Origin of the sequence: Isoptericola sp. NPDC056134, from assembly GCF_042264825.1 — a bacterium.
In the GTDB taxonomy this organism is placed as follows: domain Bacteria; phylum Actinomycetota; class Actinomycetes; order Actinomycetales; family Cellulomonadaceae; genus Isoptericola; species Isoptericola nanjingensis.
In genome coordinates, this window is sequence record NZ_JBHJVM010000026.1 from 1 (window position 1) to 50,718 (window position 50,718).

The following is a 50,718-nucleotide window of genomic DNA, read 5'->3' on the forward strand; positions in this document are numbered from 1 at the left end:
CGCCGAGATAGAGAGGGCACGGACCGTAGCCGGCTACGGTCCGTGCCCTCTCTATCTCGGCGGGTCGCCTCTCTATCTCGGCGTGACGACGAGCCCCGCAGAGTCGGGGGCCCGGTCGACGACGACGGTGCCGCCGTCGGACACGGCGCCGGACAGCAGCTCCTTGGCCAGCCGGTCGCCGATCTCGCGCTGCACCAGGCGACGCAGCGGGCGGGCGCCGTACGCGGGGTCGAAGCCCTCCAGCGCCAGCCACTCGCGCGCGGCGGGCGTGACGTCCACCGTGATGCGCCGGTCGGCCAGCCGCTTCGCGAACGCCGCGACCTGGAGGTCGACGATCTCCCCCAGCTCCTCGACGTTGAGCGCGTCGAAGATGACCACGTCGTCGAGCCGGTTGAGGAACTCCGGCTTGAACGACGCGCGCACGGCCGCCATGACCGCCTCGCGACGGGCGGCGTCGTCGAGCGCCGGGTCCACGAGGAACTGCGAGCCCAGGTTCGACGTCAGCACGAGGATGACGTTGCGGAAGTCGACCGTGCGGCCCTGGCCGTCGGTGAGTCGGCCGTCGTCGAGCACCTGAAGCAGGATGTCGAAGACCTCGGGGTGCGCCTTCTCCACCTCGTCCAGCAGGACGACGGAGTACGGGCGCCGCCGCACGGCCTCGGTGAGCTGCCCGCCCTCCTCGTAGCCGACGTACCCGGGGGGCGCGCCGACCAGCCGCGACACGGAGTGCTTCTCCGAGTACTCGGACATGTCGATGCGCACCATGGCGCGCTCGTCGTCGAACAGGAAGTCCGCGAGCGACTTGGCCAGCTCGGTCTTGCCGACGCCGGTCGGGCCGAGGAACAGGAACGACCCGGTCGGCCGGTCGGGGTCGGCCACGCCGGCCCGCGAGCGCCGCACGGCGTCGGACACCGCGCGCACCGCGGCCGTCTGGCCGATGAGCCGCTCGCCGATGACGTCCTCCATGTGCAGGAGCTTCTCCGACTCGCCCTGCAGCAGGCGCCCGGCGGGGATGCCGGTCCAGGCGGAGACCACCTCGGCGATCTCGTCGGAGCCCACCTTGTCGGCGATCATCGGCGCCTCGTGCGCGGCTGCCTCGTCGGCCCCCTGCGACGCCTCGGCCTGCTCGGCGTCGGCGAGCTCGCGCTCGACCTGCGGGATCTCCCCGTACAGCAGGCGCGCGGCGGACTCGAGGTCGCCCTCGCGCTGCAGCCGGTCGGACTCGGTGCGCAGCTCGTCAATGCGGGCGCGCAGGTCGCCGACGCGGTTGTGGCCGGCCTTCTCCGACTCCCACCGCGCGGTGAGCGCGGCCAGCCTCTCGCGCGTGTCGGCGAGGTCGGCCCGCAGCCGCTCGAGGCGCTCGGTGGAGGCGGCGTCGTCGGACTCCTTGAGCACGACCTCCTCCATCTCGAGGCGCGTGACGACGCGCTGCAGCTCGTCGATCTCGACCGGCGAGGAGTCCATCTCCATGCGCAGGCGCGACGCCGCCTCGTCGACGAGGTCGATCGCCTTGTCGGGCAGCTGGCGGCCGGTGATGTACCGGTCGGACAGCGCGGCGGCGGCCACGAGCGCGGAGTCGGCGATCGTCACCTTGTGGTGCGCCTCGTACCGCTCCTTGAGCCCGCGCAGGATCGCGACCGTGTCCTCCACGGACGGCTCGCCGACGAACACCTGCTGGAACCGGCGCTCGAGGGCCGGGTCCTTCTCGATGTGCTCGCGGTACTCGTCGAGGGTCGTGGCGCCGACCAGGCGCAGCTCGCCGCGGGCGAGCATCGGCTTGAGCATGTTGCCCGCGTCCATGGCGCCCTCGCCGCCGGCGCCCGCGCCGACGACGGTGTGCAGCTCGTCGATGAAGGTGACGACCTCGCCGTCGGACGCGGTGATCTCCTCGAGCACGGCCTTGAGCCGCTCCTCGAACTCGCCGCGGTACTTGGCGCCCGCGACCATGCCCGCCAGGTCGAGCGCGACGAGGCGCTTGCCCTGCAGGGACGTCGGGACGTCGCCCGCGACGATGCGCTGGGCCAGGCCCTCGACGACGGCGGTCTTGCCGACGCCGGGCTCGCCGATGAGCACGGGGTTGTTCTTGGTACGGCGGCTGAGCACCTGCACGACGCGGCGGATCTCGGAGTCGCGGCCGATGACCGGGTCGAGCTGGCCGTCGCGGGCGCGCTGCGTGAGGTCGCTGCCGTACTGCTCCAGCGCCTTGTACGTGCCCTCGGGGTTGGGGCTGGTGACGCGGGACGAGCCGCGGACGGCGGGCAGCGCGGCGCGCAGGGCGTCGGCGGTCGCGCCCGCCTCGGTCAGCGCCTGGGCGGCGGCGGACTGCCCGGCGGCGAGCGCGACGAGCAGGTGCTCCGTCGAGACGTACTCGTCGCCGAGCGCCTCGGCCTCCTTGGCTGCGTTCTCCAGCACGGCGCTCGTCGCGCGCGACGGCGCGGGCTGCGCGACGGCGGACCCGCTCGCCTGCGGCAGGGCGACGAGGGCCGCGCGGGCGCGCTGGCCGATCTGCTGGGTGTTCGCGCCGACGGCGTCGAGCAGGCCGACGGCGACGCCGCCCGACTGCTGGAGCAGCGCCTGCAGCAGGTGCACGGGCTCGAGCTGGGGGTTGCCCGCGGCCGACGCCGACTGGACGGCGTCGCCGAGCGCCTGCTGCGACATGGTCGTGAGCTTGATGTCCATGGGACCTCCGGGATGACGTGCGATGACACGGGAGAAACGTCTGTCGGGGGAACGCCGCCAAAGTTGAGTCTATTCCGCTCAAGTTTGATCGCAAGCCGCCCGGGGCGCCGGGTGGCTCGTGGACCGCCGCTGCGGGATGCTGGGCCGGTGACCACTCCAGCCCGCGGCCCCGTGCGCCGCCTCCGCACCGCGATCGCGGCGGTCCTGGCCGCCGTCGGCCTCCTCGCCCTCGCCGGGTGCATGAAGGTCGACATGGACATGACGCTGTCCGAGGACGACACCGTCTCCGGCTCGATCGTCATGGCCGTCTCCAACAGCCTCGCCGAGACCATGGGGATGGAGCCGGGCGAGCTGTGGAAGCAGGCGGGCGGAGAGCTGTCCCAGAACCTGCCCGAGGGCACGTCCCAGGAGCCGTACTCCGACGACGAGTACACCGGCACCCGGTACACCTTCACCGACGCCCCGATCAGCCAGATCTCGGGCGAGGGCGGCGAGGACCTCACCATCACCCGCGACGGCGACAACTACGTCGTCGACGGCACCATGAACCTCTCCGAGGGTGCCGACCAGCTGAAGTCTCTGCCGCAGAACGTCCAGGACGCCTTCGACGTCAGCCTCGCCATCACCTTCCCCGGCCCGGTCAGCGACGCCACCGGCGCCATCGACGGCAACACCGTCACCTGGACGCCGAAGGTCGGCGAGAACGCCGAGATCCACGCCGTCGGCGCAGCCACCGCGGGCAGCAGCTTCCCGTGGTGGATCGTCGGGCTCGTCGTCGGGCTGGTCGTCATCGGCCTCGTCGTGTGGTTCGTCGTGCGGAACAACCGCCGCCCCGCCCCGGTCACGGGCACCGCGGCGGGCGACACCGCCCTCGCCGCGCAGGCCGCCCCCGGGGCCGTCCCCGCCGCCGGTCCGACGCCGGAGGAGCAGGTCTTCGGCGCGCCCGCGGCTCCGGCCGCCGCACCGGGCACCGGCCCGGTCGCCGAACCGCTTGAGCCGGAGGCCGCGCCCGAGGCCGCCACGCCCGCCGGCCCCACGACCGGACCCGTCGCGGAGCCGCTGGAGCCCGGCCGCCCGGGCGAGGAGGACACCGTCCGGCAGGAGCCCGTCGGCGACGCCACCGCGCCCGAGCCCGACGTCGAGCCCGACGTCACGGGCACGACCGGCGACCGCCCCGGCGACGAGGACCGCCCGTCCGGTCCCGCGCAGGGTGCCTGACGCGCCGACCGCGCCACGCCCCGAGCCCGGGGCGTGGCGCGAGGACGTCCTCGGCCCGGAGTTCCGGGCGCGCACGCTGCCGCTGCCCGGCGGCGCGGAGGCCGTGCTGGTGCGGCACGTGCCGTCCACGCCGGACGACGACGGCGCGCCGGGCCCTCAGGGCGTCGCGCGCACGGCGGTGCTGTCCGTGCACGGGTTCGTCGACTACTTCTTCCACCCGCACGTCGCGCGCGCTGTCGCCGCCCGCGGGCACGCGTTCTACGCCGTCGACCTGCGCGGCCACGGGCGGGCGCTGGCCGCGCACGTCGCCGCCGGGCGCGACCCCAACCTCGTGGACGACCTGGCGCTGTACGCCCAGGACCTCGACGCCGCGGCCGCCGTCGTGCGCGCTGCGGGACACGAGCGGCTGGTGGTGCTCGGGCACTCCACGGGCGGCCTGGTCGCGCCCCTGTGGGCGAACGCCCGCCCCTGCCGCGCGGACGCGCTCGTGCTCAACAGCCCGTGGCTGGAGCTCAACGAGAGCTGGCTGATGCGCGGCCCGGCGACCTGGGCGATCGACGTCGTCGGGCGCGTCGCGCCACGGCTGGCCGTCGGCTCCGTCGGCGAGCACTACGGCGCCGCGCTGCACCACGAGACCGGCGGGGAGTGGGACTACGACCTGGCCTGGAAGCCGCACGCCGGCTTCCCCGCCCGCGCCGGGTGGCTGCGCTCCGTGCGCCGTGCGCAGCACCGGGTGGCCCGCGGGCTGGACCTCACGATCCCGGTCCTCGTGCTCGCGTCCGACCGGTCCGGCCCGGCCCGGTCGTGGCACGACGAGCTGGTCACCACGGACTCCGTGCTGGACGTCGCGCACATCCGCGACCGGGCGCCCCGCCTGGGCAGCGACGTCACCGTGCGGACGGTCGCCGGCGGCGCGCACGACCTCGCCCTCTCGCCGCAGCCGGCCCGCGACACGTACCTCACCACCGTGCTGGACTGGATCGAGGCGCTCCCCTAGCGCCCACGGTCGTGTCCGATTCCCGCTAGCCCACCGTCGGTGGACCGCGTGAGGATGGGGGCATGACGACGACGGCCCACCCCGACGCGCGGGAGTTCGAGGAGCGGTACCGCGCCATCGCCGCGCGGGACACCCGGTTCGACGGGCAGTTCTTCACGGCGGTCAGCTCCACGGGCATCTACTGCCGCCCGTCCTGCCCGGCGCGCACGCCGAAGCCGGAGAACGTCACCTTCTACCTCACCTCGGCGGCCGCGCACGAGGCCGGCTACCGCGCCTGCAAGCGGTGCCTGCCCGAGGCCGCGCCCGGCACCCCGGCCTGGGACCTGCGGCGCGACCTCGCCGGACGGGCGATGCGCCTCATCGCCGACGGCGTCGTGGACCGCGAGGGCACGGACGGGCTCGCGGCCCACCTCGGGTACAGCGCCCGGCACGTGCACCGCCTGCTCACCGCCGAGCTCGGCGCCGGCCCGCTCGCCCTGGCCCGCGCGCAGCGGGCCCAGACCGCGAGGAGTCTCGTCGTCGGCACCGACCTGCCGCTCGCGGACGTCGCCTTCGCGGCCGGGTTCGGCTCCATCCGGCAGTTCAACGACACGATGACCGAGGTCTTCGCCGTCGCGCCGAGCGAGCTGCGCGCCCGCGCGCGCCGCCGCCCCCCGGCCTTCCGGCACGGGATCTCCCTCGCCGGGGGACCCGGTCCCGCGGCGGATCGGGGCGACGTCGCGCGCGTCCGCCTCGACCTGGAGCTGCCGGTGCGCGAGCCGTTCGACGCCCGCGGCGTCGTCGCGTTCCTCGCGGCGCGCGCCGTCGACGGCGTGGAGGTCGCGGACCTCGACGGCGACGACGTGCGGTACGCCCGCACGCTGCTGCTCCCCCACGGACCCGGCGCGGCGGAGGTCCTGGCCGGGCCGGGCGTGGGGCCCGGCCGGGTCGCCGTGCGCCTGGAGCTCGCGTCAGCCGCCGACGTCTCGGTGGCGGTGGCCCGCCTGCGCCGGCTGCTCGACCTGGACGCCGACCCGGCCGCCGTCGACACGGCCCTCGCCGACGACCCGGCCCTGGCGCCGCTCGTCGCCCGCAGGCCCGGCCTGCGCCTGCCCGGCACGGTGGACCCGCACGAGATCGTGGTGCGCGCCATCGTCGGGCAGCAGATCAGCGTGGCCGCCGCGCGCACGCACCTCGGCCGGCTCGCCGCCGGCGCGGGCACCCCGTACGCCTCCGCGGTCCCCGGGCTCACGCGCCTGTTCCCGACGGCGGCCCAGGTCGCGACCGCGGCGGCGGACCACCTGCGCCTGCCCGCGCGGTCCGTCGCGACGGTCGTCGACACCGCCGGCGCCCTCGACGACGGCACCCTCGCCGTCGGGGTGGGCGACGACGGCGACGCGCTGCGCACCGCGTTCGTCGCGCGCCGCGGGATCGGACCGTGGACGGCCGCCTACGTGGCGATGCGCGTGCTGCGCGACCCGGACTCCTGGCTCGACGGCGACGTCGCGCTCCTCGCGGGCGCGGCCGCGGCCGGCGTCGACCTGGGCCTGCCCGACGACGCCCCGCGCGCGGCCCGGTCGCGCGCGCTCGCCGCCCGCGCCGGGCGTTGGGCGCCGTGGCGCTCGTACGCCGCCCTGCACCTGTGGCGCGCCGCCCTCCCGCCGACCAGGCAGTGACGCACGTTCTCAGCCCGCACCCCGAGCTCGAGCGCAGGCTCGGCACCCGACCTCCCGGAGGAACCATGTCCGCCCGCACCACCACCCTCAGCACGCCCGACGGTCCGTTCACCGTCGTCGTCGACCCGGACGGCACGGTCCTCGCGTCCGGCTGGACGACGGACGCCGACGCCCTCGTCGGTCTCGTCCACCCCGACGTCCGGCCCACGGCCACGACGCCCGTGCCCGACGACGACCCCGCGGTCGCCTCTGCCGTCGCCGCGGTCCGCGCCTACTACGCGGGGGACGTGCGCGCGATCGACGCCGTCCCCGTCCGCCAGGTCTCCGGCCCGTACCGCGCGCACGCGTGGGACGTGCTGCGCACCGTCGACGCCGGGGACCCCGTGACGTACACCCGCTACGCGGAGCTGTCCGGCCGCCCTGCGGCCGTCCGCGCGGCGGCCGGCGCGTGCGCGATGAACGCCGCCGCCCTGTTCGTCCCGTGCCACCGGGTGCTGCGGACCGACGGCAGCCTCGGCGGCTTCCGCTACGGCCTCGACGTCAAGCGCAGCCTGCTCGCCCACGAGGCCCGCCACGCCGGCTGAGCCCGCGACCCGCGACGACGTCAGAGCGACGGCTCCTCCGGCGTGGACACGGTGAACACCGCGCCGGCGATGACCGGCACCCGCGTCGCCGCCCGCTCGAGGTCGTCCAGGCGCCGCGCGACGGTCTCCTCCGGCTCGTTGCCGCTGAGGTCGACGCTCGCCACCAGGTACAGCGACCGCGGCCCCACGTACTCGAGCCGCAGGTAGGTGACCCGCTCCACCTGCGGCATCGTGACGAGGTGCGCGAGCACGGCGGACCGGGTCTCGGGCCGGGCCGCCTCGCCGACGAGGAAGCGGCGGTTGCGGTCCACGAGCACCAGGGAGACGACGGCCAGCACGACGCCGACGACGATCGAGCCGACGGCGTCGGGCACGGGCGACCCGGTGAGCTGGTGCGCGAGCACGCCCCCGAACGCGACGACGAGGCCGACGAGCGCGGCGGCGTCCTCCGCATAGACGGCGCGCAGCGTGGGGTCGGAGGTGACGAGCACGTGGTGCAGGACGTCGTGCTCGGCCTTCTTCGCCTCGGCCCGCGCCTGCCGGCTGGCCTGCAGGAACGAGATCCCCTCGAGCACGAACGCGATGCCGAGCACGGCGTACGCGACGCCGAAGTCGCTCGCGGGCTCGGGGTGCACCAGCTCCTGGATGCCGTGCGTGATGGACACGCCGGCGCCGACGGCGAACAGCCCGATGGCGGCGAACATCGACCACACGTAGGCCTCGCGGCCGAAGCCGAGCGGGTGCTCGCGGTCGGCGGGGCGGCGCGAGCGGCGGTCGGCGACGAAGAGGAACACCTCGTTCCCGGTGTCCGCCCAGGAGTGCACGGCCTCCGCCAGCATCGACGCCGACCCGGTGACGACCGCCGCCACCGACTTCGCGACGGCCACGAACGCGTTCGCGGCGAACGCCACGACGACCGTGAGGGTGCTCTCGCCGCCGGAGTGCGCGTCCTGCACGACGCGCGGGCTGGCGAGGGGCTCCGGCGGCGCGGCGGCGGGATCGGTCTCCGCGGGGTGCGCGAGAGCGGCGAACGGGTCGGGCGCGGCGGCGGGGTCGGGCTCGGCTGGTGCCATGCGCCCGGTCTATCAGCCGCGGGTCAGTCGGGCTCGCCGAACTCGTTGGGGCGCAGGTCGTCGGGGTCGACCTTGCCCGTGCGGAACCCCGCGCGGCCCACCATGTGCGCGGCGACGGGCGACGTGACGAGCTGGAACGCGACGACCAGCACGAGCATCGCGACGGCCGACCAGCTGCGCACCCGGAGCGCGAGCGCCGTGAGCAGGAGGATGAGGCCCAGCACCTGCGGCTTCGTGACGGTGTGCATGCGGGCCAGCAGGGACGGGAAGCGCACGAGGCCCAGCCCGGCGCCGAGCGTCAGGAACGCGCCGGCGAGCAGGCAGACCGCGGCGACGGTGTCGGCGACCGTCGTCCACACCCCCGGGTCGACGTGGGTCATCGCTGGCCACCCTCCGCGCTCTCGGCGTCGTCCTCGGCATCGACGCGCGCCCCGTCGCGCTGCTCGTGCCGTTGTTCCCCGCGCGGCACGTCGGCGGCGCGCGCCTGGGCGGCGACCTCCTCACGCGTGCGCACGCGGCCCTCGCCCTCCGGCTCCTTCGCGGCGAACCGGGCCATCGTCACCGAGCCCACGAAGCCCACCATCGACAGCGCGACGAGGATCGGGATGGTCTCCGTGCGCCGCGACCAGATGGCCTCGATCGCGATGGCGCACACCAGGGTGACGGTGAGCGTGTCCAGCGCGACCGCCCGGTCGAGCATCGACGGGCCTCGCTCCACACGCACGAGCGCGAGCAGCGCGGCGACGGCCACGAGCACGGCGGCCGCGATCACGGCGGCGAGCATCATGCGTCCTCCCCTCGCCCGGGCGCCAGGCCGCACCGGGACAGCACGGCGTCGCTGGCGAAGGCCCGCAGCACCCGCTCCTCGAGCGCCAGCGTGTCGCGGCGCACGGCCTCCGCGCCGCCGGACGCGTCGATGTCGAGCACATGCAGGTAGACGACGCCGGTGCTGCGGCGCGCCTCGACGACCAGCGACCCCGGCACCAGCGACGACATCACGGCCGTGATGGTGAGGTACGCGTCCTCGGGGTTGCGCAGGCGGACGGCGACGATGGCGCCGTGCGGCGTCGGGCCCGGCCGGACCGCCTTCCACGCCACCTCGAACGACGCGACGAACAGGTCGGAGACGAACCTCGCCGCGAGGACCACGGTCCGCCACGGCCGCACCGTGCCGCGCATGTCGATGGCCGGCAGCGGGAACATCGTGACCACCGCTCCGGCGATGACGGCGCCGGCGATGACGTTGGCCCATGACAGGTCGCCCCACAGCAGCACCCACACGACGGTGAGCAGCAGGAGCGCGTGCCACTGCGAGCCCAGCCGCCGCAGCAGATAGACGGGTCGGCGCGACTGCGGGCTCATCCGTGCCCACCCCCCTGTGCCGATCCCTGCGCCTCGTCGCCGTCGTCGCCCACGACGACGGACTCGCCCCGGCCGCGGTCCGCCCCGTCGGGGAAGACGGCGTCCACGTAGGTGTGGCCGTCCATCGACGCGGTGGCGGCGCGCTCGGCGTACCCGTAGAGCGGGCCGGCGGCGACCGTGAGCAGCAGGCCGAACGCGACGAGCGCGCCGGTGGGCAGCACCATGCCGCGCGGCAGCGGGACGTCGGACTCGATCTCCTCCGACGGCGCCTGCCAGAACGCCTTGTTCCACGCCTTGACCACCGCGTAGAGGGTGAGCAGCGACGTCACGACCGACCCGACGACGAGCACCCACGCCAGCCCGGTCCCCACGGTCGCGCCCTCCGTGAGCAGCCCGACCTTGCCGAGGAACCCGGACAGCGGCGGGATGCCCGCCAGGTTGAGCGCGGGCACGAAGAACAGCACCGCGAGCCCCGGGGCGAGCTTGGCGAGGCCGCCGAGCCGGTCGAGCGACGTCGACCCGCCCCGCCACTCCACGAGGCCCACCACGAGGAACAGGGCCGTCTGGACGGAGATGTGGTGCACCACGTAGTAGATGGCCGCGGCCGTGCCCGCCTCGGTGGCGAGCGCGATGCCGAAGATCATGTAGCCGATGTGGCTGACCAGCGTGAACGACAGCAGACGTTTCACGTCGTTCTGCGCCACGGCACCCAGGATCCCGATGACCATGGTGAGCAGCGCCAGGACCATGAGCACCTGGTCCACGGTGGGGTTGTCCGGGAACAGCAGCGTCTGCGTGCGCAGGATGGAGTACACGCCCACCTTGGTGAGCAGGCCCGCGAACACGGCGGTGACCGGCGCGGGCGCCGTCGGGTACGAGTCCGGCAGCCAGGCGGACAGCGGGAAGATGGCGGCCTTGATGCCGAACGCGAGCAGCAGCAGGAGCTGCAGCGCCGTGCGCACGGTCGGGTCGATCTCCGGCAGCCGCTCCGCGAGCTGCGCCATGTTCACGGTGCCCGTGGCGCCGTAGATGAGCGCGATGGCGCTGAGGAACAGCGTCGACGAGACCAGCGTGACGATGATGTACACCGACCCGGCGCGGATGCGCTCGGCCGTGCCACCCAGGGTGAGCAGCACCGCGGACGACGCGAGCAGGATCTCGAACCCGACGTAGAGGTTGAACAGGTCGCCGGTGAGGAACGCGTTCGCGACGCCGGCGGCCAGGATGAGGAACGTCGGGTGGAAGATCGCGACGGGGATCATGTCGCCGCGCGTCGTGCCCGGGTCGTCCTCCCCCTCGGGCACGCCCTGGCCCAGGGAGTACAGGAGCACGCAGAGCAGCATCACGAACGAGACGGTGAGCATCACCGCGGAGATGCGGTCGGCCACGAGGTCGATGCCGACGGGGACGGCCCAGCTGCCGACCTCGACGACGATCGGCCCGCCGTCCGCGGCGACCAGCAGGCCGACGGACGCCGCAAGGGCGGCGGCGAGCGCGGTGACGCTGATGATGCGCTGCACGCGGGCGTACCGGTGCAGGGCGAGCGTCAGTCCGGCCGCGAAGAGCGGCACCATGACGGGCAGCGGCACCAGCGTGGCGGAGTCCCAGGGCATCACGGGCGCTCCTTGTGACGGTCGGCGTGACGGTCGGCGTGACCGTCGGCGGGCCCGTCGTCGCTGTCGTCGACGTCGTCGTACACGTCGGCGGCCTCCTCGTCGAGCGTCCGGTCCGGCTCGGTGTCGTCCGCGTCCTCGAACGCGGGGGCGTTGAGCGCCGCGTGCCGGGCGACGCGCCGGTCCTCGACGTCGTCCGCGACCTCGTCGTGGCCGTGCAGCTGCCACGACCGGTAGGCCATGGCCAGCACGAACGCGGTGAGCGCGAGCGTGATGACGATCGAGGTGAGCACCATCGCCTGCGCGAGCGGGTCGCTCATGCGCACGCCGTCCGGCGCGTTGCCGATGATCGGCGACGCGCCGGAGCGCCCGCCCATGACCAGCAGCATGAGGTTGACGCCGTTGCCGATGAGGACGAAGCCGAGCAGCACCCGGGTGAGCGGGCGCTCCAGCAGCAGGTAGACGCCGGTGGCGAACAGGACGCCGATGGCCAGCACGAGGATCGCCGGCGGCGTGTTCTCGAGGACGATCACGCGGACACCTCCTCGCGGGCGGGCCGCGGGTCCTGGCGGTCGATCTCGGCGCCGAGCGTGCGCAGCAGGTCGAGCACCAGGCCGACGACGACGAGCATCACGCCGATGTCGAAGAACAGCGAGGTCACGAGGTGCACCTCGCCGAGCACCGGGAAGTGCAGGTCGACGATCGTGCTCTGCAGCACCTCCTGCCCGGCGACGAGCGTCGCGAGGCCCACGCCGGCGGAGAGGAACAGGCCGGTGCCGAGCAGCACGCCGGGGTTGACCGGCGCGGCCTCGCCCAGCTCGTACCGCCCGCCCGCGAGGTACCGCACGGCGAACGCGATGCCCACCACGAGCCCCGCCGCGAAGCCGCCGCCGGGCGCGTTGTGCCCGCTGAACAGCAGGAACAGCGCGAAGACGATCATGGCGTGGAAGATCACGCGGGTGACGACCTCGAACAGCACGGACCGGCGCTCGGGCTCCAGCGTGCTGCCCGCGGCGAGCCACACGCGGCGCGTGTGCGGGTCGGACCGGCTGACCTCGTCCACGCGGGACAGCCGCAGCACCTCGCCGCTGCGCTGCCGCAGGAAGATGAGCGACGCGACTCCGGTCGCCGCGACGAGCAGCACGGAGATCTCGCCGACGGTGTCCCAGGCGCGGATGTCGACCAGGGTCACGTTGACGATGTTCTTGCCGCCGCCCCACGTGTAGGCCTCGTCGGGGAAGTGCGTGCTGATCGGCTCGGCGACGCGCACCAGCGGCGCGGCGACGGTGAACGCCATCATGACGGCGCCGGTCACGACGGCCAGCGCGAGCCGCAGCCAGCGGCTGGCGGCGAGCGGCCGGTCGGTGAAGTACGGGGGCATGCGGCGCAGCACCAGCACCATGACGACCAGCGTGATCGTCTCGCACAGCACCTGGGTGAGGGCGAGGTCGGGGGCGCCGTGCAGCATGAACAGGGTCGCGTTGGCGTACCCGGCGACGCCCACCAGGAGGACGGCCTTGAGACGTCGGCGGGCGCGGGCGGCGAGCACGCAGGAGACGACGACGACGGCGACGACCGCGGCGTCGGCGGGGCGGTCCCACAGCACGAGCTCCACCTGCGGGTGGCCGCCGACCATCCCCGACGCGAGGACCATGCCGGGCGCGACGGCGAGGACCACGAGGATCACGCCGAGGTAGACGGGCAGCGAACCGCGCTGGGTGGCGGCGGTGACGTCGGCCGCCAGGTCGTCCAGGCGGCGCATCGTGCGCCGGTAGGTGACCTCGGCGGAGCGCGGGGACCACAGGAAGTCCTGGGCCTTCTCCACGCGGGCGCGCTGCCAGAAGAGGACGAAGCCGGCGAGCAGCACCAGCACGGTGATGGCGAGGACCGGGGTGAAGCCGCCCCACAGCACGAGGTGGCCCGGCTCGCCGCCCGGGTAGCGGTCCGCGTACGGGGCCAGCAGCCGCTCCCCCGTCGCGGGGGCGAGCGCGACCGCCAGGCCGAGGACCGCGAGCACGAGCGGCGGCGTGACGAGCAGCCACGGCTGGCGGCGCACCGGCGTCGCGGGCGCGGGCTCCGCCGCGGCGTCGCGCGTCGTCGGGGTGTCGCCCACGGCGGCGGCCGCGGCGGCGCCCGGGCGCCGCTTGGTCCCGAACGCGCCCCACGCGAACCGCAGGCCGTACGCCACGGTCAGCGCCGAGCCGACGGCCACCGCGAGGAGCGCGATCCACTCGACCGCCCCGGCGCCGTGGGTGACGTCGTGCCAGAGCCCCTCGAGCGCGGCTTCCTTGGCGACGTACCCGGCGAACGGCGGGAAGCCGATCATGGAGGCGGTCGCGAGCACGCCCGCGACGGTGGTGAACGGCATCGTGCGCCACAGCCCGGACAGCTTGCGCAGGTCGCGGGTGCCGGTGGCGACGTCGACCGCGCCGACGACGAGGAACAACGCCGCCTTGAACATGGCGTGCGCCCCGAGCATCGCGAGGCCGGCGAGCGCCAGCGCCTTGCTCCCGAGCCCCAGGAGCAGCACGATCAGGCCGAGCTGGGAGACCGTGCCGAACGCGAGCACGAGCTTGAGGTCGTGCTGCCGCAGCGCCTGGTAGCCGCCCAGCAGCAGGGTGCCGCCGCCCAGGACCAGCACCAGCCAGCGCCAGACGGGCAGGTCGGCGAACGCCGGGGCGAAGCGCGCCACGAGGTAGACACCCGCCTTGACCATGGCCGCCGCGTGCAGGTACGCGGACACCGGCGTCGGGGCTGCCATCGCCGCGGGGAGCCAGAAATGGAACGGGATGAGGGCGGACTTCGTCGCGGCGCCCGCGAGCAGACAGACCGCCGCCCACGTGACCGCGGTGCCCGACGGCGGGTCCGCGACCAGCTCCGAGACGCGCCAGGTGTCGCCCACGACGCCGAGGATGATGAGCCCCACCAGCATGGCCAGGCCGCCCGCCGTCGTCACCACGATCGCCTGCATGGCCGCGCGGCGGGACGCCTTGCGGTCGGCGTAGTGGCCGATCAGCAGGTAGGAGAAGACGGTGGTGAGCTCCCAGAACACGAACAGGAGCAGCAGGTCGTCGGCGACGACGAGGCCGACCATGGCGGCGGCGAAGGCCGTGAGCACGGCGGCGAACCGGCCGAGGCCGAGGGCGTCGCGGGCGAAGTAGGCGGAGCAGTAGAGCAGCACCAGGGCACCCACGCCGCCCACCACGAGCAGCATGAACCACGCGAGCGTGTCGAGCTGCAGCGTGATCGACAGGTGCAGGCCGGGCACCCAGGGCACCTCGGTGGTCGGGAAGTCTCCCGCCGTCACCCGGGGGGTCATCGCCAGCGCGTACGCGGCGGCCGACGCAGGCCCGAGGGCCAGCACCCAGAAGGCTCTCCTGCCCACCCACGCCACCAGAGCCGGCGCCGCGAGGGCCAGCAGGAAGGTGAAGAGCAGCACTGAGAGCACAGCACTCCGTCCGGTCGAGGGGCGGGGCGTCGGCTTTACTTTACCGGCATCGAGCGATGGTCCGACGCTGACGAGATGACACGCCGGTGTGACCTGGGTCGCGCTCGACGCCGGCCCTACAGGTCCTCGGGGGCCAGCAGGAAATCGGCCTCGTCCGCGATCTCGCCGCCCACGGCGGCGTGGATCGCCACCGCCATCTTCCCGACGAGGTCGGCGGCACGCCGGCGGGCGACGACGTGCGCCGCCTGCGGGAACTCCTGGTTCGCCTCGTACAGGTCCGGCGGGTCCCAGCGCACGTGGTAGCAGACGGCGCCCGCGGCGGCCCACGGCAGCTCGCGCACCAGCAGGGGCAGCGTCTCGTCGCCGATCACCTCGACGGTGACGGAGCCGTCGAGGCCGAGGTCGGTCGTCAGGCCGTACGCGTCGAGCACCATCGGCGCCTGCAGGGCCTCGATGTCGACGTCGTCGGCGCGCTCGTGGATCGCCTTGCGCACCTCGGGGTCGAGCGGCTCGCCCGGGTACAGGGGCCGGTCCGCGATCCCCGCGGGCGGGCCCTGGTACGGCCGGCCCTCCGTCGCGAGCCGCACCCGCGGGTGCGTGGCCTGCAGCACGCGGTGCGCGGCCTGCGGGTCCAGCCAGATGTCGGAGTACACCGTGAGGTCCACCGCCCGGTCGGGGTCGGGGGTCAGCACGACGCCCGGGCCGGCCGCGCGCCGGCCGCCGTCCGCGTCGTCCCACGCGCCCGCGACGTCGAGCCGCACCGAGCCGCCCAGCCGGCGCGCCGCCTGGAGCAGCCAGGAGACGACCCGCTCCTCCTCGCGGTTCGGCAGCGCCGCGGGGAACGCCCGCCCGAGGCCGTCGCGGTCGCCGCCGAAGCGGGCCGCGTCGTCCCAGCGCTCGCGCGGGCACACGACGTCGAACACCAACGCGGTCCCGCCCGGCAGGCCCGCGTCCACACCCTTGCCCGACGGCGCGTACGGGCCGGAGACGACGCTGTGCCGCGACAGCCGCAGCACCCCGGGCTCCCCCGGGTTCGCCATGCGGCCCACGGGGACGTCCGCGCCGGGCAGGTCCGCCGGGACCACGTCCCAGCGTGTGCCGACGAACCGCGACATCGCGAGGACCTCGATCTCGTCGACGACGACGTCCGACGGCACCCCCAGCAGGTGACGCGCCTGATGACCCTGCGCCGCCACCTGGGGCAGCGGCGGCAGTGCGGGCTGGTTCTGGGCCACTTGGCGGATCTCCTTCCGGGACCGGGGCGCGCCGGTGCCGGCGCGGCGGGACCGAGCGTAGCGACGTCCCGCCCCGTCGCGGAACGGCCCGTCAGGCGCCCCGGTGCCGTGTCCGCGCGCGGCGCTCAGACCTCGCTCCGGTGGAACGACTGCCACGACCGGCTCGCCGTCGGACCGCGCTGCCCCTGGTACCGCGAGCCGTACGCGTCCGAGCCGTACGGGTGCTCCGCCGGCGACGACAGGCGGAAGAAGCACATCTGGCCGATCTTCATGCCCGGCCACAGCGTGATCGGCAGCGTCGCGACGTTGCTCAGCTCGAGCGTGACGTGCCCCGAGAAACCGGGGTCGATGAACCCGGCCGTGCTGTGCGTGAGCAGTCCCAGCCGGCCGAGCGACGACTTGCCCTCGAGCCGCGCCGCGACGTCGTCCGGCAGCGTCACCGACTCGAACGTGGACCCCAGCACGAACTCGCCGGGGTGCAGCACGAACGGCTCGTCCGGCGACACCTCGACGAGGCGCGTGAGCTCGGGCTGCTCCTGCGACGGGTCGATGAACGGGTACTTGTGGTTGTCGAACAGCCGGAAGTACCGGTCGAGGCGGACGTCGATGCTGGAGGGCTGGAGCATCGTCGGGTCGTAGGGGTCGAGGACGACCCGCCCGGCGTCGAGCTCGGCCCGGATGTCGCGGTCGGAGAGCAGCACGGGGACACGGTAGTCGCGTCGGCGGGCGGGTGCCCCGTCGTCCGGCGCCGGAGCCCGGCCGCGCCTCGTGTACCATGGAGGCCGCGCACGCCGCGGGATCCGACCCCGGCACTCTTCGGTACCTCGCATCGAAGCCAGGTCCGCGCGCCGACGGCGAACCGCCGTCCACGACGATCTCCGCCCGACGAACACCGGGTCGCGCGGAACGAGAGCAGAGCAGAGAGCATCACTTCTTCCACCATCGCAAGGCCCACGTCCGCATCCGCGGCGGAGGGCAGCACCCGACCTACCCCCGTGTGGCGCCGGGCCGACGACGACCTGTGGGTCGCGACGGTCGACGGCGAGTACGGGGGCATGATCACCCGACTCCCGGACGGCTATCACGTGCACGACCGCTTCTCGCGGCCCGTCGCCGTCGTCCCCACCCTCGCCGAGGCGACGGGGCTGCGCGCCCCGTCCCGCCACGGCGTCCCGCGTGCTCGCCGAGCCCGCGCCCACACCGTCCGCACCCGCCCGGGTGCGACGACCGGACCCCGGTTCGCGGGTCCGTCGCATCAACGAGAGAAGACACCATGACCACCGGAACTGTGAAGTGGTTCAACGAGGAGAAGGGCTTCGGCTTCATCGCCCCCTCCGACGGCACCGCCGACGTGTTCGCGCACTACAGCGCCATCGTCGCGGACGGCTTCCGCTCCCTCAACGAGGGCCAGCAGGTCGAGTTCGACGTCACGCAGGGCCCCAAGGGCATGCAGGCGTCGAACATCCGCCCGCTCTGACACCGCCGCCGGCACGCCGTCCGCGGCGTGCCGGCCACCGGTTCGGAGCATCACCCCCGGTTGGGTATGATCGGGGCGCGCACACCGTCAGGGTGCTGCTGCGCGGGTGTAGTTCAATGGTAGAACTTCAGCTTCCCAAGCTGACAGCGCGGGTTCGATTCCCGTCACCCGCTCCATAGCATTTCCGCAGGTCAGCGGCCTCTGCGAAGGGGTCGCATACCGTCTGCAAGTCTCTTCCCAGGTCGGCGCGTGCCACTACGTGCCACTACGACTTCGGGAGAGACCATGGCAGCACGCAAGCAGCGTCGCCGATCGATCGGGACTGTTCGCCAGCTCCCATCCGGAAGATGGCAGGCGCGGCACACCGGCCCGGACGGCAGGATGCGCGCCCTCAAGACGTTTGCCACCAAGGCGGAAGCAGAGCGCGCGATCGCCCGGGAGACCGTGTCCGTCCAGGACGGTGTGTGGCGCAGCCCCGAGCACGGCGATATTCCGCTCGGCGCGTTCCTTTCCCACTGGCTCGAGACCCGGACCGACATCGCCGTCACGACGGCCTCACTGAACGATCGCCTGCTGAAGACCTGGATCGCCCAACCGCACGGTCGAATGCACACGGCGCTCGCGGATCTCCCGCTCCGCTCGATCAACCAGGCGATTGTTCGTGAGTGGCACTCGGCCGTGACGAAGGAATCTGAACGCCGAGCCCGTGACCGCGCACACCGGGCCGCGAGCAGCCCGGCGGCAATCAACCGGGCCATCCGCTCATGGGCCCGCTCGGCCGGGCTGGTCGTCGCGGAGACAGGGCGGATTCCTGCCGAAGTCCGCAAGGCGTGGCAGGAGCATGCCGCGGCTGGATCCACGCTCCCGCACGATGTCGACGCCAACGCAGGAAAGACAGAACCTGCGCAGGCGTACCGCCTCCTGCACGCCGGCTTCAACCAGGCTGTCAAGGAAGGGCTGATCCACTCGACGCCCTGCACGATCCCTGGGGCCGGACAGAGGGACACTCGGAACCGGCGAGAGCGCGAGACGGTCTCGTTCGAGGAGGCTCGCGACCTCGCGGCCGCGATGCCTGATCGCTACCGCGCTGCGGTGGTGGTGACGATGCTGACCGGCCTGCGCGCCGGCGAGCTCTTCGCCCTGCAGCGCAAGCACGTGGATCTCGATGCCGGGACACTGCGGGTGGAACAGACGCTCGCTCGGGACTGCGGCCCAAACTGGTTCGGGCCGACGAAGTCTGTCAGGAGCCGCCGTACCGTCGCCCTCCCCCAGGCCGCAGCGGCGGCATTGCGCGCTCACATGGCGACGTTCACGCCGACCGACAAGGCCAGCCTGGTGTTCGGCACCGCGAACGCGACGCCACTCGGGTCGGGCTCGCGCTCGCAGATGTTCCGACGCGCTCGCGCGACGATCAACCGGGACGACCTGACGTGGCATGATCTCCGGCATTCCGCGATGGTGCTGTGGGCCAGGACGGGCGCGTCCCTGGCCGAACTCATGGCAATCGCAGGCCACGCCTCCCCCAAGTCCGCGATGCACTACCAGCACGTCGTGAAGGACGCCCAGACGGCCCTTGCCGAGCGGCTCAGCGAGATGGTGGAGACGTCGGTGCCCGCCCCTGAGAACACCGCGGGAAGGCTTCGCGCCGCGTAGCCAAAGGGTCGCACACCGTTGTGTACGGTGGCGCTCAGCTTCGCACCGAAGCTCATCAAGACTGTTCGAGATGCCTGGAGGTGAATGGCGCCACCCCACGCCGTTCGCGATTCTGCGAGCGTCCCCAGGTCCGCCGTGACCTGGTGCAGACGTGCAAGAAGGAGGCCATCGTGGCCGCTCCCGTCCTCCCCTCCGTTGGCTCGATCGTCGACGACGACCACTGCAGGTCGCACTGCGAGTGCGACAACCCTGATCGCTTGATGAGTGTGCCGGACTGGTGCGACTACTGGGGGATCGGTGAACCGTTCACGCGGAAGCTGATCCGTCAGGGCGAGATCGAACCCGTGCGGCTCGGTCGGCGCGTGTACCTCACGAAGAGCCAGGGCAACGCGGTGATCGCGCGCAAGACGGTCACCAACCCGATGCGCCACTTCCAGTGACGAGCGTCGACGCGTCCGGGCCCTGCGCATGGCCCGGACGCGGACCCACCTTCACTGACAGCCCCGAAACGGGGTCAAACTTTGACCACCTGGGTCGGTTCGGCATCGACACCGTCGACGTCTTCGTCAGGACCACGGCGGACGTTTTCACGTCGTTCCCAGTCCAACGGCAGCGTCAATTCCTCGACCGCATGACGGGTGAGCTCAGCGCGCCCACTCCGACTACGAGCGAAACCGTCCTTGCGAACGGACTTCTCGTTCGAGCCGTCAGACGGGGCGGTGTCCCGGGGGTACTGGCGAGCTTGTCGGTGCCGCGATGGTTACGCGGGGACAACCGGCGCCCGGCCACGTGCGATGAGCTGCGATCGGTGGTCGATGAACTCGTCAGGTTGCTTGATGAGCACGTCGCGTTCCCGCAAGCGATGCCTGACGTTCGGCTGCGGCGGCTCGACGTCGCAAGTGACTTCATCGGGGTGCCCTCGCCGGCCCTGATCCTCGACGCCATCAGCACCCTCCGTTCGCAACGACCGATGACCACCCTTCTCTACCGAGACCCCGACCTCATCGGCGCCCAGACGGTATATCGCAAGAACACTCGTTGGTCGGCCCGCCTGTACCACCGCGGAGGGATGTATCAGGACGCGGCGAGGTCGAAGAACCGTGACCGGAACCTCGAACTTGCCGACGTGGAGGCGGGGGTCGTCAGGCTCGAATTCGAGCTCCGGGGCGAGGTTCTCGACGAGACCGGCCTCAGTTCACTCGACATGGTGGAGCCGGCGCGGGTCTGGCAAACCGCATCGAAGTTCTGGGAACGATGCGGCTTTGGGGGCTCCATCGGTTCAGACGCAACCCACCTCGCCCGGGCTCGCGAAGAACTCGGATGGCAGGAACTCGCCCTGCTCGTGTCCCGAACACTCTTCCCTGAGGCGGCGGCTTCTCGGGGCACAGCGCGCAAGGCCAAGGCGCTCGCTGCCGAGTACCCACTGTCGGCAGACGACTTCAACCAGCGCGCCTCCATCCCATCCGGACACCTGAGTCTCCGCTCCGGCCGGTTCCTTACAGGGCGGACCTCCGTGTCCTCAGACCACTACGAACTGGCGAGCTGACGGCCCTGCTCCATCGGAGGCGACCGTCATGGGACGCGGCTTCGAGTCCTATCCTCGAATGGTGCCGACCCCCATCGTGAGGTTCCGCCTCACCGTCAAAGACCGCCGCATCCTCGACGAGCTCGCCCATGAGGGCGAGACCGAAGCGCACGTTCTGCGGCGCGGCCTACGCCTGCTCGAGCAGGAACGCTGGCTCGACCAGATGCGTGCCGACATGATCGCCAACCGTGACGAGAACCTGAATGACGAGCCGGACGCCTGGTGAGCCGCGGCGCCAGACTGCCTTTTGGGATGCCGCAACTGCGATCGGTGCGGCGCCCCCCCCTCCCCGACTGACCGCGCATGAGCCGCCGGCGGTTCGAAGGACGACACGTCGCTCCCTCGGCAGTCCCTAGGATCAGTGCATGAGCGACCGAGAGAGCACTCTGCGCGCCTGGGCGGCGTCGAGCAATCTCGAGGACCGCCTTCGGGCTGCCGACGAAGAGAGCCTGCCGGCCGACGTCGTCCGCACGCTCCTGCTGGACCCTGACGAGCAAGTCGTGGGCTCGGTGCTCTTCAACTACACGATCCCGCGCGAGCTGCTGGCAGAGGCGCGGAAACTGCCCCTAAGCCCCGAGCAGATGGATCAGGTAGCCGAGCACCAGAACGCCCCGTTCGACCTTGCCGAAAAGCAGCCGCTGTGGAAGCACACCTACGTGTCCATCACCTCGTACTGCGAGGGGAAGGGGCTTGGGGAAGCCGTGCGTGACCGCATTGCTCATGCGTGGGCCGAACTCGAGCCTGGGCCTGGCGGACTCACTCTGGCAGAGGCGGTCGACGCTGCCCGCTAACCGCTCCACCCCGGAGTAGGACGCGTCACTCCGAGCCATCCTGGGTCGGGCGCACTCGTCACGTCACGCACCGCGGCGACAGTCGGCCGGGCGAGGCTAGCGGCCACGGCGAATGTCGGCGACAACCGCGTCGAGATTCGCGTCCAACTGCTCAGCGAACTCACGCCACTCGGCGCGGTCCCGGGCTTCGCAGATCGGCCCGCGGGTCTCACGCCAGCCGTCCTCCTCGGAGGCAACGACGCAGTCGCACCCCACGGTCGTCTCCATCTCGCCCTCCTCCGGCTTGTCGTCCCGAATGAGCGTAGGTCGCGGACGGACGGCCCGCACGGTCATTACGGTGCGCTTTGTGCGCGTCCCTACGCGTGCGCGCGCCCGAGGGCAGCGCACGATGAGCCGTGCCTGGCACCCCTGCGGCATGATGACGCCCGTGAGCACCGTCGAAGACCTGCTGGACAAGCTGTACTTCTCCGCGACCTCGGAGGCGGACAAGGGAGCGAAGTTCGAGCGGCTGACGAAGGCGTTCCTCCAGGCAGACATCGTCTGGGCTGAACGCTTCGCCGACGTCTGGCTCTGGCCCGAGTGGCCGGGCAACGGGGGGCGGCACGATTCCGGCATCGACCTCGTCGCACAGGAGCGCGACTCCGGCGACTTCGTTGCGATCCAGTGCAAGTTCTACGACCCGGCGACCAAGCTCACGAAGCAGCACATCGACTCGTTCCTCAGCGAGTCGGGCAAGGATCCGTTCGCACGGCGCATCGTGGTGTCGACGGCGCTGGAATGGGGCCCGAACGCCGAGGCGGCGATCCACCAGCAGTCCAAGCCGGTCTCCCGCATCGGCCTCGAGCACTTCATCGAGTCCTCGATCGACTGGGACCAGTTCTCCTTCGAGACCCCGGAGTTGCTGGAGCAGAAGGAACGCAAGCAGCTCCGCCCCCACCAGGTCGAGGCGCTCAAGGCCGTCCGTGACGGCTTCTCGTCGTCCGACCGCGGCAAGCTCATCATGGCGTGCGGCACGGGGAAGACCTTCACGTCCCTGAAGGTCGTCGAGGACCTGGTCCCGCACGGCGGGAGCGTGCTGTTCCTCGTGCCGTCGATCGCGCTGCTCTCCCAGACGCTCACGGAGTGGTCCGTCGAGGCCGCCGAGTCGCTGCGGACGTTCGCCGTCTGCTCGGACGGCAAGGTCGGCCGAGGAGGCGCACGACCGGGTGAAGACGTCTCAGTGGTCGACCTGCCGATCCCAGCGACGACCGACCCTGCACGCCTCGCGGTGGCCGCACAGGACGGCACCCGCTCCCAGGGCCGGATCACGGTCGTGTTTTCGACCTACCAGTCGATCGATGTCGTCCACCGTGCGCAGCAGCAAGGGCTCGGCGACTTCGACCTGGTGATCTGCGACGAGGCCCACCGCACCACCGGTGCCACGCTCGCCGGTGCCGAGGAATCTGCGTTCGTCCGAGTGCACGACGACGCCTACCTGCGCGCGTCCAAGCGCCTCTACATGACCGCGACGCCGCGCATCTACGGGGAGTCGGCCAAGTCCCGTGCGACGGACGACCAGGTCGTCCTGGCGTCGATGGACGACGAGTCCCTCTTTGGGCCCGAGTTCCACCGCCTCGGCTTCGGCAAGGCCGTCGAGCTCGACTTACTCTCCGACTACCGCGTCCTGGTGCTCGCCGTCGACGAGGGGACCGTCTCACGCACCTTCCAGGGCGACTTCTCCGACCACGGCGAGCTCAACCTCGACGATGCCGCGCGCATCGTCGGTTGCTGGAACGGCCTGGCCAAGCGCGGAAACACCGATCAGGAGTTCCTCGGCGACCCGGAACCGATGAAGCGCGCCGTCGCGTTCGCCCGCGACATCAGGTCATCCCAAGCGTTTGCCGACGTCTTCGCCTCCATCACCGGGGACTACGCAAGGCTGTCAGGCATCGGCGAAGACGACGACACCGAGCCGCTATCTGCACATGTGCGCCACGTCGACGGCTCCATGAACATGCTCCGCCGCAGCGAACGCCTCGACTGGCTCAAGGCCGAACCCGAGCCCGGCGAATGCCGCATCCTGTCCAACGCCCGATGCCTGTCCGAGGGCGTCGACGTCCCCGCCCTCGACGCGGTCATGTTCCTCAACCCACGTAAGTCCGAGGTCGACGTCGTCCAGTCTGTAGGCCGCGTCATGCGCCGCGCCCCCGGCAAGAAGTACGGCTACATCATCCTGCCCATCGGCATCCCCGCCGGGACCACTCCGGAAGCGGCGCTCGCAGACAATGAACGGTACCGGGTCGTGTGGGAGGTGCTCCGCGCGCTGCGAGCCCACGATGAGCGGTTCGAGTCGATGGTCAACAAGATCGCCCTCAACAAGGGCCGCGACGAGCGCATCCAGATCATCGGAGTCGGGGGCGGCGGCGACGACGCCGGCAGCGGTTCCGAAGGCGGCCGGGCTGTGCAGCCCACGCTCAACTTCGAAGCCCTCGGCGAGTACCGCGACGCGCTGTACGCGAAGATCGTGCGCAAGGTCGGCTCACGCAAGTACTGGGAGGACTGGGCGAAGGACGTCGCTCAGATCGCCGAACGACACCGCACCCGCCTGCTGACCATCCTCGACTCGGGGCACGCGTCAGCCGAGTTCGAGGCGTTCCACACCGCGCTGCGACACAACCTCAACCCGGGCATCAGCCGCGACGACGCCGTGCAGATGCTCAGTCAGCACATGATCACCAAGCCGGTGTTCGACGCGCTCTTCAAGGGCTACGAGTTCGCGGCGAACAATCCCGTCTCGCGCGTCATGGACACCATGCTCCGCACCCTGGAGGGCGCGCATCTCGACTCCGAGACCGAGAGCCTAGAGAGCTTCTACGACTCGGTCCGGCGCCGTGCGACCAACATCGACAACGCCGAGGGCAAGCAGCGCATCATCGCCGACCTGTACGAGCGATTCTTCAAGCTCGCCTTCCCCAAGGCCGCCGAGTCGCTCGGCATCGTCTACACCCCGGTCGAGGTCGTGGACTTCATCCTCCGCGGCGTCGACCACCTCTCACGGCAGCACTTCGGCAAGGGACTCACCGACGAGGGAGTGCACGTGCTCGACCCGTTCACCGGGACGGGCACGTTTATGACTCGGCTCATCGCGTCAGGGCTCATCACGCCGCACGACCTCGCCCGCAAGTACGCCTCCGAACTACACGCCAACGAGCTCATGCTGCTGGCGTACTACATCGCGGCCATCAACATCGAGACCACCTACCACCAGGCACGCACGGAGCAGGCCGGCCTGGACTCAGACGACGGCACGCAGGTCCCATACGAGCGGTTCGACGGCATCGTCCTTACCGACACCTTCCAGATGACCGAGGACGACGACCTTGACGACCAAGCTGTGTTCACCACCAACAACTCCCGCGTCGAGGCACAGCGCAAGCTCGACATCCGCGTCATCGTGGGCAACCCTCCGTACTCGGTCGGCCAGACGTCGGGCAACGACAACAACGCCAATCTCAAGTACCCAAGCCTCGACAAGGCGATCGAGTCGACGTTCGCCGCACGATCGAGCGCCGGCCTGAAACGCAATCTGTACGACTCGTACGTTCGGGCAATCCGCTGGGCACTCACACGCATTGGGGATGCAGGCGTGGTCGGGTTCGTCACCAACGGCGGATTTATTGAGGCAAACAACGCGGACGGACTACGCAAGACGCTAACCGCCGAGTGCACGGACGTGTACATTTACAATCTCCGCGGCAACCAACGCACCTCGGGCGAGCTGTCAAAGAAGGAGGGCGGCAAGATTTTTGGCTCCGGCTCGCGGAACACTGTCGCCGTGACGTTCCTGGTCAAGGACCCTGGCACGCCGACCACTCGCACAACGGTCCACTACCACGACATCGGGGACTACCTCACGCGGGACCAGAAGTTGGCAATCGTGGCAACCGATCAGGTCGAAGCCATCGACTGGACCGAGATCGTGCCCAACAATGCTGGGGACTGGACCCAGCAGCGTTCCGACGCGTTCGACACCTACCAACCCCTGGGCGATCGTGGCCGACCGTCGATTTTCGATGCCTACTCTCTTGGCCTTTCAACCAGTCGCGATGCCTGGGTGTACAACTACTCCGCTCAGACTTTGAGAGAGACAGTCGTTCGAACGGTCGACTTCTATAACCGCGAGGTCGATCGCTTCGCCGCCTATGTGGCAACCAACAGGATCACTACACCCAAGGATCACGTTGTTGACTTTGTAGCCTCCGATCCGGCGAAGGTAAGTTGGTCGGCTGGATTGACCGCCAAACTCGCTCGGGGGCTTCGCGCGCAAGTTGGAGTGGGGGGCTTCGTCCAGGGCATCTACAGACCGTTTTCGAAACAGCGCGTGTACTTCGACGAGATGCTCAACGAGCGGCGTGGTCAACTGCCGTCCATGTTCCCTACCTCGGCCCACAAGAATTACGGCATCTATCAGGTCGGCGCTGGGTCCGCGGTCCCCTTCTCGGTGCTAGCCCTGGATAGCCTCCCGAACCTGCATGTCACCGGTGCGGGCTCAGGTGGTCAGTTCTTCGCCCGCTACACCTACGACCAGGTCGAGGACGGCGTGCTCGACCTGGACGGCGACGTCGTCGACGGCTACCGACGGGTCGACAACATCGCCGACGCAACGCTGGCCGAGTACCGACACTGGTACGGATCCGGCGTGAGCAAGGACGGCATTTTTGCGTTCGTCTACGGGCTCCTCCACTCGCCCGACTACCGCGAGCAGTTCGCCGCAGACCTAAAGCGATCCCTTCCGCGCATCCCTCGTATCGAGGCGGAGGACTTCACCACGTTCCGAGATGCAGGCCAGCAGCTGCTCGACCTCCACATCAACTACGAGGACGCCGCCCCGTTTCCATTGTCGGTCACAGGCGAGCCTGAAGGTATCAGCGATGAAGCGGCGTTCGACGCCTACCGAGTTCGCAAGATGACCTACGCCGGCAGCGGCCGAGACAAGGACCACACGAGCATCGTCTACTCGCCCGCCATCACTGTCTCGGGTATCCCCGAGGTGGCGCAGCGGTACATGCTCGGTTCCCGTTCAGCGATCGACTGGCTGATCGACCGCTACCAGGTGCGTACCGAAAAGGCATCCGGCATCGTCAACGACCCCAACGACTGGGCTCGGGAGGTCGGCAACCCTCGCTACATCCTCGACTTGATCGCCAAGGTCACCACCGTCTCTGTCGAGACCGTCCGGATCGTCGATTCCCTCCCTGCCCTGCGTATCGTCGAGAAGGACTGACTCGTGACAACGGCGACCCGCGACCAACTGCCGCGTTTCCACGAGCTGCTCGGTCCTGTTTTGGCGGTGCTCGCCGCTGGGAGCCCGCGGCGCTCCCGAGACGTCGCTCGCGAAGTCGCCGACGCGCTCGGAATCAACGCCGAGCAGCGTGAGGCCACCATCGCGAGCGGGCAACGTCGCTACGACAACCGCGTCAACTGGGCCATGAGCTACCTGTTCCACGCCGCCGCCGTCACCAAGCCGCAGCGTGGCGTCTACGCCATCAACGATCGCGGTCGACAGCTGCTTGTCGAGCGCGGGAGGGCCGTCACTCTCGACGACCTGGAGCAGTTTCCCGAGTACCGGGAGTTCAAGGCCCGCCGCGGGTCCCGCGGCGAGGGCAGCGCCACCGGAGCCACGGGGAACGAAGGCGGCGTTGACGCCTCCGTGTCGCCCCTGGAACAGGCGGCCGACGCCATCGCCCGGATCGACGCCGACGTCGAGTCCGAGCTGCTCCAGCGTCTGCACGACCGCGAACCGGAGTTCCTGGAGAAGTCGGTCCTGAAGGTCCTGCACGCCATGGGCTACGGGGGCACAGAGGACGACGTCCAGCACATGGGTGGCCCCGGCGACGGCGGTTTCGACGGGGTCATCAACCAGGATGCCCTCGGCATCGGCCGCGTCTACGTCCAGGCCAAGCGGTATGCGCTGGACACCAGCGTTGGACGCCCCGAGGTCCAGGGGTTCCTGGGCGCTTTGCACGCTGTCGGCGCGGCGGGCGGTGTCTTCATCACGACCGGTAGGTTCAGTAAGGGTGCCCGCGACTTCGCTGTCTCTGTGACACCGCGGATCGTGCTCGTCGACGGCAATCGGCTCGCCCGCCTAATGCTGACCCACGGCGTCGGCGTTCAGGAGACACAGGTCTTCCGAGTGGTCGAGGTCGACGAGGACTTCTTCGAGTAGCGCCACCTTGGGCCGCGTAGATGACTTCGCCCTACTGGCTCGCCCCCTGTCGGTGCCCGCCCAGTAGTGTTTTCGCATGTCATCGAGGGGTCGGGCGTGTGTCTACATCGACGGGTTCAACCTGTACTACGGCGCGCTCAAGGGGTCGACGGAGAAGTGGCTCGACCTGGCAGCGTGGAGCGGACTTCTCCTACCCGGGTACGCCGTCGAGCGGATCGTCTACTGCACCGCACGTATCACCGGCCGGCCCGACGACCCCGATGCCCATGTCCGACAGGACGCCTACCTCCGCGCCCTTGCCACCCTGCCCACGGTCGACGTCCTCGAGGGCATCTTCAAGGTGTCCAAGCCCCGGATGTTCCGAATCTCGCCTGACTCGTGCGACTGCTGCGGAGGCCACCAACTGCCCTGCTCCTGCTGCCGCGGCAGCACGGTTCAGGTGATGAAGACCGAAGAGAAAGGCTCAGACGTCAACCTCGCTGTCCAGTTGGTCGTGGACGGCTTCCAGGATCGCTTCGACACCGCACTGGTCGTGAGCAACGACTCGGACATCCAGCCCGCCGTCGACGTCGTCCGCACGCAGCTCGGCAAGCGGGTGATCGTGGCAGATCCGCGAAGCAGCAGGTACCCGGCGCTGATCGGCGACGAGCGACGGAGGGTGCGACGCGAGCCGCTCGTCCAAGCACAGTTTCCCAGCCCTGTTGTCGGCGCCGACGGCCGGGCGATCACGCGCCCCAACTCTTGGGAATGACAAAGAGCCAGATCCCCGAAGGGATCTGGCTCTGGGCCCGCCTACCGAAGTAGTCCGGGTGGGTGTTGCCAACATAGACACCATCCCTGGCACCCGCAAGGGGGAAATCTGTGTTGCCTGTCACGACGCTGACACCCAACGACAGTTACGGCGTCGCTTCCCCGGATGGGCCGAGGTCGGCCTGCTCCCACTGCCGATACTCGGCCAGGTCCGCGTCGTCGTACTGCCGCGCAGCGACGGCATCGAGGAACTCGCGCTGCTCGAGCTCACGCAGCGCCCTCGCGAGGTAGGCGGACAGCGACTCCCCGTGCGTCTTGGCGCCAGCCTTGATCCGGTCGCGCAATTTCTTGCTGACGCGGATCGATGTCACGTCTGAACCCATGTCTCCAGTCTGCAGGTACGCCCGCGCGGGCGCCCATGTCGGGGCGCACCGCGTCGCGGATACACTCGCGCGGCGCGCCACGATCACCGTGGCTCGCTGAGACGAAAACATGATGCGGCGATGCCGCTCAGCAACTCCCCGCCTGGAACAGCGCACAGGCACCCCACGGGTGCTCGCTGTGCGCGTTGCCGACGATGAGAGTGAGCAATGAGCAGCATGCAGTTCCGGACGACCGTCGTCGTGAGCGCCGACGGAGTAGTCACCTTCCGGCACGAGCCACACGATGAACAAACCGTGGAGCGCGTGCGGGCGCTCCACCAGCCCTGTTCGGCGTTGCTGCGCGACGAGCCCGAACCCACACCCCGAGAGCCTCCGGGCGTCCAGGTACCTGAAGCGGTGCTCGGCATGCCGGCCAAGGAGGCGGCCCACTACGTGCGAGGGCCGTCGCGCCCTAACCGTGGGGTTGCCGCCCAGACGGCGCGCCGGTACATCCGCGAGGGGATGTTGCTGGCACTTCGAAGCGCCGAGAATGGCTACCTGGTGCCGTTGAGTCAGCTCGACCCCAGTGGCCTCCCACCCGCACGGCTGCAGGACATCCTTGACCTCGTCGGCGACGACGTCCGACACGAAGCCGCGACGATCGTGTGGTTCCTGTCCGCGGAGGTAGGCCGGAACCGGGAGACGCCTGTTCAACTACTCCGCCGCAACGCTGCCGACGACATCTCCAGGGTCGCGGCCGCGATCTCGCGCAGGTGGCCCCGGCCAAGCTAGTCGTGCAGGGCGTTTCGGAACGCAGGGTCGACATCCTCCGGAACCGTGGTCATACCGGTGTCGAGATTCGTCATCGTCCAGCCAAGAGCTTCCGCGCATCCGGCGAGGATGCAGCCGGCCATGTCGTGTTGGTCGCACACCTCGACGAGCGTCCCGTCGACGAGTGTCTCAGCACCGTCGGGAGCGACGATCCGCCACCGGCTCCTATTCGTGGACATCGGTCCGACGATATGCCTGCCACACGGGCGGCGATGGCGATGGAGAACCCGTCGTGCCACTACGTGCCACTCGGGTGTGCCACTCGGTACTCCTCGGTGCATCTCCAGGTACGGTAGCCCCGCAGGATCGCGCCGATCCTGACGAGGCTCAGGGGCGGGAAATCGGCCAACGTCAGCTTCCCAAGCTGACAGCGCGGGTTCGATTCCCGTCACCCGCTCCACCGCGAGGCCCGGACCGTTCGGTCCGGGCCTTCGTCGTTCCCCGACCGGATGCTCGGCGCGGCACTCTGTGCTCACGACGGCAGTTCGAGCTGCCGCCGTGAGCCCGAACTGCCGCGCCGACGGGACGACGACGGACGGCGACGATACGTTCGCGGGCATGAGTCTCGCGTCCCGCATGCTGCACACCCGCTGGTTCGTGCGCGCTCCGATCGGCCTGTTCCGGGCGGGACTGGGCTTCCTCGCCGGCGGACGGCTGCTGATGATGCAGCACCGCGGGCGCAGCAGCGGGGAGCGGCGGTACGTCGTGCTCGAGGTGGTCGCGCGGCCGGCGCCGGACCGCGCCGTCGTCGTCGCCGGGCTCGGGCCGCGGTCGCAGTGGTTCCGCAACGTGCAGGCCGACCCGCGCGTGCTCGTGTCGATCGGGACGCGGCGCGACGTCCGGTCCCGCGCCGTCGTGCTGGACCCGGACGACGGCGCCGCCGTCCTGCGCGCGTACACCGACGCACACCCCGGGCCGTGGGCGCAGCTCGGCCCGGTCCTCGCCGAGTGGGCCGAGCCCCTTGCCCGCGAGCGGGGCGAGGCGGACTGGCTGCAGGCCGTGCCGGTGGTCGAGCTGCGCCTCGGGTGAGCGCCCTGGGCGACGATTTCACCCGTTGACCGACGCACCTCACCCCCGGTCCCACGGGCGGCACGACAGGACCGGTGCCTACGCTGCTCGTGCCGATCGCGCCCGCCCGGCGCGCATCCGGAGCCCGGGGGGGAACCATGCAGGCACGCGCGATCACCGTCGTCGCCCTCGTCACCGCCGCGCTGCTGGCGGAGCCGCTCGCGGCCGTCGGCGCCCCGGCGACGGCAGCCGCCGTCCCGAGCGCCGCGGTCCCGAGCGCCGTGGCGGACACCCCCGGCATCGACGACGCCCCGCCGGGCGACGTCGTCGACGACACGGTGCGCTGGCAGTCGGCCGTCACCCGGCCGGACCTCGCAGGCACCGCCCTCCGCGCCCGGACGGACCGCACGGTGCACCGGGTGGACGTCGCGGTCGCGACGCCGCGCTGGATGTCGAAGACCCGGGCGGCGCGGCTGGTGCGGGACGCCGACGTGGACGCCCTGCTCGCGAAGGTGTCGGCGTACTGGTCGGAGCAGTCGGGCGGCCGGGTCAGGTTCGTGCGCTCCTCGGCGGTCGAGCGCGTCGACACGGGCGACGGCCGGTGCACCACGACCGGCCGCATCCTCACGCAGGTGAAGCGCGGCGGGCGCGCGCACTACGGCGCCGGGTGGTGGGACTCCACGACCCGCGGCCCGGGCACGCGCGAGCACCTCGTGGTGCTCTTCCCGTACCTCCGGGGCGACTACCCCGGCGGCTCGCGCGAGTCGGAGACCTGCGGCGGCACGCTCGGGCTCGGCTCGCTGCCGAGCAAGGCGAGCCGGGACAACCCGGGCGGCTGGTCGTTCTCCCTGTTCGGCGGCCCGGGCGGTGCGGCCCGCAGCTCCCGATTCACGCACCCGCAGTACGCGACGGCGGTGTCCACGCTGGCGCACGAGCTCGGCCACAACATGGGCCTGGAGCACTCGGGCGTCGGCTGGTGCACGGGGGACGTCCCGGACCGCACCTTCACGTCCTCCCGCTGCGGTGCGGTCGAGGGGCTCGACCCGATGGACCTCATGGGTGCCGACTTCGCCGCCGTCGGCACCGCCCCGCTGTCGGGCGCCCAGAAGAAGCGCCTGGGCGTGCTCCCGTCGTCCGACGTCGTGACCGTCACGAGGAAGGGCGGCGCCCGCACCGTCACGCTCGACGCCCGGCACCGCAGCACCAGCCGGCCCACGCTGCTGCGCGCCGTCGACCCGAAGACCGGGCAGTACTACTACGTGGAGCTCCGCCGCCCGTCGGGGGCCACGTACCGGTACCTCGGCGGCATGCCGTGGCGGGTGGCGAGCGACTACACGGTCTCGTACGGCGTCACCGTGAGCCGTCTCGGGTGGCGGGGATCGACCTGGGCCTATCCCGGCGAGCACCTGATCGTGCCGATGGGCAAGGAGTCCGCCCGGCGCTCGAACCTGCGCGAGGGCTCGTCGTTCACCACCCGCTCCGGCGCGATGCGCCTCACCGTGCGCTCCACGTCCGACGGTGTCGCGAAGGTGCGCGTGACGTTCCCCCGGACCTGACCCGACGCCCGTCGGCGCGTCAGCGACGGGTGCGCGGCCGCAACCGCACGTCGGGCAGCACCGGCGCGCGCAGCGGGCCGCTCGCGTACCCGTGCACCTCGCCGAACCGGCGGCCCGCGGCGCCGTCGGCGTACCGGGTCGGGGTGCCCTCGCCGGAGTCCGCGACCTGCGCCATCCAGTCCGCGCGGGCCCGCGCCACGTCGTCGTGCGTGCGGCCCACGAAGTTCCACCACATGACGACGTCCTCGGTGAACGGCTCGCCGCCGATGAGGACGGCGCGCACGGGCGTGGCGCCCGCCGTCACGACCAGCCTCTCGCGGCCGGGGGCCACGTAGCCGAGCGCGGCGGGCGGCACGGTCTCGCCCTCGAGCGTGACGTCTCCGGCGTCGACGAGCAGGGCGTGCTCGAAGCCCGGGTCCGTCCCCAGCGTGACGCTCCCGCCCGCGGGCAGGTCCAGCTGGGCGCCGACGATCGGCGTGTACGTGCGGGCCGGGGACACCAGCCGCTCCCCCGCGACCTCGAGCCCGCCCATGAACACCTGCACGCGTGCGCCGCCCGGCGTCGCGACCGGGAGGTCGCCGTGGTGCTCGAAGTGCGGCGCGGAGGTCCGGTCGGCCTCGGGCAGCACGGTCCACAGCTGGACGCCGTGCAGCTGGGGCGGGCGGCCCTCGGCGGGCGACTCCTCCGAGTGGGAGATGCCGACGCCCGCGGTCATGAGGTTGAGCTCCCCGGGCCGCACCGTCTGCAGGGAGCCCACCGAGTCGCGGTGCAGGATCTCGCCCGCGAACAGCCACGAGACGGTCTGCAGCCCGATGTGCGGGTGCGGCGGCACCTGCATGCCCGCGGACGCCGACACGTCGTCCGGCCCGTAGTGGTCGCAGAAGCACCAGGCGCCGACCAGCGAGCGCTGCCGCTGCGGGATGGTGCGCCGCACGGTCATCGCGCGGGGGCCGCCGAGCGGGACGTCGCGGGCGGTCAGCAGCTCGACGCCGGCCGGGCGGTCGCCGGCGGTGCAGGTGCGCTCGGCCGGGCGGGTCTCGAGGTTGCTCATGGCCCGAGCGTAGGCCGCGCGGCGCGACGGCGAGAGCACGCGGTCCGGACGTGCCGAGGCCCCCCGGGGCGGCCGGGGGGCCTCGGAGAGAACCGCGTACCCCTGGTCGACGGTCCCGGGGACCAGGGGTGCCGTGGCGACGTCACGACCCCGACCGCTCGCCGTGTCCCGTCGAGGCCTGGTGCGTCGTCGCCTCTGCAGAACCCGTTCTCCACGAACAGCCGGACGCGGGTGGTCTTCCGGCCCCGTACAGACACCTGTGTCGTCACCCACAACCCGCACCGCGGTACGGGACGGCCCGTCGTTCTCCGGTCGACCGTGTCCCGTGGAGCGGGCGGGCGACCACCTTCTCAGGTGATCTCCGACCCGATCTCCGCAAGACCGGTACGCACGTTTCTAGACCTGCTACGGATGCGGTGCAAGGGGTGTGGAGCAGGTTTTCCGGGTGGATCCTCCGGCCACAGGCTCGTCCACAGGGTGACCCGCGGAATCCCCACGTCACCCACAGGCCTGTGGAAGAAATTTGTGGACGACGCGCCGGGCGCGACACGCCCCCGCCCGCCCGCCGGGACCACGGACCGCCCCAAACCGGCCTGGCCCACACCGCCTGGACCGTCGCGCGATCCGCAGGATCTCGCGGTTTCCGCGGGCATCGGGTCCCGCCGGCCCCGCACCTCCGCACGGCCCCCGGCGAGCGCCCTCACACCGTTCCACCGTGGAACGTCGCAGGTGAAGCGCCACGGGAGAGCGCACCCCCGTCCACCCCGCCCTGTGGACAGGGGCTGTGGACAGGGGCTGTGGACGACCCCGCCTCACACCCAGGCGCGCGCGCCCGGCGTCGGGGCCGCTCGCCGCAGCTCCAGCTCGGGCGCCGTGACCTCGAAGCCCGCGTCGTCGACGACGGCGCCGCCCGCCCGGCCGTGCAGCAGCGTCGCGGCCCGCGCCAGCAGGGCACGCGCACGGTCCCGGGCGATCACGTGCAGCCCCGACGGGTCGGAGACCCCCAGCTCGTACGGGTCCTGCGGCCGCCATGCCAGGCGGACGACCGTCGCGGGAACCTCGTCGGGCCACGACCGGTCCGCGAGCGCGCGCGGCAGCCGGCCCGCCGCCTCCTGGGTGACCACGAGGTCGCCGTCGTACGGCGTGCGGGCGAGCACCCGGTGGCCGGGGCCGCCCGGCACCGCCTCGAGGGTCGAGGTGGCGACCACGGCCCGCACCACCTCGAGCAGCTCCCCGGCGGGCACCGGGCGTGCCGGCCAGACCGCCAGGTCGACGGCAGCGCCGGGGTCGGGGTGCAGCACCTGCCGGCCGTCGGCGAGCAGCAGCCCCGACACGCGTCGGGCGACCGCGACCGCCCAGCCGACGACGCGCAGCTCCTCCCCCACGGGCAGCGCCGCGGCGAACGCCCGCGCGATCCCGTCGCGGTCGTCGTGCACGCCGGGCCGGCCGCCCCGGACGTCGAGCGCGCCGTCCGCGCGGCCCAGCGCCCAGGCCTCGGCCGGGTGCGCGCACCCCAGCGCCGCGGCCGCGTCGGCGTCGAGAGGGAAGGGCCCCGTGGCCCGGTGCTCCTCGCCGAGCCGCAGCACCCCCGCGGACGGCCGGGCCGCGGCCCGCACCCCGTGGAACCGCGCCCCGCCGCCGGTCCGGGACGGTCCGGCGGCGGACGGCGGGGTCAGCCAGCCGACGTCGTCGAACCAGGCCGCAGCCAGCTCGGGCAGGTCGTGGCCCGGGCCGCCGCCGTCGCCGGCCGGACGTGGCACGACGAGCACGTGGTCGGAGGTGTGCTCCGCGGGGACGAGCGCCGTGACCCTGGCCATGGCGCGGACCGTACCGGCCCCGCCGTCACCTGCGTGTCACGACCGTGTTGCGAACGTGTGACCTGCGCAGACGCGAGACGAGGTCCGTCAGGCGCGCACGTCGTGCAGGTGGTGCACGACGTCGTGCAGGAAGTACTGCCCCAGCGTGCGGACGGTGAAGACCGAGCCGTTGGACCGGCGCCCGGTGCGCTCCTCCTCGCCCGGCGCGACGGCGTCGAACGCCGCGGCGACGGCGGCACCGTCGGCGTCGAGCTCGGCGACCAGGGTCGCGACGTCCTGGTGGGCGTAGTCGCCCTCGAGGGCGGCGACGTCCTGGTCCCAGTTCGCGAACGCCGGGTCGTCCTCGGCGAGCATCAGCGCGAGGCGCTCGTCGAAGATGCGGAAGACGTCGCGCACGTGGGCGGCGTACTCGAGCGTCGACCAGACCTCGGGGCGGGGCCGCGCGGCGACGTCGGGGCGGGCGAGGGCCACGCGCCAGCGCGGCAACGTCTCGCGGACGGCCGGCCCGACGTCGGACGGCGCGATCTCGGAGGCCGCGAAGCCGCAGTCCGGACAGGGGCGCTCCAGCACCCAGGTCCAGTCCTTGGTGTCGGGGACGATGCCGTCTGGCTGAGCGGTGGGGTCGGTCACAACCGCACCCTAGCGTCCAGAGGTGCTGACAACGGATGCCTATGATGTCAGCATGCCCAAGATCATCGGGAAGAGCCTGCACGAGCACCGCCAGATGACCCGGCACAAGCTGTTCACCGCCCTCTCGACGCTGATGTCCGAGCGAGGGTTCGACTCCGTGACGCTGGCCGACATCGCGACGGCGGCCGGCGTCGGTCGCACCGCGGTCTACAACCACTTCCCCGACAAGGAAGCCCTGCTGCTCGGGTTCATCACCCACGAGACCGAGCAGTACGCGCAGACCCTGGAGCGGGCGCTCGCCGAGGTGGCCGACCCCGTCGAACAGCTCCGGACGTACATCCGTCAGCAGGCCCAGCTCACCCGCGTCTTCCACCTCGCGCCCGGCCCGGACCTGCGCACCGTGCTCTCGCGCACCACGCAGGCGCGGCTGCGCGAGCACGCCGAGATCGTCGAGTCGATCCTCAAGCGCATCCTGCGCGCGGGGATCGCGGAGGGCGAGTTCCCCGAGCAGGACATCGAGCCGACCGTGCAGCTCGTCAACGCGTGCCTGTCGGGCAGGCTCATCCCGGACGACCCCGCCGCACGGGAGCGCGCGATCCGCGCCACCGAGGCGTTCGTGCTGCGCGCCGTCGGCGCCCGCGTCGCCGTGGCCTGACCGCGCCGCCACGACACCGCGACGCCACGACCGGCGGCGCCTACCAGGCGTCGGCAGGCAGGTGGTGGTGCTCCGGCGGGGGCGGCTGGTACGGCTCCGGAACCGGGGCGAGATGCGCCCGCGCGAACTTCAGCGCGGCCTGCAGGTCGGCGTGCCGCTCGCTCGCGGTGCGCGCCTTGCGCGTGGAGATCTCGACGACGACGTCGCCCGCGTAGTCGCGCCGCGCCAGCTCCTCGAGCACCTTGTCGCACGCCATGTCGCCGCGGCCGGGCACCATGTGCTCGTCGCGGCCGGACGCCGTCCCGTCGGCGAGGTGCACGTGCCGCAGCTTGTCGCCGAAGCCGTGCACCAGCGCGAGCCCGTCCTGACGGGCGATCGCCGCGTGGGAGAGGTCGAGGGTCACGGCGTCGTAGTCGTGTTCGGCCGGGTCCCAGCCGGGCAGGTAGGCCTTCAGCTCGCGGTCGCCGCGGGAGCGCGGCTTCCAGGGGTACATGTTCTCCACCGCGACGGTGACGCCGCCGTCCTGGTGGAGGCTGGCCTCGTTGAGCTCGTGCACGAGGTCCTGGAACTGCCGGGCGTACTTGTACTGCCAGCGGAACGGCGGGTGCACCACGACGGTCGGGGCGCCGAGCTCACCCGCCATGTCGACGGCCCGGCGCAGCTTGTCGGCCGGCGACCGGCCCCACACCCGCTGGCTGACCAGCAGCGTCGGGGCGTGCACGGACCGGATCGGCACCCCGTGCTCGTCGGACAGCCGCTGCAGCTGGGCCGGGTCCTGCGTGGCCGGGTCGGACCACACCATGACCTCGACGCCGTCGTACCCCAGCTCGGCCGCCACCTCGAACGCGAACGCCGCGCGGCGCGGATACACCGAGGCGGTCGACAGCGTCACGGGGACTGCCTGGGCTTCGCGCGGTTCAGCCATGCTCCGCACGATAGCCGCAGGATCTGAACGGACGCTGACAACAGGCTGTCCTCCGGCAGCGCGGAGGATGCCAGGGCGCGTGCCCGATAGGGTCACGGGCATGGTGCGTGCGGTGGTGTTCGACGTCGGCGAGACCCTCATCGACGAGACCCGGATCTGGACCCGCTGGGCCGACCGCCTGGGCGTGCCGGCCCTGACGTTCCTGGGCGTCCTCGGCGGGTGCGCGGCCCTCGACCTGTCGCACCGGCACGCGTTCGAGATGGTCCGCCCGGACCTCGACGTCCCCGCGGAGATCGAGCGGTGGGCGGCGGACGACCCGGCCGGCCTGCGGGAGAACTTCGACGCCGACGACCTCTACCCCGACGTGCGCGAGGCGCTGGCCGCGCTGCGCGCCGCGGGGCTCGCCGTCGTCGTCGCGGGGAACCAGCCGCCGCAGGCGCGCGCCGCGCTCGAGGCGATGGACCTGCCCGTCGACGCCATCCGCACCTCTGACGAGTGGGGCGTGCAGAAGCCCGACCCGGGGTTCTTCGCGAAGGTCGCCGAGCTCTCCGGCGTGCCCGCCGCCGAGATCGCGTACGTCGGCGACCGCCTCGACAACGACGTCCTGCCTGCCGCCGACGCCGGCATGATGCCGATCCTCGTCCGCCGCGGCCCGTGGGGGTACCTGCACGCCGAGCGGCCCGAGGCGGCGCGCACCACCGTCGTCGACTCGCTGCTCGAGCTGCCCGCGCTCCTCGCGGGCTGACCGGCCGCTACGCTCACGCGCGTGCTCACCAAGGCGGCGGTCACCGACGAGCAGGTCCTCGCGCTGCTCGCGCCGCTCGGCGTCGTGCGCCGCGTGGCGCCGCTGAGCGGCGGCCTGTTCGCGAGCGTGGTGCGCGCCGACCTCGCCGACGGGCGGACGGTGGTCGTGAAGGTGACCGGCGCGGACACCTCCCGCCTGCTGCGCTACGAGCACGGCGTGCTCGGCACGGAGGCGGCGGTCGACCGGGTCGCCCACGCCGCCGGCCTGCCCCTGCCGCGGGTGCTGCACCACGACACGACGCGCGCCCACGTGGACGGCGACGCGCTCGTCACGACCTTCCTCGACGGCGACCTGTGGAGCACCCTCGAGCTGGACGAGGCGACCGCCGCCCGGGCCCGCCGCTCGCTGGGCGGCCTGATGGCCCGCCTGCACCGCCTCGACCGCGACGACGACGCCCGCGAACCGTTCGGCTACCCGGCGCCCGAGGCCGGCCTCGCCGCCGCCACCTGGCCGGAGGCGTTCGCGCGCATGGTGCGCGCCGCCCTCGACGACGCCGCACGCTGGGACGTCGAGCTGCCCGCCGACCGGCTCCTTGCCGCCGTCGAGCGGCACCACGACCTGCTCGCCGCCGTCACGACGCCGCGGCTCGTGCACGCCGACCTGTGGCCCGGCAACCTGCTGCTCGACCCCGCCGACCGCACGGTGGTCGGGGCGTTCGACGCCGAGCGGGCGCTGTGGGGCGACCCGGTGTTCGAGCTCGTCGGCGCGGACCAGCTCGGCGCCGGCGCCGTGGACGCGGAGCTGCTGGCCGGCTACCGGGACGCCGGCGGGGACCTCGGCGTCGGCCACGGCACGCCGGGTTCGGGCGACCCGGACGCCTGGCAGCGCCTGCGCCTCTACCGGGCGTACTTCGCCTGCCTCCTGGTCGTGGAGATCGTGCCCCGCGGGTACTCCGGCGACTGGGTGGCCGGGTACCAGCGCACTGCGCGCGCCAACCTGCAGCGGGTGCTGGACGAGCTGGAGGCCTGATCAACCCGTCCAGCCGAGCCGGCCGAGGGCGTTGAGCGTCAGCAGCACACCGAGGATGCCGAGCGCCCAGCCCGTGAGGTCGGCGGCGTTCCTGGACAGCCACCTCTCCAGCCGGGCCAGCAGCGGCTCGACGAACCGGGCTGCGGCAAGCCGCCCGCCCAGCAGGAGCAGCGCCGGCAGCACCATGACCACGCAGTACGCGGCGAGGACGCCGACGCTCGTGCCCGTGCCGAGGCCCGACGTCGTGATGAGGCCGATCGCCGCCAGGTACGGCAGCATCGTCCCCACCTCGAGAGCCACCGCGCCGAGCGCCAACCCCAGCAGCGGCAGCAGCGACGCGTTCGGTGCCGCGACCGTCGACGTCGGGACGGTCCCGGGCAGCAGGCCCGCCACGGCGCCGTCCGGCGTCGTCGTGCCCGCGGTGCTCGCGGTGCTCTCGGCGCCCGCGGCCGACTCGATCCCCATGGCCCGTGCCCGCCAGCGCACCAGCCGCCCGGGCTTCGCGCCCTGGCGCGCGGCCCGCGCCTCGGCCTTCTTGCCGTCGAAACGCCAGCTGATCGCGAACAGGAAGACGCCGAGGGCGAGCTGCAGCAGCATCACCGGCCGCGAGTCCAGCACGTCGCCGTACCGGTCCAGCAGGGCACCCGCCCCGAGCATCACCGCGATCCCCACCGCGAGGTAGAAGCCCGCGACCGTTCCGAGGTACGCGAGCAGCCGCGCCGGTCGGGGCCGGCCGGGCGCCATGAGCAGCCACACGGGGATGAGCAGGGTGCCGAAGCTGGTCGAGTCGATCAGCGCCAGCACGACCAGCGCTCCCGCGAGCACGCCGAGGCCCGCGCCTTCCAGCCCGCCGAGGTCGATGAGGTCCATGCCGACGATCCTCGCGGCCGGCCCGGCGGCCGTCGTCGCCCGAACGACTGATCCTGCACGGCCGACCGGGGGTACACCTTTCGACCGATCCCCCGTCGGGCTCCCTGTGCTGGGATGGTGCGGTGACGACCGACCGCACCGCCCCCACCCTCCTCGGGAGGCTCGTGCGGGTGTGGGGCGGCGACGACCGGCGCGGCGACGTCGCCACCGCCCTGACCCTGTTCGCGCTGGGCTGGCTCCTGCTGGAGGTCGGGCTCGTCGACCTCTTCCGTGGCGGCCCTCTCGGCGCGGTGGTGCCGGAGCCGTGGTGGCGGGTCGCGCTCCTCGCCGTCGGGTGCGCCCTCACGCTCGTCAAGCGCTCTCGCCCGATGCTGGCGCTCGCCGGCGGTGTCGCCGTCACCCTGGTGGACCTGGCGTGGGGCGGCAGCCTCGCGATCCTGCTCGTGCTGTGGGACCTGCTGTTCGCGGCAGCGATGTGGTCCGGCCCGACGGCGCGCCGGTGGCTGTGGGGCACGGCAGTCGCGCTGACCGTCGCGGGGGCGGTCGCCGCCGGCGAGGCGACCCGCGACGCGCGCGCCTTCGTCACGACGGGCCTGAACCTGAGCGCGATCCTGCTGGTCCCGATGTGGTGGGCGGACAACGTGCGGCAGAAGTCCGAGCTGGCCGCCGTGGAACGGTCCCGCGCGGACGAGGCGCGGCGGACCGCGGAGCTGGAGCGCAGGCGCGCCACCGACCTCGAACGGATCGCCGAGCTCGACCGGCACGAGGCCGTGCGCGCGGAGCGGGCGGCGATGGCGCGCGACCTGCACGACGTCATCGCCTCGCACCTGTCCACCATCGCGATCCACTCCGGTGCGGCGCTCAGCACCCCGCCGGACGCTGCGCGCGACCGCGGCGCGCTGGAGCAGGTCCGCACCAGCGCGGTCGAGTCCCTCACGGAGATGCGGTCCATGATCGAGCTGCTGCGCGCCGACGCGCCGCGCGACCCGCTCGCGGCGCCCGGGCGGCTCGACCGCCTCGACGACCTGCTCGCCGCGGCCCGCGCGGACGGCACGGTCGTGACGTTCGAGGACCCGGACGGCATCGCCCGCGCCGACCTGCCCGCCGCCGTCGGGCACGCCCTGTACCGCATCGCGCAGGAGGCCCTGACCAACGCGCGCAAGCACGCGCCCGGGGCGGCGGTGACCGTGCGGCTGGCCCGCGAGCCGCGACCGCGCGGCGGCGCGGTGGTGCTGGGGGTGCGGAACGCCGCACCTCCGGCGGGCCGGGGGGAACTCGTCGACGCCGCCGGGCTGCCGCTCAGCGCCGGGACCGGGATGCTCACCATGCGCGAGCGCGCGGAGGCGCTGGGCGGCACCTTCGAGGCCGCCGCGACGGACGACGGCGGCTGGGCCGTGCGCGCCCGGGTGCCGGCCGGCGCGGAGGCCGGTCGGGAGAACAGGGGGACCCGAGGATGACGACGCCAACGACCCGGGGCGGCGCGGCGGGCGCCGTCGTCCGCGTGCTGATCGCCGACGACCACGCCGCGATCCGCGCCGGCCTGCGGATGCTCCTGGACGCGGCGGACGACGTCGAGGTGGTGGGCGAGGCGGCCGACGGGGACGCGGCGGTGACCAACGCCCGCGCGCTGCGGCCCGACGTCGTGCTCATGGACCTGCGCATGCCGGGCACGGACGGTATCGCCGCCACCCGCGCCATCGCCGCCCAGGGCCTGGCGGACGTCCTGGTGCTCACCACGTTCGACCTGGACGAGTACGTGGACGGCGCGCTGCGCGCAGGCGCCGCCGGGTTCCTGCTCAAGACGGCGGAGCCCGCCGCGCTGCTCGACGCCGTGCGCCGCGTCGCGGCGGGGGACGGCGTCCTCGCGCCCGAGGTGACCCGGCGCGTCCTCGCCCAGCTTGCGGGAACCTCGACGCCCACCGTCGCCGCCGACCCCGCGCCCGGCGCGGCGCCGGACCTCGCCGACGCCCGCCTCGCCGACCTCACCCCGCGCGAGGTCGACGTGCTCGGCGCGTTGGGGCGCGGCCTGTCCAACCAGGGGATCGCGGCCGAGCTGGTCATCACCGAGGCCACCGCGAAGACCCACGTCTCCCGGGTGCTGGCCAAGCTGGGCGTGGTCTCCCGGATGCAGGCGGCGATCGTCGCGCGGGACACTGGCCTGGCCTGACCCGGCCGTCCGGTCAGCCGGCGGGCGCCAGGCCTGGGCTGCGGACCACGCGCGCGGCGTGGGCCGCGGCCGCCGCGAGCGCCTCGGCGAGGTCCGCGCCGCGCAGGTGGGCGTCGAGGAAGCCGGCGAAGAACCCGTCGCCCGCGCCGTTGGTGTCCAGGACGTCGTCCACCGGCTCGGCGGGGACGTCCACGAAACCGTCCGCGGTGAGGGCCGTGGCGCCCCGCGCGCCGTGGGTGCAGACCACAAGCCGGGCCCCGGCGTCGAGCCGCTCGGCCATGAACGACCGGTGGTCGGGCAGGCGGTCGGAGCTGAGGAACACGTGCGTGCCCGCGTCGGCCCACGGGCGGTGGAACTCCGTGGTGCCGTCGTAGTCGTGCAGGTCCACCCACACGTCGCGGCCCCGCTCGGCGGCCGCGACCAGGACGGGGGCGGAGTGCGCGGCGAGGTCGACGACGACGGCCGCGGCGGCGTCCACGGCGGCGAGCGTCGCGTCCCAGCCGGGCCCCGCGGCGGGGACCTCGCCGGGCGCGCGCAGGTAGACCGACAGCCGACCGCCGCCGGCGTCCATGAGGTTGAGGTGGCTCTCCGTGCGGCCGTCCGGGGACGGCTCGGCGAGGACCCGCACGCCCGCGTCGGCGAGCACGCCGCGCACGCGCGCGCCCTCGTCGTCGTCCCCGAGCACGGTGCGCAGCACGACGCCGCGGCCCAGGCTCGCGAGATTGAGCGCCTTGCCGGCGGACGTACCGCCGACCGTGTCGTACGCGCCGCGCGCGAACACGGTGTGGGGCGTCGGATCGGGCAGCGCGTCCAGGTGCACGATGCGGTTCCAGGACGCGGGGCCGGCGACGAGGACGTCAGCGGAGCTCGGTGCGGTCACGCCCGGAACACTAGGACACCGCGCACACTCGTTCCGGGTCAGGGCCGACGCTCCCGTCAGGTCCCCGACGGGTGCCCACCGGTCGGTCGAGGGGATCGAGCGTCTCCCGGAGCCATCGTGCGTAGGCGCGCGGGTGGGTGGTGTTGCCGTTGTGACCACCGGGGGCCTCCTGCAACCTGAGGTCGAGCAGCGTGGCCAGTGCTGCGGCGGCGAGATGGTCGAAGACGGTCCGTGGCTGTCTTCGCGGTCCGCTCCTGTCGGGTCGATGCCCAGGGTCCTCGCGATCGCGGGCAGCGTCGCGCCGAGGCCCGCCCGGGCGTACAGGTCCTGGAGCTCGGCGAGTTCGAGCTCATGACGTGCGCGCAGCTCGTCGGGCAGCAGACCCGGGGCGACGGGTTCGTGCGCCACCAGCGTCCGGAGCTGTTCGGGGTGCGCGAGTGCGGCATGCAGGCCGATGACGGCGCCGAGGCTGCAGCCGAGCATGAGCGCGGGTTCGTCGGTGAGGGCCGCCAGCAGGCGATGGACGTCGTCGGCGTGCTCGTCCATGGTCACGCCCCGGGTGGGGTCGACCAGACGGCTGCGGGACAGCCCGCGTCGGTCGTAGGTGACCACGGCGTAGGAGTCGGCGAGTCGGGCGACGAGGTCGTGGCTGCGGTCGGCGTCGCCCTCGCCGCTCTGGGAGATCAGCAGCATCGGCCCCGTGCCGCAGACCTGGTAGTGCAGGGCTGCGCCGGGGACGTCGAGCGTGCCGGTGGTGACGAACATGGGTGGCTCCCTCTGGTCGCGACCTCGCGCCGCGTCCTCCGTCACCATAGTCCATCTAAATAGATGCATCAATAGAGATATATCCACCTCGATGTAGGGTCCCTCTCGTGAACGGAGTCGAGCTGTTCCTGCTGGGACGCACCCTCATGAAGATCGGCGAAGAAGCCCTGCCACCGCCCCCGGCCGGGACCGCGGCCCGCGGGGGCAGCGACCGCACGGTGCTCGTCGTGGCCAGCGACATCGCCGACCACCCCGACACCACCGTCAGCGAGATCGTTACCCGCACCGCACTGCCGCAGAGCCAGGTGTCCTCGGCCGTCGCCCGCCTCAGGCAGGCAGGCTCGATCGAGACCGTCACCGACCCGGGCGACCGACGACGGGCCCTGGTGCGCCAAGCCGCCCAGGCGTCCGAACGGGTGGCCCAGGTCCGCGCCGCCGGGATCGACGAGGCACTCGTCGCCGCGCTCGGACCCGACGACACCCACCGACTGCCTGAGGTCTCGCAGGCGCTCGAGGTGCTCTCGCGGAACCTCCGCCGGGGTCGCTAGCGACCGGCGTACCGGCCGGAGAACGGCGCGCCGGTCAGCCGCGCAGCGGCAGGCTGAGCGAGGCGTCGCCGTCGGGCGTGACACGCACCGGCACGCCCCAGTCCTGCTGCGCCAGGTGGCAGGCGGGGAAGACGTCGGGGTCGGGCTCGCCGTCCGGGCCGAGGGGGACGACGTCGCACGACGCGGCCTTGGCCGTCACGTGCAGCACGCCGTCGGCGACGTCCGGGTTGAGCACCAGCACGCGATCCAGGTCGACGCCGTCGCCCGCGCCGTCGAGCAGCAGCTCCGGTGGGGTGGCGCTCACCCGCAGCTCGGTGGACGGGCCCCAGCGGTCGTCGAGCTTCTGGCCCGGGGCGGGCACGAACGGCACGTCGAGGCGCAGCTCGCCGGGCGCGACCTCCGTCGCCGGGCGCGCCACGCGGTGCGCGCCGGCGTCGAGCACCTCGCCCGCGACGTCCGCCGGCAGCGCGACCCGTGTCAGCCGGTGCGCGGCGGACTCCACGACGAGCAGGCGGACGCCGTCGTCGGACGTCTCGACCAGCACGTCGCTCGGCTCCGCGAGGCCGGTGGCGAGCGTCGTCACGACGTCCGCCGCCGGGTCGTACCGCCGCAGCGCGCCGTTGTACGTGTCGGCGACGACGACGCTCCCGTCGGGCAGCGTCGCCACGCCCAGCGGGTGCTGCAGGAGCGCCTCGCCCGCAACGCCGTCGCGGTGGCCGAAGTCGAACAGCCCCTGCCCGACGGCGGTCGTCACGGCGACCGACCCGTCGTAGGCCGGCGTCACCCGGCGCAGGGCCGACGTCTCGGCGTCCGCCAGCCAGATCGCGTCGGCGGCGCCGGGACCGGTCGCCGGCGCCAGCCCGGAGGGCTGCGCGAACCAGGCGTCGGCGCCGGGGCCGTCCTCCAGGCCCTCGTTCATCGTGCCGGCGAGCAGCGCGACCGTCCCCGCCAGCGGCTCGAACGCCCACAGCGTGTGGTTCCCGGCCATCGCGACGACGAACGCGCCCAGCCGCGGCGACCACGCGACGTCCCACGGCGAGCTGAGGCGCACGGAGGCGGCGGGGTAGGCCGTGGCCGGGTCGAACGCGTCGGTCGACCCGACGACGTTCTCCTGCCCGCCCACCATGAACTGCTCGCCCGTGCCCGCCACCGTCCGCACCCGCCCGGTGGCGAGGTCGACGCCGCGGAGGGCGTGGTTCACCGTGTCCGCGACGAGCACGTCGTAGCCGAGCGCGGGGCGCAGCTCGTCCGGCACCCGGCACAGGCCGTTCGGCTCGCTGAACCGAGCCTCGTCCGGGGCCGCGTCGCCGCGGGAGTCGGCGAGCCCGCGCTCGCCGGAGCCGATGCGCCGCACGAGGGTCTCGCCGTCGGGCCCGAGCTCGGCCAGCGAGTGGTGCCCGGCGTCGGCCACGAGCAGGTTCCCGCCCGGCAGCGCGACCGCCTTCGCCGGGAAGCGCAGCGTGCCCGACGTCGGCTCGGGCGGCACGTACGGCCCCTCGCCGCGGTGCAGGGTGCCCTTCGCGTCGTGCTCGGCGACCAGCTCGTCGACGATCGCCTCGATCGCCGACGCGTGCCCCTCCCCCGCCATCTGCGCCACGACGTACCCCTCCGGGTCGACGACGACGAGCGTCGGCCAGGCGCGGGCGGTGTACGCGCCCCAGGTCACCAGCTCCGGGTCGTCGAGCACCGGGTGGTGCACCTCGTACCGCTCGACGGCGGCGGCCAGCGCGTCCGGGTCGGCCTCGTGCGCGAACTTGGGCGAGTGCACGCCCACGATCACCAGCTCGTCGCGGTGCCGCTCCTCCAGCTCGCGCAGCTCGTCCAGCACGTGCAGGCAGTTGATGCAGCAGAAGGTCCAGAAGTCCAGGACCACGACCTTGCCGCGCAGGTCAGAGAGGGCGACGTCGCGGCCGCCGGTGTTGAGCCAGCCGCGGCCGACCAGCTCGGAGGCACGGACGCGGGGCAGTCGGGGGGAGCTCACCGATCCATTCTGCGGGATCGTCGGGTCCACCGTGCCCGGCGTCGCGCTCAGGCGGCGTCGGGCAGCTCGACGGCGTTCGCCGCCCTGCGGATGGGCGCCGTCATCGCGGCCATCATCCGGTCCTTGCCGGGCAGCCTGTCCATGACCCGGAGCATCGCGAGCGAGGCGCGCACCTGCCCGCGGGTGCCCACCACCATCCGCTTGATGTTCGCGGGGCCGAGCGCCTGGTTCGCCGCCACGAACGGGTGCATCCGGCGCTCGTAGTCGGCGAACGCCGCCGCCGGGTCGTCGTGCACGTCGAGGGCGGCGGCCAGCACGTACGCGCCGACGAGCGCCAGGCTCGTGCCCTGGCCGGACGCCGCCGACGCGCAGTACGCGGCGTCGCCGAGCAGCACCGTGCGACCGGTCGACCACCGCTCGGCGCGCACCTGGCTGAGGGAGTCGAACAGCAGGTCGGGCGAGGCGGGCACGTCGGCCAGCAGGCCGGGCACCTCCCACCCCTCGCCGGCGTACGCGTCGGCGAGCAGCCGCTCGCGCCCCTCGCGCCCGAGGTCGCGGTGGCCGAGCGGCGCCGACGACCACAGGAACATCGCCCGCGCGCCCTCCTCCCGCGCCGTGGCGTAGACCAGCGCGGTGCGGCCGGGCCCCACGTACGTGACCTCCTCGCGGTCGAGGCCCAGCCGGTTGGGGACGGTCGCCACGGCCACGTAGTACCCGAGGTCGACGACGTGCCGCTCGTCCGGCCCGAGCACCAGGTTCCGCGTCCGGGAGCGGAGCCCGTCGGCCCCGACGACGACGTCGTAGCGCCCCGTGCGACCCGAGGCGAGCTCGACCTCCACGCCCTCGCCGGTGTCCACCAGGGACCGGATCGAGTCGTCGTAGACGTGCTCGGCGTCGGCGGCACCCTCCCGCAGGAGGCGGTGGAGGTCACCGCGCAGCAGCTCGACGTCGTCGTGCACGCGCCCGCCGAAGGTGTCGCCGTCCATGCTGGCGGCCCGGCGCCCGCGGGCGTCGACGACCGTGCCCGCACGGACCTCCGTGCGCAGCCCCCGCGCCTCCTCGAGCAGGCCCATGCGGTCCAGCACCTGGAGCGCGGCGCCCCGCACGTCGACCTTGTAGCCGCCGGCGCGGGGCAGGGACGCCTGCTCGACGACGGTCACGACGTCGCCGCGGGCGGCGAGCCGGTGCGCGAGGGCGAGGCCGGCGACGCCGCCGCCGGAGACGAGGACGGAGCGGTTCATGGGAGCTCTCCTGACCGGGAGGAAGGTGGCGCGCACCACGCTAGACCCGATTGAGACGATCGTGCAAGACGTTCGTTTCAGACGTTCGAGCTAGCATGGGCCCATGCGCACCACCGACAACAGGGCCGCGCTCCTCGCCGCCGCCCGGACCTGCCTCCGCGACAAGGGGTACGCCCGCACGTCGGCACGCGACGTCGCCACCACGGCAGGCGTGAGCCTCGCGGCGATCGGGTACCACTTCGGGAGCAAGGAGGCGCTGCTCGACGCGGCCCTCGTCGACGCGCTGCGCGACTGGGGCGACGTGCTGGAGTCCATCGGCGCCGAGGACCTCGGGGCAGCCCCGGGCGAGCGGTTCCGCGCGGTGTGGGAGCGCGTCATGACGTCGGTCGCCGACGACCGGGCGCTGTGGGCGGTGCAGCTCGAGCTCGTCGCGGCCGCCGCGCGCGACCCGGAGCGGGCCGCCGCCGTCTCCGCCGACAACGCGCACGCCCGCACCGCGCTGGCCGAGCTCTTCGGCGTCCCCGACCCGCAGGGCGCGCTCGTGCAGATGCTGCTGCTGGGGGCGGTGTCGCGGGTGCTCCTCGACCCCGACGACACCGTCGGGGCGGTCGAGCTGCTGGAGCAGATGGCCGCGCTGGCGGCGCTGGCCGCCTGAGCGTCAGAACGCGGTGACCGCGCCGACCACCGTCACCTGCACGGGGACGCCGTCCACCTGGGGCGGCACGTCCTTGCGCGCGCTGAGGGAGACGACGTTCACCTGCAGCACCCAGTCCGTCTCGTCGCCGCGCTGGGCGAGCCCGACGCCGCGCACCCCCTCGACGCTCTCGAGCGCCTCACGCAGGGCGGGCTTGGCGGCGCGTGCCTCGTCGATCGTGACCATGGAACACCTCCGACCCCTCCATTGTGCGCCACCCGCCGACAGGACCACAGCCCGGGCGTCGTGACCCGCGCCCCGGCGGGGCTCCTACCGCACGGTCGGCCCCTCGACCGCCACGGGACCCTGGGCCGACCGGCGCTGGATGCGCAGGTCGAGGGTGCTCCTCGACGTCGGGGCGACCGAGATCTGCGCCTCGTCCTCGCCGTCGGCGATCGCGCGCACGTGCAGGTGACCGTCCTTGAGGCGCATCGCGAACTGGTTCGTCCCTGCGACGAACCGCACCTCGCGGTCGTCGTCGATCACCGTGGGGGGCAGCGGAAGGCTCTTCGACATGGGTACAGCATGCCTGCCGCGCGGCGCCGGGACGCCCCAGGCCCCTGGCCGACGGTACAGGCATCCGTGTACGGTCGGGTCCGTGACCACCCTCCCGCTCCGCCCCGTCCCGCCCGCCCGGCGCGCGCTGCTCGAGCGCCGGGTGCGCTGGATCGTCGCCGCGACGATCGCGTACAACGTCGTCGAGGCGGTCGTGGCCATCGCGGCGGGGCGTGCGGCGTCGTCGGCGGCCCTGGTCGGCTTCGGCCTGGACTCCGTGGTCGAGGTGCTGTCCGCGGCCGCGGTCGCGTGGCAGTTCGCCGCGCCGGACCCGCACCGCCGCGAGCGCGTCGCGCTGCGACTCATCGCGGTGTCGTTCTTCGGGCTGGCGGTGTTCGTCACCGTCGACGCCGCCCGCACGCTGCTCGGCGCGGCCGAGCCGGACCACTCCCCGGTCGGCATCGTGCTCGCCGCGGTCAGCCTCGCGATCATGCCGTTCCTGTCGTGGGCCGAGCGGCGCACGGGCCGCGAGCTCGGCTCGGCGTCCGCCGTCGCCGACTCGAAGCAGACGCTGATCTGCACCTACCTGTCGGCGGTGCTGCTGGTCGGGCTCGTCCTCAACGCGACGCTCGGCTGGTCGTGGGCCGACCCGCTCGCGGCGCTCGTCATCGCCGGGTTCGCGGTGCGAGAGGGCGTCGAGGCCTGGCGCGGCGACGCCTGCTGCACCCCCGTCGGCGCGCTCCTCGCGTCGGACGACGACGGGTGCGACTCCTGCGGGGACGGGTGCTGCGCACCGGACGACGGCGGGGCGGCCGGTCCGCGCTGACCACGCGGCGGCGCCGTCGCCGCCGGCCACCCCGCCGGGTCGCGCAGCGCCGCGACGACGCCTCCAGCCTGCTCCCGGAACCGCGCCGACGGCGACCCCGGGCGCCATGGGATCGATCACGCAGCGCCGTCAGCACCCGCGAGGTAGTTCGGGGCACCGCGAGGTAGTACGAGGAACCGCGAGGTAGTACGGGGAACCGCGAGGTAGTCGCCGCGGTACTACCTCGCGGGATGTCGTACTACCTCGGCGCGACCCGTACTACCTCGGCGCGACCCGTACTACCTCGGCGCGGTGGGACAACGCTGCCGGACGGGACGGCCGCGCGACGCTACGCCGTCCGGGACAAGATGGGTGACATGAGCACCGAGATCCCGTCCCTGTCCCTGAACAACGGCACGTCGATCCCGCAGCTCGGCTACGGCGTCTTCAAGGTCCCGCCGGAGGAGACGCGCGAGCTGGTGCTGACCGCCCTCGAGGCGGGCTACCGGCACATCGACACCGCGCAGATGTACCGCAACGAACGCGGGGTCGGCGAGGCCATCGCCGCGGCCGGGCTGCCTCGCGACGAGCTCTTCGTCACCACCAAGCTGAACAACGCGTTCCACGAGCACGACGCCGCCCTGGAGGCCTTCGACCGCTCCCTCGAGGAGCTCGGCCTCGACCACGTCGACCTGTTCCTCATCCACTGGCCGCTGCCCGCGGTCGGCCGGTTCGTCGAGGCGTGGGGCGCCCTGGAGGAGCTGTACCGCTCCGGCCGGGCCCGCGCGATCGGCACGTCGAACTTCCAGCCGCACCACCTGCGCCGCGTGCTGGCCGAGGGCACCGTGGTGCCCGCCGTCAACCAGGTGGAGATCCACCCGTGGTTCGGCAACGAGGAGGTCCGCGCGTTCGACGCGGAGCACGGCATCGTCACCGAGGCCTGGTCCCCGCTCGGCCGCGGCCGCGTGCTGGAGGACCCGACGCTCGCCCGCATCGCCGCCGAGCACGGGCGCACACCCGCCCAGGTGGTGCTGCGGTGGCACGTGCAGCGCGGCGACGTCGTCTTCCCCAAGTCCGCGACGCCGTCGCGCATCCGCGAGAACCTGGAGATCTTCGACTTCGAGCTCTCCGGCGACGACATGGCCGCCATCACCGGCCTCGACCGCGGCGAGCGCATCGGCTCGCACCCGGACGAGATGAACAACACCGGCCGCTGACCCGATCGGTGGTCGAGCCTGTCGAGACCCTGGGTTCTCCCGGTTCGCCCACCCTGCAGTTATCCGACAGCCTCTCGTTTTGCCAGCGCGCTTGACGAGCGGCTGGAGGGTGCCGTACGGA

Annotated in this window: 48 protein-coding genes and 1 tRNA gene; 26 read left to right on the plus strand and 23 right to left on the minus strand. The window is 72.7% G+C overall.

All coding sequences use genetic code 11. The features are described 5' to 3' along the window. Positions 1–72 precede the first annotated feature (72 nt). Entirely contained in the window at positions 73–2,679 is a 2,607-nt protein-coding gene (clpB, locus tag ACFCZN_RS18395; RefSeq protein WP_429765776.1) for an ATP-dependent chaperone ClpB, read from the minus strand. A gap of 147 nt (positions 2,680–2,826) precedes the next feature. On the opposite strand from clpB, the gene ACFCZN_RS18400 reads away from it, so the two are divergent. The 4 genes from ACFCZN_RS18400 to ACFCZN_RS18415 all read left to right on the plus strand — a co-directional run bounded on the left by ACFCZN_RS18400 (position 2,827) and on the right by ACFCZN_RS18415 (position 7,133). Next, entirely contained in the window at positions 2,827–3,897 is a 1,071-nt protein-coding gene (locus ACFCZN_RS18400) for an LppM family (lipo)protein (protein ID WP_430557696.1), read from the plus strand. After that, positions 3,890–4,894 (plus strand): alpha/beta hydrolase, encoded by a 1,005-nt coding sequence (locus ACFCZN_RS18405; protein WP_430557697.1) that lies wholly within the window; start codon positions 3,890–3,892, stop codon positions 4,892–4,894. The genes ACFCZN_RS18400 and ACFCZN_RS18405 overlap by 8 nt, the downstream gene beginning before the upstream one ends. Before the next feature lie 62 nt (positions 4,895–4,956). Then, positions 4,957–6,549, plus strand: coding sequence for an AlkA N-terminal domain-containing protein (locus tag ACFCZN_RS18410; protein WP_430557698.1), 1,593 nt, complete (start codon positions 4,957–4,959; stop codon positions 6,547–6,549). A 65-nt stretch (positions 6,550–6,614) separates the two neighbouring features. Continuing rightward, positions 6,615–7,133 (plus strand): methylated-DNA--[protein]-cysteine S-methyltransferase, encoded by a 519-nt coding sequence (locus ACFCZN_RS18415; protein ID WP_429765768.1) that lies wholly within the window; start codon positions 6,615–6,617, stop codon positions 7,131–7,133. Between the two features lie 20 nt (positions 7,134–7,153). On the opposite strand, the gene ACFCZN_RS18420 is transcribed toward ACFCZN_RS18415, so the two are convergent. The 9 genes from ACFCZN_RS18420 to dcd form a co-directional block, all read right to left on the minus strand. Beyond that, positions 7,154–8,206: a cation diffusion facilitator family transporter gene (locus tag ACFCZN_RS18420; protein ID WP_429765767.1), complete on the minus strand. Its 1,053-nt coding sequence runs from the start codon at positions 8,204–8,206 to the stop codon at positions 7,154–7,156. A gap of 23 nt (positions 8,207–8,229) precedes the next feature. Then, entirely contained in the window at positions 8,230–8,586 is a 357-nt protein-coding gene (gene mnhG, locus ACFCZN_RS18425; RefSeq protein ID WP_429765766.1) for a monovalent cation/H(+) antiporter subunit G, read from the minus strand. Next, the gene (locus ACFCZN_RS18430; protein ID WP_429765765.1) at positions 8,583–8,993 is read right to left on the minus strand and encodes a monovalent cation/H+ antiporter complex subunit F; all 411 of its coding nucleotides are present in this window, start codon (positions 8,991–8,993) and stop codon (positions 8,583–8,585) included. The genes mnhG and ACFCZN_RS18430 overlap by 4 nt, the downstream gene beginning before the upstream one ends. Continuing rightward, positions 8,990–9,568: a Na+/H+ antiporter subunit E gene (locus ACFCZN_RS18435; RefSeq protein WP_430557699.1), complete on the minus strand. Its 579-nt coding sequence runs from the start codon at positions 9,566–9,568 to the stop codon at positions 8,990–8,992. The genes ACFCZN_RS18430 and ACFCZN_RS18435 overlap by 4 nt, the downstream gene beginning before the upstream one ends. Next, positions 9,565–11,181: a Na+/H+ antiporter subunit D gene (locus tag ACFCZN_RS18440; protein WP_430557700.1), complete on the minus strand. Its 1,617-nt coding sequence runs from the start codon at positions 11,179–11,181 to the stop codon at positions 9,565–9,567. Before ACFCZN_RS18440 ends, ACFCZN_RS18435 begins: the two co-directional genes overlap by 4 nt. Further along, the gene (locus tag ACFCZN_RS18445) at positions 11,181–11,714 is read right to left on the minus strand and encodes a Na(+)/H(+) antiporter subunit C (protein WP_430557701.1); all 534 of its coding nucleotides are present in this window, start codon (positions 11,712–11,714) and stop codon (positions 11,181–11,183) included. Before ACFCZN_RS18445 ends, ACFCZN_RS18440 begins: the two co-directional genes overlap by 1 nt. Continuing rightward, entirely contained in the window at positions 11,711–14,629 is a 2,919-nt protein-coding gene (locus ACFCZN_RS18450) for a Na+/H+ antiporter subunit A (RefSeq protein ID WP_429765758.1), read from the minus strand. Before ACFCZN_RS18450 ends, ACFCZN_RS18445 begins: the two co-directional genes overlap by 4 nt. Before the next feature lie 116 nt (positions 14,630–14,745). Next, positions 14,746–15,864: a hypothetical protein gene (locus ACFCZN_RS18455; RefSeq protein ID WP_429765756.1), complete on the minus strand. Its 1,119-nt coding sequence runs from the start codon at positions 15,862–15,864 to the stop codon at positions 14,746–14,748. Between the two features lie 125 nt (positions 15,865–15,989). Then, complete coding sequence (gene dcd, locus ACFCZN_RS18460; protein WP_429765754.1) at positions 15,990–16,565, minus strand: dCTP deaminase; 576 nt, start codon at positions 16,563–16,565, stop codon at positions 15,990–15,992. Between the two features lie 572 nt (positions 16,566–17,137). Here dcd and ACFCZN_RS18465 point away from each other — a divergent pair. From ACFCZN_RS18465 to ACFCZN_RS18495, 7 genes are all read left to right on the plus strand, one after another. Next, positions 17,138–17,341 carry a cold-shock protein gene (locus tag ACFCZN_RS18465; RefSeq protein WP_429765752.1) on the plus strand — a complete coding sequence of 68 codons (204 nt, stop codon included), beginning with the start codon at positions 17,138–17,140 and terminating at the stop codon, positions 17,339–17,341. A gap of 102 nt (positions 17,342–17,443) precedes the next feature. After that, positions 17,444–17,517 (plus strand) — tRNA-Gly (locus ACFCZN_RS18470). A gap of 109 nt (positions 17,518–17,626) precedes the next feature. After that, positions 17,627–18,994, plus strand: a complete 1,368-nt coding sequence (locus tag ACFCZN_RS18475) for a histone-like nucleoid-structuring protein Lsr2 (RefSeq protein WP_430557702.1) — start codon at positions 17,627–17,629, stop codon at positions 18,992–18,994. A gap of 170 nt (positions 18,995–19,164) precedes the next feature. Continuing rightward, positions 19,165–19,434, plus strand: a complete 270-nt coding sequence (locus tag ACFCZN_RS18480; RefSeq protein WP_430557703.1) for a helix-turn-helix domain-containing protein — start codon at positions 19,165–19,167, stop codon at positions 19,432–19,434. A 368-nt stretch (positions 19,435–19,802) separates the two neighbouring features. After that, positions 19,803–20,540 carry a hypothetical protein gene (locus ACFCZN_RS18485; RefSeq protein ID WP_430557704.1) on the plus strand — a complete coding sequence of 246 codons (738 nt, stop codon included), beginning with the start codon at positions 19,803–19,805 and terminating at the stop codon, positions 20,538–20,540. A 61-nt stretch (positions 20,541–20,601) separates the two neighbouring features. Further along, positions 20,602–20,805, plus strand: coding sequence for a hypothetical protein (locus ACFCZN_RS18490; RefSeq protein ID WP_430557705.1), 204 nt, complete (start codon positions 20,602–20,604; stop codon positions 20,803–20,805). A 139-nt stretch (positions 20,806–20,944) separates the two neighbouring features. Then, entirely contained in the window at positions 20,945–21,370 is a 426-nt protein-coding gene (locus ACFCZN_RS18495) for a hypothetical protein (RefSeq protein WP_430557706.1), read from the plus strand. Between the two features lie 96 nt (positions 21,371–21,466). Here ACFCZN_RS18495 and ACFCZN_RS18500 read toward each other — a convergent pair whose 3' ends face one another. After that, complete coding sequence (locus ACFCZN_RS18500; protein WP_430557707.1) at positions 21,467–21,637, minus strand: hypothetical protein; 171 nt, start codon at positions 21,635–21,637, stop codon at positions 21,467–21,469. A gap of 151 nt (positions 21,638–21,788) precedes the next feature. Here ACFCZN_RS18500 and ACFCZN_RS18505 point away from each other — a divergent pair, with 151 nt between their 5' ends. The 3 genes from ACFCZN_RS18505 (at position 21,789) to ACFCZN_RS18515 (ending at position 28,326) form a co-directional block, all read left to right on the plus strand. Continuing rightward, on the plus strand, positions 21,789–26,633 hold the full coding sequence (locus ACFCZN_RS18505; RefSeq protein WP_430557730.1) for a DEAD/DEAH box helicase: 4,845 nt from the start codon (positions 21,789–21,791) through the stop codon (positions 26,631–26,633). 3 nt (positions 26,634–26,636) lie between these two features. Further along, positions 26,637–27,575 carry a restriction endonuclease gene (locus tag ACFCZN_RS18510; protein WP_430557708.1) on the plus strand — a complete coding sequence of 313 codons (939 nt, stop codon included), beginning with the start codon at positions 26,637–26,639 and terminating at the stop codon, positions 27,573–27,575. 76 nt (positions 27,576–27,651) lie between these two features. Further along, positions 27,652–28,326: an NYN domain-containing protein gene (locus ACFCZN_RS18515; RefSeq protein WP_430557709.1), complete on the plus strand. Its 675-nt coding sequence runs from the start codon at positions 27,652–27,654 to the stop codon at positions 28,324–28,326. A 145-nt stretch (positions 28,327–28,471) separates the two neighbouring features. Here ACFCZN_RS18515 and ACFCZN_RS18520 read toward each other — a convergent pair whose 3' ends face one another. After that, entirely contained in the window at positions 28,472–28,708 is a 237-nt protein-coding gene (locus tag ACFCZN_RS18520) for a hypothetical protein (RefSeq protein ID WP_430557710.1), read from the minus strand. 207 nt (positions 28,709–28,915) lie between these two features. On the opposite strand from ACFCZN_RS18520, the gene ACFCZN_RS18525 reads away from it, so the two are divergent. Then, entirely contained in the window at positions 28,916–29,479 is a 564-nt protein-coding gene (locus ACFCZN_RS18525) for a hypothetical protein (protein WP_430557711.1), read from the plus strand. Here ACFCZN_RS18525 and ACFCZN_RS18530 read toward each other — a convergent pair. Next, positions 29,476–29,697 (minus strand): hypothetical protein, encoded by a 222-nt coding sequence (locus ACFCZN_RS18530; protein WP_430557712.1) that lies wholly within the window; start codon positions 29,695–29,697, stop codon positions 29,476–29,478. The two genes, ACFCZN_RS18525 and ACFCZN_RS18530, sit on opposite strands and share 4 nt — an antisense overlap. A gap of 379 nt (positions 29,698–30,076) precedes the next feature. Between ACFCZN_RS18530 and ACFCZN_RS18535 the strand changes: the two genes are divergently transcribed. Together ACFCZN_RS18535 and ACFCZN_RS18540 are read left to right on the plus strand one after the other, a co-directional pair. Beyond that, positions 30,077–30,547, plus strand: a complete 471-nt coding sequence (locus tag ACFCZN_RS18535) for a nitroreductase family deazaflavin-dependent oxidoreductase (RefSeq protein WP_429765751.1) — start codon at positions 30,077–30,079, stop codon at positions 30,545–30,547. A 137-nt stretch (positions 30,548–30,684) separates the two neighbouring features. Further along, entirely contained in the window at positions 30,685–32,082 is a 1,398-nt protein-coding gene (locus tag ACFCZN_RS18540) for a hypothetical protein (RefSeq protein WP_430557713.1), read from the plus strand. Positions 32,083–32,101: 19 nt separating this feature from the next. Here ACFCZN_RS18540 and ACFCZN_RS18545 read toward each other — a convergent pair whose 3' ends face one another. From ACFCZN_RS18545 to ACFCZN_RS18555, 3 genes are all read right to left on the minus strand, one after another. Next, entirely contained in the window at positions 32,102–33,133 is a 1,032-nt protein-coding gene (locus ACFCZN_RS18545) for a pirin family protein (protein WP_430557714.1), read from the minus strand. An 812-nt stretch (positions 33,134–33,945) separates the two neighbouring features. Continuing rightward, on the minus strand, positions 33,946–34,950 hold the full coding sequence (locus tag ACFCZN_RS18550; RefSeq protein WP_430557715.1) for a hypothetical protein: 1,005 nt from the start codon (positions 34,948–34,950) through the stop codon (positions 33,946–33,948). Between the two features lie 87 nt (positions 34,951–35,037). Then, positions 35,038–35,580 carry a DinB family protein gene (locus ACFCZN_RS18555; RefSeq protein ID WP_430557716.1) on the minus strand — a complete coding sequence of 181 codons (543 nt, stop codon included), beginning with the start codon at positions 35,578–35,580 and terminating at the stop codon, positions 35,038–35,040. Positions 35,581–35,632: 52 nt separating this feature from the next. Between ACFCZN_RS18555 and ACFCZN_RS18560 the strand changes: the two genes are divergently transcribed. Then, on the plus strand, positions 35,633–36,235 hold the full coding sequence (locus ACFCZN_RS18560; protein ID WP_429765743.1) for a TetR/AcrR family transcriptional regulator: 603 nt from the start codon (positions 35,633–35,635) through the stop codon (positions 36,233–36,235). A 40-nt stretch (positions 36,236–36,275) separates the two neighbouring features. Here the strand turns inward: ACFCZN_RS18560 and ACFCZN_RS18565 are convergent, their stop codons facing one another. Further along, a complete protein-coding gene (locus ACFCZN_RS18565) occupies positions 36,276–37,160 on the minus strand; it encodes a sugar phosphate isomerase/epimerase family protein (RefSeq protein WP_430557717.1) in 885 nt (294 codons plus the stop codon). Positions 37,161–37,260: 100 nt separating this feature from the next. On the opposite strand from ACFCZN_RS18565, the gene ACFCZN_RS18570 reads away from it, so the two are divergent. Both ACFCZN_RS18570 and ACFCZN_RS18575 read left to right on the plus strand, forming a co-directional pair. Continuing rightward, positions 37,261–37,905: an HAD family hydrolase gene (locus ACFCZN_RS18570; RefSeq protein ID WP_429765739.1), complete on the plus strand. Its 645-nt coding sequence runs from the start codon at positions 37,261–37,263 to the stop codon at positions 37,903–37,905. Between the two features lie 21 nt (positions 37,906–37,926). Beyond that, a complete protein-coding gene (locus ACFCZN_RS18575) occupies positions 37,927–38,934 on the plus strand; it encodes a phosphotransferase family protein (protein ID WP_430557718.1) in 1,008 nt (335 codons plus the stop codon). On the opposite strand, the gene ACFCZN_RS18580 is transcribed toward ACFCZN_RS18575, so the two are convergent. Continuing rightward, positions 38,935–39,804, minus strand: a complete 870-nt coding sequence (locus ACFCZN_RS18580; RefSeq protein WP_430557719.1) for a GAP family protein — start codon at positions 39,802–39,804, stop codon at positions 38,935–38,937. Positions 39,805–39,926: 122 nt separating this feature from the next. Here ACFCZN_RS18580 and ACFCZN_RS18585 point away from each other — a divergent pair, with 122 nt between their 5' ends. Together ACFCZN_RS18585 and ACFCZN_RS18590 are read left to right on the plus strand one after the other, a co-directional pair. Then, positions 39,927–41,261, plus strand: a complete 1,335-nt coding sequence (locus tag ACFCZN_RS18585; RefSeq protein WP_429765734.1) for a sensor histidine kinase — start codon at positions 39,927–39,929, stop codon at positions 41,259–41,261. Continuing rightward, entirely contained in the window at positions 41,258–41,971 is a 714-nt protein-coding gene (locus ACFCZN_RS18590) for a response regulator (protein ID WP_429765733.1), read from the plus strand. The genes ACFCZN_RS18585 and ACFCZN_RS18590 overlap by 4 nt, the downstream gene beginning before the upstream one ends. Before the next feature lie 13 nt (positions 41,972–41,984). On the opposite strand, the gene ACFCZN_RS18595 is transcribed toward ACFCZN_RS18590, so the two are convergent. Continuing rightward, positions 41,985–43,616: a PfkB family carbohydrate kinase gene (locus ACFCZN_RS18595; RefSeq protein WP_430557720.1), complete on the minus strand. Its 1,632-nt coding sequence runs from the start codon at positions 43,614–43,616 to the stop codon at positions 41,985–41,987. Positions 43,617–43,723: 107 nt separating this feature from the next. Between ACFCZN_RS18595 and ACFCZN_RS18600 the strand changes: the two genes are divergently transcribed. Beyond that, complete coding sequence (locus ACFCZN_RS18600; RefSeq protein WP_430557721.1) at positions 43,724–44,164, plus strand: MarR family transcriptional regulator; 441 nt, start codon at positions 43,724–43,726, stop codon at positions 44,162–44,164. Between the two features lie 34 nt (positions 44,165–44,198). Here ACFCZN_RS18600 and ACFCZN_RS18605 read toward each other — a convergent pair whose 3' ends face one another. Beyond that, positions 44,199–46,145, minus strand: a complete 1,947-nt coding sequence (locus tag ACFCZN_RS18605; protein WP_430557722.1) for an NHL domain-containing thioredoxin family protein — start codon at positions 46,143–46,145, stop codon at positions 44,199–44,201. Between the two features lie 47 nt (positions 46,146–46,192). Beyond that, positions 46,193–47,386, minus strand: coding sequence for an FAD-dependent monooxygenase (locus ACFCZN_RS18610; RefSeq protein WP_430557723.1), 1,194 nt, complete (start codon positions 47,384–47,386; stop codon positions 46,193–46,195). A gap of 103 nt (positions 47,387–47,489) precedes the next feature. Here ACFCZN_RS18610 and ACFCZN_RS18615 point away from each other — a divergent pair, with 103 nt between their 5' ends. Then, positions 47,490–48,041, plus strand: coding sequence for a TetR/AcrR family transcriptional regulator (locus ACFCZN_RS18615; protein ID WP_430557724.1), 552 nt, complete (start codon positions 47,490–47,492; stop codon positions 48,039–48,041). 3 nt (positions 48,042–48,044) lie between these two features. On the opposite strand, the gene ACFCZN_RS18620 is transcribed toward ACFCZN_RS18615, so the two are convergent. Both ACFCZN_RS18620 and ACFCZN_RS18625 read right to left on the minus strand, forming a co-directional pair. Beyond that, the gene (locus ACFCZN_RS18620) at positions 48,045–48,266 is read right to left on the minus strand and encodes a hypothetical protein (protein WP_429765722.1); all 222 of its coding nucleotides are present in this window, start codon (positions 48,264–48,266) and stop codon (positions 48,045–48,047) included. 84 nt (positions 48,267–48,350) lie between these two features. Then, complete coding sequence (locus ACFCZN_RS18625) at positions 48,351–48,596, minus strand: hypothetical protein (RefSeq protein ID WP_430557725.1); 246 nt, start codon at positions 48,594–48,596, stop codon at positions 48,351–48,353. A gap of 82 nt (positions 48,597–48,678) precedes the next feature. Between ACFCZN_RS18625 and ACFCZN_RS18630 the strand changes: the two genes are divergently transcribed. Then, positions 48,679–49,401: a cation transporter gene (locus tag ACFCZN_RS18630; RefSeq protein WP_430557726.1), complete on the plus strand. Its 723-nt coding sequence runs from the start codon at positions 48,679–48,681 to the stop codon at positions 49,399–49,401. Positions 49,402–49,757: 356 nt separating this feature from the next. Continuing rightward, positions 49,758–50,597, plus strand: coding sequence for an aldo/keto reductase (locus ACFCZN_RS18635; protein WP_429765716.1), 840 nt, complete (start codon positions 49,758–49,760; stop codon positions 50,595–50,597). The last annotated feature ends 121 nt before the right edge of the window (positions 50,598–50,718 follow it).

Excerpts from the sequence above, each read along its gene's own strand:
- ACFCZN_RS18530 (WP_430557712.1), bottom strand. The coding sequence starts at position 29,697 with ATGTCCACGAATAGGAGCCGGTGGCGGATCGTCGCTCCCGACGGTGCT.
- ACFCZN_RS18410 (WP_430557698.1), top strand. The coding sequence starts at position 4,957 with ATGACGACGACGGCCCACCCCGACGCGCGGGAGTTCGAGGAGCGGTAC.
- clpB (WP_429765776.1), bottom strand. The coding sequence starts at position 2,679 with ATGGACATCAAGCTCACGACCATGTCGCAGCAGGCGCTCGGCGACGCC.
- ACFCZN_RS18440 (WP_430557700.1), bottom strand. The coding sequence starts at position 11,181 with ATGCCCTGGGACTCCGCCACGCTGGTGCCGCTGCCCGTCATGGTGCCG.
- ACFCZN_RS18545 (WP_430557714.1), bottom strand. The coding sequence starts at position 33,133 with ATGAGCAACCTCGAGACCCGCCCGGCCGAGCGCACCTGCACCGCCGGC.
- ACFCZN_RS18620 (WP_429765722.1), bottom strand. The coding sequence starts at position 48,266 with ATGGTCACGATCGACGAGGCACGCGCCGCCAAGCCCGCCCTGCGTGAG.
- ACFCZN_RS18515 (WP_430557709.1), top strand. The coding sequence starts at position 27,652 with ATGTCATCGAGGGGTCGGGCGTGTGTCTACATCGACGGGTTCAACCTG.
- ACFCZN_RS18615 (WP_430557724.1), top strand. The coding sequence starts at position 47,490 with ATGCGCACCACCGACAACAGGGCCGCGCTCCTCGCCGCCGCCCGGACC.
- ACFCZN_RS18505 (WP_430557730.1), top strand. The coding sequence starts at position 21,789 with ATGACGCCCGTGAGCACCGTCGAAGACCTGCTGGACAAGCTGTACTTC.
- ACFCZN_RS18435 (WP_430557699.1), bottom strand. The coding sequence starts at position 9,568 with ATGAGCCCGCAGTCGCGCCGACCCGTCTATCTGCTGCGGCGGCTGGGC.
- ACFCZN_RS18590 (WP_429765733.1), top strand. The coding sequence starts at position 41,258 with ATGACGACGCCAACGACCCGGGGCGGCGCGGCGGGCGCCGTCGTCCGC.
- ACFCZN_RS18420 (WP_429765767.1), bottom strand. The coding sequence starts at position 8,206 with ATGGCACCAGCCGAGCCCGACCCCGCCGCCGCGCCCGACCCGTTCGCC.
- ACFCZN_RS18565 (WP_430557717.1), bottom strand. The coding sequence starts at position 37,160 with ATGGCTGAACCGCGCGAAGCCCAGGCAGTCCCCGTGACGCTGTCGACC.
- ACFCZN_RS18580 (WP_430557719.1), bottom strand. The coding sequence starts at position 39,804 with ATGGACCTCATCGACCTCGGCGGGCTGGAAGGCGCGGGCCTCGGCGTG.
- ACFCZN_RS18430 (WP_429765765.1), bottom strand. The coding sequence starts at position 8,993 with ATGATGCTCGCCGCCGTGATCGCGGCCGCCGTGCTCGTGGCCGTCGCC.
- ACFCZN_RS18500 (WP_430557707.1), bottom strand. The coding sequence starts at position 21,637 with ATGGAGACGACCGTGGGGTGCGACTGCGTCGTTGCCTCCGAGGAGGAC.
- ACFCZN_RS18570 (WP_429765739.1), top strand. The coding sequence starts at position 37,261 with ATGGTGCGTGCGGTGGTGTTCGACGTCGGCGAGACCCTCATCGACGAG.
- ACFCZN_RS18560 (WP_429765743.1), top strand. The coding sequence starts at position 35,633 with ATGCCCAAGATCATCGGGAAGAGCCTGCACGAGCACCGCCAGATGACC.
- ACFCZN_RS18475 (WP_430557702.1), top strand. The coding sequence starts at position 17,627 with ATGGCAGCACGCAAGCAGCGTCGCCGATCGATCGGGACTGTTCGCCAG.
- ACFCZN_RS18465 (WP_429765752.1), top strand. The coding sequence starts at position 17,138 with ATGACCACCGGAACTGTGAAGTGGTTCAACGAGGAGAAGGGCTTCGGC.
- ACFCZN_RS18520 (WP_430557710.1), bottom strand. The coding sequence starts at position 28,708 with ATGGGTTCAGACGTGACATCGATCCGCGTCAGCAAGAAATTGCGCGAC.
- ACFCZN_RS18415 (WP_429765768.1), top strand. The coding sequence starts at position 6,615 with ATGTCCGCCCGCACCACCACCCTCAGCACGCCCGACGGTCCGTTCACC.
- ACFCZN_RS18535 (WP_429765751.1), top strand. The coding sequence starts at position 30,077 with ATGAGTCTCGCGTCCCGCATGCTGCACACCCGCTGGTTCGTGCGCGCT.
- mnhG (WP_429765766.1), bottom strand. The coding sequence starts at position 8,586 with ATGACCCACGTCGACCCGGGGGTGTGGACGACGGTCGCCGACACCGTC.
- ACFCZN_RS18525 (WP_430557711.1), top strand. The coding sequence starts at position 28,916 with ATGAGCAGCATGCAGTTCCGGACGACCGTCGTCGTGAGCGCCGACGGA.
- ACFCZN_RS18540 (WP_430557713.1), top strand. The coding sequence starts at position 30,685 with ATGCAGGCACGCGCGATCACCGTCGTCGCCCTCGTCACCGCCGCGCTG.
- ACFCZN_RS18635 (WP_429765716.1), top strand. The coding sequence starts at position 49,758 with ATGAGCACCGAGATCCCGTCCCTGTCCCTGAACAACGGCACGTCGATC.
- ACFCZN_RS18595 (WP_430557720.1), bottom strand. The coding sequence starts at position 43,616 with ATGTTCGTCACCACCGGCACGCTCGACGTCCCCGGCGCAGCCCTGCAC.
- ACFCZN_RS18495 (WP_430557706.1), top strand. The coding sequence starts at position 20,945 with ATGAGCGACCGAGAGAGCACTCTGCGCGCCTGGGCGGCGTCGAGCAAT.
- ACFCZN_RS18550 (WP_430557715.1), bottom strand. The coding sequence starts at position 34,950 with ATGGCCAGGGTCACGGCGCTCGTCCCCGCGGAGCACACCTCCGACCAC.
- ACFCZN_RS18625 (WP_430557725.1), bottom strand. The coding sequence starts at position 48,596 with ATGTCGAAGAGCCTTCCGCTGCCCCCCACGGTGATCGACGACGACCGC.
- ACFCZN_RS18610 (WP_430557723.1), bottom strand. The coding sequence starts at position 47,386 with ATGAACCGCTCCGTCCTCGTCTCCGGCGGCGGCGTCGCCGGCCTCGCC.